Raw genomic sequence first — 57,671 nt, 5'->3', positions numbered from 1 at the left:
TCTGACAGAATAGGTATAAGAATTGGATTACTAAAAGTTTTTCCTGAAATATTAAGAGAAATATTTGTACCCCACTTTTTTATTTTTTCAGTGACTTCATTGATTGCCCAATTTTCAAAACTGCTTAGATATTGACTATTTTCTAAATAGTCAATAAAGAAATCAGGAGTATACAGTTTTCCATCTCTATCAATAATCCTCACAAGAGCTTCAAATCCTGCAATTTTTAAAGTTTTGGTATAAAAGTATGGTTGATAATAAAAGGTAAACAGTTTCTCTTCTGAGGCTTTTTTAATTAAATTAAAAACTTCCCATAGTTTTTCAGCTTCTTTTTCAATCGCAGCATCAAAAAACTGAATTATCCCAGACCCTGCTTTTTTAGTTTGCTGTAAGGTAATATCAGCTCTTTCATAAAGGGTTTTAAAACTTTTTCCATCCTTTGGGAAAATAGAGATCGCTGCATTAATATTTATGGAGATAATTTTATTATCTATATTAAAAACAGAGTTATTTAATTCATATAATTTAGAGTAAGCTTTGTATATGTCATCAGTGGTTTCTGCAATTAGATAAATTCCAAAGCTATCAGCAGCTATCCTTGCTATAGAATCTGTATTTTCAAAAGATTTTTTTATTTTCTCTGCAAACTGTATTAAAATCTGGTCACCGGCATGAATGCCGTGAATTTTGTTTATATAAGTCATATCATAGATATCTATAAGAATAAGCAATCCAAAAACATCAGTTTCATTTAATTTTTGAGATACATTTACTGTAAATCCATTCATATTAAGAAGACCTGTAAGAGCATCATAGTTTTGAAGTCTTTGCACTCTTTCAGAAAGTCTGATTTTTTCAGTTACGTCTCTTGCAACAGCAACAAATCTAAGAATATTACCAGGAAGTTTTACTGGAATAATTTTTAAATCTACATGGAAAATTTCTCCATCTTTTTTTCTGTTCGGTGTAATTGCATTAAAAATTTTACCAGAAAGAATAGTATCCCACAGTTCTTTATAAAACTCTGGAGGATTAAGTCCTGATTTAAATATTCTCGGATTTTTTCCGATGAGTTCCTCTTTGCTGTATCCACTAATTCTTTCAACAGCTTCATTGACATAGATAATATTCCCATTTTCATCTGTAACAAGTATCCATGTATCAGAATTTTTAAGTGCTTCTGCAATGATGGTGTTATGTCTTATCCTTTCAACTCTTTCAAGAGCAAAAGCAATATCATGTTGAATCTCTTTCAGTATATCCAGGTTTATTTCATTAAAAAATTGTGGAAACTCTGAATAAATATTTAGAAATGAAACTACTTTGCCATATTTAAAGAAAGGAATTATACATGATGACCTGAAGCCTGTTTTAGTATATTCTTCTGATTCCGAGTTTATAACAATTTCACCTTTGACTGATGCACTATCAAGTAAACTATTTAGCATTCCGTAATCAAAATTATCTAAAATGCTTCTATCATCAGCATAAGAATATTCAGGAATAATTCTGTTGTTTTGCTTATCTAATATACCTATCCATGCAAGTTTTAAATTCAATTTTTCCACAAGAGTTTTACAGATTCTGCTATATATCTCTTCTTCAGTTAGTGATTGGGTGATTATTTTATTTATTTCCATCAGAATTTCTTTGAATTTTTCCGCATATTTTTTTGAAGTAATGTCATAAAAAACTAAGAACCCTGAGTAAAGACCTCTAAAAAGTATGGTATTGGCAAGACATTCAACAAATATTACAGAGCCATCTTTTTTCTGAAAACGGATATCATATATTCTTGAGAATTTTTCACCTTTCAGTCTTTTTTTGATACTATCAATAACTTTTTCTCTATCTTCGGAATAAACTATATCAGTAATGCTCATATTATAAAGTTCATTCTCTGAATATCCCAGCAAAGTTCTCATATAGTCATTGCAAAATGCTATTTTTTCATGATAAATAAGGACACCAATATTTGGTGAAGAGATTAAAGCTTCTGAAATATCATGATGAGCCCAATCCTGAAGCATTATATCAAGCTGATTATACAGACTTTTTAAATTTTCAATTTCTTCAGAAGACACTTTTTCAAAATCTTCAATAGAAAGCAGTTCATTTCTAAAATTTTCCATAGAAGAATTCATAAGTATAAAATGAGAAATAGGAAAGCAAAAATCATTTGAAAAAATTAATGCTCTGTCGTCCTTTAGTCTTTCTGAAATTTGAGTATAAATAAAACCTATGTCAGCTTGCTGTTGTCTGACAAGATTAATAACTTCATCATAGCTTTTTACAAAAAGAATATGAAATTTCTTATATTCTTTCTTATGGAACAATAGAGGAAGAAAAAAATATTTCTGATTTATTAAAGCTACCCTGATTATATCTTTTTCAGAAAAGTAAGATTGTGAAAATATACTACATAAACTTTCATTTTTATTTTTGAGTTTACTTAGTACTGCATAGCCTTTTTCAATAAGGGTAATGGTAGTATCTGGATTAGCATAGTAAAAATCATAACTTTGCTCATTAAAACATATTTCTGAAAAATCACTAAATCTTTTAAGTCTGATTTCTTTTTTTATAATCTTTGAGATTTTATTAGCAATTTCACCCCATTTAACTAATTCTTCTTCTGTACAGTGAGGACATAGAGCAAAATATAAAACATTTTCTGACATATTAAAACTTTGTCAACTTGGAAATTTCATCATTAACTTTAATCACTGTAGAGAAAACCTTATAGGTTTCATTAAGCATAGAGGCAGTATTTGTAATTCTTTTTGAAACATCTGTTAAAACCTGACTTTGTTCTTCAATAGCAGTTGAAAGAGTGTTTACCGCATCACCAACTGTATCTGACATGGTTTTTGTTTTTTCAAAGGACTGTCTTATATTTTTTATGTCCTCCTCTATACTTGAAAAGAGTTCTCTTATTTTTTCAACCTCTCCTACTGCAGAGATAACACGGTCTTTAAGATCACCAAGAATTTTACCTATATCTTTTGTTAAGGCTTCTGTTTTCTGAGAAAGTTTTCTTATCTCATCAGCTACAACTGCAAAACCTCTTCCAGCTTCACCAACCCTTGCTGCTTCAATTGAGGCATTAAGAGCAAGAAGATTGGTTTGGTCTGCCACATCTGAAATAGCTGTTACAACATTACCAATATTCTCTGTAGCATGTCCCAGGTCTTTTATATTGGTGACAACCTCAATAATTTTGCTATTATGAGCTTCTATGTCCCTTACTCTCTTTTCTAATTCTTGATCCATTGCTTCATTCTGAATCACCATTTCCTTAACTTCTTCATTAATTGAAGCAACACTCTTAGACATGTCTCTTATAGTTGTGTCTATCTCTTCCATGGCAGTTGCTATTGAGGATACTTCATCTTTTATTCTTGTAAAGTTAGAGTCAATCAGTCCCATTGTATTTGAGATTGTTGAACCTACAAGATTTGATTTTATTATTCCCGAAGATAGAGTTTTAATGAGAGAAAGATTTATATCAACCATTTTTTTGCTGTCAGAACTAATTTTCTTTTTTCTAAAAAACATTATAGCCTCCTCCTATCTGTAAAATTCATCTGCAATGTCTACACCACATCTTAAACCACTTAGCCAATTAAAAAATTTCTGAATGTGTTCTTTTTTATAGATGATAGCTCCATGCTGTGGTGCAATTATATTGATGTCAAGCTTTGATACCCTTTCAAGATATTTTCTTACTACACTATTTGAAGCAAGGTATCTACGATGGAATCCTTCCATAAGCTTAAGATGACTGTCAAAGTCTTCAACATAAGTATATCTATGACCTTTAGGAAATATGGCTGCACCGAGGTCTCCTGTAAACAAAATTTTTGAACGAGGATCATAGACATGAAAGTTTGCTACAGAATGAAGGAAGTGGGCAGGAATTATCTCAAGATAGTCTCCAGTTGGAAGACTAATTCTGCCTCCGCCTTCTTCTATTGGAACAATTTTATTCATATCAAAAATCCCATAATGAGGAAGGAATCTTACCCACCATTTTGATATGTAAACTTTTGCATTTGTAACACTGAGCCAGAGGGCAACACCTGAAGACACATCAGGGTCCTGATGGGAGAAAAATAGATGCTCTATCCTTTCAAGGTCTACATATCTTGAAACATTGGCAACAACTCTTGGGAAAACATGAACTCCTCCAGGATCAAGAATGACACCAACTCCTTTATTTTCTATTAAATACTGATTAACCTGAACAAGCCCTTCTTCTTCATGCTCTTCCCATCCAAGCCATATAAATTTATGTGTTCCATCATCATATAGAGTATCACCTCTTACAATATCAACTTCCTTGTTTAAGATAGGCATAATTTATCCTCCAAATTAGAATAATTTTAATTTTCATTTTACCAAAAAATTATCTATTGTGGTAAAGCTTTTTTATTTCTGAAGGCTCTAATCATGTTTGCATGGTGATAGTTTCCTTGCATTTTAACTCTATGACATACCTCACATTTCATCTCAGAAGATATTGGCATAGGAGTTCTCTGATACTGTATAGGCTGAATATTATCTCTGTTTTTGCCATACTCATTGAATGATGGATAGGTTGCATGGGGAGAACTATGGCAGGCTATGCAAGGAATTTTTCCTGTGTTATCCTTTTTATTTCTATAAAGTTCTGACACATCAATAGTCCATTTATTGAAAGCTTTAACATTTTCTTTGGGTTTCTGGAATCCTACATGGCAGTTGAGACAATCTGGTTGTTGAATCCATGATTTCCTCTGCGTTATTTCGGATATTAGTGTTTCAGGCTTGAGGTTTCTAAGCAATAATTTAGATGTTCTTGTTCCCTGCTGGGAAAGAAGTATAGAGGAGGCATGTTCATCAAGTTTTCCATGACATTGGGTGCATCCGATTCCTAATTTTGCATGTATATCTCTGTTGCATCTTGTATTACCTTTTGCATCATTAGGATGGCATAGGTTGCAGGCTCTTTCGTCTTTCCATGGAATGTAGTTAGCATGCCAGCCATGCATAGATGCTGAAAAGCTGTTATGTCCCTTTACTCCCTCTGATTTCACAATAAAGTCCTCATGACATTTCTGGCACATCTGAGGTTTACCTTTAAGGGCAGATTCAAGAAGTTTTGTTCCATTATTTCTGTCATGAACCCTTAAAATATTTATTGCTGTTTCATCAGAGATTCCTGAAATACCTCTCCATCTTGGTTTTCCTCCATGACACTCAAAACATTTTAATTCTGTTGAGACAGGTGCAACAAACTTTGTAGTCTGAAGAATTTTACCAGTTGCTTTTTCAACTGCCTTTATCTCAAATATAGGATAAGGATTAAATACCCCATCATCTCTGTAAGGCAGAACTGGTATGCCTTCAGCAGAGAATATTTTTTTGTCCTTATCATATTCAAAGACTCCTTTAAGAGCTTTGCCAGTAAGTCCAACATTTTCAGGTATCTTTTTACCTTTAAGAGATTGGGAATACTTCCAGAAATCTGAATGCATTGATGGGTTTTCGTATCCTTTCTGAACTTCATAGTGAATCTCTACTCCTTCAGAGATAATCTCTGGTTTTTTCCCTCTTTTTATAAGTATTGCTTGAAAAGAAGAGCCAGGATAAAGAAAGGAAAACCATTTGTCTGAATCAGTAACACATTTCTCACCAAGACTGCTCCATGCAAGAAGCACATATTCATCTTTTTGACTATCAAAAGGTGGTATGGCAATATCCTCTTTTTTGGGTTTAAACTCTGTTAATTTTGTCTCTTTATCTCCATGAAGGCTAACAATAAATGTTGCCAAAGCTTTCATTTCTGTTTCATTACCGATGAATTTGGGCATATAGTCAAGAATTTTACCCTGTCCATAAAGCTGTGAAATTACCCCTAAATATGTGAGACCCTTTGTTTTTTCAACTATATCATTTTTAACTCCTTTTATTGTGTGGCAACTAAGGCATTGAAGATTAAATAACTCTCTTCCTGCAATTAGTTTATTTTCCTCTGTGACTTCTCTGATAGTAGTCCATTTAGCATTTTTGAGGAATCCTTCCTTGTTTAGCTTTTTTTCATCAGCTACCATTATTGATGGCGAATACATATATCCATAGATTACATATGGTTTTCTTGCATACTCTCTCATGTATTCAAATCCTGCCATCCATAAAAGCCCCACCAAAAGAAGAATAAAAACAGCAATTCTATGTAGCAACTTTGATGTTCTAAAAACTAAAATTAAACTTAAAAGATAAAGTATCACTGAGGCTGTTATAAATACATTTACCGCATTAGCTGTCTGTTTGTTAAGCATGAAGTTTGTAAGTCTTGCATTTTCAGGAATAGAGTAGAAATACCAGAGTCCTGAAATAATAAGAAAAGGCAGAGGAATATAAAGCCATTTTACACAGTATCTAAGGAATTCCTGCCTCAGCTTATCTTCTTTTTCAAATACTGCAGTAACAAATCCGAATAGTCCTGCAAACATTATGCAAATTGCGGTTCTAAATACAAGTCCTGGGAGATTAGTTGGATTAAAAAATCCATCCCAGAAACTATGTGTTCTAAGCCATTGTCCAGGAGTAAGCATAAATGTAATGATACCATTGATTACAAAGAGACTTAGCCATGCTGAAGCAGCGTATATAAAGGCAATTCTTAAGCGATTTTTATCTGAGAGTGTTTCAAACTTGTAGTGATAAATAAGTAAAGAAACAATTTCTACAATAAAAAACACCCACTCAATTGCCCATGCAAATACAAAGGTATGAATAAGAAGAGAAGTAGCCCAGGGACTTGAAAGAGCTATTATAAACCATATCCCAACACCTGTTACACCACCAAAAACCATTGTAAGTAATAAGAAAAACCAAACATGTTTACGGACATACTGTCTTAGTGATATATTGCCTTCCCGAACACTTTTAAGGTCTGTAAGCCAAAGAAATATTCCACCGCCAACGGCAAAGTGAGAAATAAATACATGAAACACTGCAATTATTGCAACTAAAGTGCCTGAATTAAAGTAGTAAAGTTCCCATACAGGATAATTCATTTCTTAGCCTCTTTTATTTTTGAGAAAGTAATTTTGAGCATATAGAAAATGACAGCTATCCCTAAAAGCAGTATAACTAAGAATATGGTAAATACATCCCACTGGGGTGAGAGCTTTAGCTGAGAGATATTAAAATTTTCACCTAAATGAAAGACTCTTAAGTTATATCTGTTTATAACCATAAAAACTAAAGTAAAGAACACAAGTAGCACACTGCCTTTAAGATTAGCCTTGAGGGCGATAAAAATAGACAAGAATGCAGTAATAATACTCAAAATAAACACAACTGTTGCAAATAAATCTCCTCCAATATATTTCTGCATAATGTTCTGTGGGAGGCTTAAAATAAACCAGAAACCAATAGCAATCTGAAACATTGTGGCATAGGCAAAGATTTTTAAGCCCTTTCTAACTTTATCTTCAGAGTTTTTCCTAAAGTAAAGGCTATATGCAATGCCACCTACTGCTATTGAAGCTATTAGGAAATGTAAAAATCTTGGATAGATGCTTGCCACATTCCAAAGTAGTATAGTTCCACTTCTATTTGAAAAATAAGTTTCCCACCTTTCAGGCATTTCCATCATGGACAGATTATTTACAAGTATGAAGGCAATATAAAAAATTATGATAATCATAATAATCAAAGCATACTTTGCAAAACCTGAAACTTCAAATTTTTTGTAATGAAAATAAGAACTATAGTAGGCAATAATTAAAAAAGGTATGATTAAAATCCAGAAAGTTCCCATGAGTATTGAACTCGTGTAGAAAAGATGCCCGAAGACAACCTGAAGAAAAAGCAGCGCAGGAATAGCCATATTTATTCCAAGAGCAAAAAGAATGGGTATTTTTTTAGCCAGAGGTTTGTTTATTATAAAAAAATCTTGTTTTTTATCCCATTGATAAAGAATTATCAGGCTTAGTCCAACAATTGAGTTAATGATAATAATATGTATGAGGAAAAAAAGTTGTTCAAGAATAATAAAAATTTCTGCAGGTGCAGGAATTGGTTCAGTGTAGGGTATTAAATATAATGGATTCATTTTTATGCAAATTTTATCATAGTTTTTTGACAAATTCAAGATGTTTTAGTTGTTATCATATTTGTATTATGAAATGAGTTTGAGGCTGGCAGTTAATATCTCCTAAGTTATAAACTGAGCCTCCAACTGTCATTCCTCTTTTTTCTTGTCATTCCGAACGAAGTGAGGAATCTCCTCATCTGCGATTTAAGCGGGAAATCCTTCGCGTAATATATGATGACACCTATAATCAGTCCCTTGATATGACATTTATAATTATCCCAGATGACCCTTTCGGGTCAGATTCCTCGCACTCATTGCGGGTGTTTGAAATGACAGTTAGTAATTGAACAGTCTTATATAACTACTTGAAACTATAATCAATAAGTTTATAAAAAGGTATTGTTATCACCTCAGTGCCATTTATTTGGCTTTTTTCATAAAGAGAGAGATTGACAATCAGAGCCTGAGGGGGACTGTATCTTTCAATAAAGCTTCTTAGTGCACGGGTTATTTCGGGATTTTTTAAGTTCTTGTATTTTACTTCCAATGGTATCAACGAAACTCCTGTATCAATAATAAAATCTATCTCTGCTTTGTCCTTTGTTCTCCAGAAGTGAATCTGAAAAGCGGTATCCTTAACTTTTTCAAGCAAAGCTAAATAAACAAAGTTCTGAAAAAGAAAGCTATAATCTCTTACTTTGCCAAATTCTCCTATGGAGAAGTTTTTCAATCCAAGGTCATAAAAGTAGTAAACAGGAGATTTAGTTAATTCTTTTCTAAGGTTTCTAAAAAAGGGTGTAATTTTTGAAACTATAAAGGTTTTCTCAAGATACCAGAGATAATCTTTCAGCGTTTTTAATGAAACTCCTATGGTTGTTGATATTTCACTTAGATTTATTGTTTTGCCTACTGAGTCAGCGAGAATTTTAATAAGTTTGCTAAATTCAGGCAGTTTTTGAATTTTAAGTAAATAGTAAATATCCCTTTCAATGTAACTTTGATAAATTTCATTAATTAAATTTAGCTTTTCAGACAGTTCTTCTTCAAGAACAACTCTTGGATAGCCTCCGAAATTCAAGTATTCATCAAACAAGACAAAAGACTTTGATTTCTCTATTGCAAAATACTCTGGAAGTTTTTCTTCATATTTATAGCCTGTTTTATAGTTAATAAACTCTTCAAAACTCAATGTTAAAAGCTCAAAAACTCTTTTTCTGCCTGTCAAAGACTCATGAATCCTCTCTTTCAATTCAACACTTCCAGAACCTGAAACAATAAATTTATAAGGAAGTCCTATATCATATATGCCTTTAAGAAACAAACCTGCATTTTCCTTTTTCTGAATTTCATCAATAAAAACATATCCTTTGTTTTTCCCAAACTCAAGCTCAATACGTCTAAGAAGTGATAACTGAGAATGAAAATGCTCTTTGTCATACTCAATATCAAGATTAAGATAAAGAGTTTTCTCACCACTTTTTTTTAATTCCTCTTCAAGAGTTTTCATTATGGTTGTTTTTCCTGCCTGCCTTGGACCAACAATAAGAGTAATCTCTGGCTTTGTGAGATGTTTTCTTATATCTTCAAGAAGTTTTCTTTTTATCATATTTCTATTTTAGCACGAGAAAATTAAAATAGCAATATCAAAATTATCGGATTCCTCTTTGATGCTACTGCCTTAAATGATTTTGTGTAAGAACATGATATAATAATGAATGATAATAGAAATCATTGAAAAAACGCTTCTTTCAAAGGGAACGATTTATAAATTAAAAATAGACAATAAAATCATAGAGATATTTTTTCTTTCGCATGCAATTGAAAGAATTAAAAAATGGCAACTTAGTGAAAAAATGGTAATTGAAACTCTTTTATTTCCAGAGGAAGTTTTAATTGGACATAGAGGCAGATACATTGCTCATAAAAGATTTGGTAGTCATATTGTAAGAGCTATATATGAGTATGATGAAAAACTTCCTGTTTTAATTACAGTTTATTTCCCGTATATAGATAGATATTTTAAAGGGGGTGATATTTATGAAGATAAAATACTCAAGTGATGCAGACATACTTTTAATTGAACTTAGGGATGGAAAACCCATTGACTCAATTGATTTAAAAGAAGGAGTTATCCTTCATCTTGATGATAAGGGATTGCCAATAGAGATAGAGATACTTGATGCATCAAAAATAGTATCACTTAAAGAAATTAGCGTTATGACGCCATTAGAAGCATCTGCTTAGAAAAATTAAAAACCTATTTATTTTTCTCATAAATTTCCTCTATTTTTGATGCCACTGTCTTAAATGTCTGAAGAACCTGCGGGTCAAAGTGTTGAGGCATGCTTCTTCCGTCTCCCTCTGTGATTATTCTAAAGGCTTTTTCATGTTCAAAGGCTGGTTTATAAGGTCTCTGACTTCGCAAAGCATCATATATATCAGCTATTGTTACAATTCTTGCCTCAAGAGGAATGCTCTCTTCCTTTAAACCATAGGGATATCCAAAAGAATGCTTGTCTGTCTGGTTTATTTCGTGGCTATATATTTAGAAAATTCTCAAGGCATAAATAAATTTATTTCATAATTACCTATACTTACTTTTTCAGCAATGCCTTCCTTCCATAGAATTTCCATTATTTTAAGCTTCTCATCCTTGGGAATAAGAATTATTAGTTTATCACCCTGTGATATCAACTGCTTCCACTTATCAATTCTTTCTGATACAATTTCTTTTTCTGTCACTATGTCAATATATCCTATAACAATGCCATAGCTTAATATCTTCAAATCTGGTGGAGGGTTTTCAAGTTGTTGTATTTCCTGTTGAATTCTGCTTAGTTTTTGTTTAATTTGATGAATTAAAAATTCTTTCAAATGTTTTTCCGCATTCATTTCTTTTTCCTCAATTTTGTAATATCTATTACATTATCTTTTTTCTCCTTCTGTTTTTCATTTTCTTTATCATTTTGAGTTGCGGTAGAAGAATCTCCTTCATCTTTTATTTTAGATTTAAAAACAGGCACTGCAAGCTGAACCCGTAGGTCTGGTGAAAAAACACCAGCAATTGCATTAATAGGGATATAACATTTTTCAGGTGTGTTTCCGAAGACAAGGGTTGCAGTAATTGCATCTTCATCCCAGTTAAATTTCATTCTGTTGTTAAACACCAGAACAAGTCCTCTCTCCTTTTCCTCTGGTAGAAAGCCTCTTTTGCCTATTACAACACTTTCATCATAATCAACAATTATAAAAACTCTTCCTGCAAACTCAAGAATTTCAAAGAAAGTATATTTTTTTAGAGCATTAACTCTGTTGATTAATTCATTTGTAAACTCAATCACTTTCTACTCCTGTAAAAGAATAAACCCAAACCAGCTAATATCATAATACTACATAAAATCTGCCCCATTGTAAAGATTCCTAAGATATAACCAATTTGAGGGTCAGGCTCGCGGAAAAACTCAACAACAAAGCGGAAAATGCCATAAAGAATTAAAAATAGAGAAGAGATGAGTCCAGACTTGTTTAATTTATCTTTTAAAAACCATAAAATTACAAAGAGCAATGCTCCCTCCAGTCCTGCTTCATAAAGCTGGCTGGGATGTCTTGGAAGAGGACCACCTTCTGGGAAAATCATAGCCCAAGGAACATCTGTAACTCTGCCGTAAAGCTCTCCATTAATAAAATTACCAATTCTTCCAAGTCCGAGTCCGATTGGTGCAGTAAGAACAAGCATATCTGTAAGAGTGAAGAAATCAAACTTTTTTATCTTAGTGAAAATCCATGCTGAAAATATTACACCCAGAAGTCCACCATGAAAGGACATACCTCCATGCCAGATAGCAAGAACTTCTAAGGGATTGTGAATATAGTAAGACAGATTATAGAAAAGCACATAACCAATTCTTGCACCAATGAGAAGTCCTAAAATTAAATAAAAATATAGATTTTCAAGGAAATCCTTTTCAACCTTTAGCCCCTTTCTTTTTATTTCACTTTTTACTATTAAATAAGAACAGAGAAAACCAATAAGATACATTAATCCATACCATCGAATTGAAAGAGGACCTATTTTTAAAATTTCTGGATTTATGTTCGGATATGGAAGCATGAATTATTTGGCACTCCCTCACTTTCTATGTTTCTGAAAAACCCTGTTTGATAGGCTTTTTCTTTCTCAAAAGTTTTCATAGATTTAACTATAGGAGAAAAAGGAATATTTGTTTTCAGTTCAAATTCTTGGAAGATATTAATTATTTTGTTTAAAATATCGGCGTTTCTTTCTCTAACAACAATGAGTACATCAAAATCAGATTCACCAGTAAAATCTCCTCTAACCCTTGAACCAAAGGCTACAACAGCAATTAATCCATTCCCAAGAGCCTTTTTAAGTTTTCCAATAATTTTTTTAAGTATCTGTTTTTCAGCTTTAAACATAATCTATTTTATCATAAACTTATTTTGATATAATTGAACAATGAAATTTCTTGAAAAATATGAAGATTTTGTCCTCTTATTTACGACGATTTTAATTATTTCTTTAAGCATAATTTATAGCTATTTGCTTTTTCATACTCTTGCTGAGATTTACAGCATTATCATCGGAACAACGATTTTTATAATCTACCTAAATCTCAGAGATAAAATTGACCAAGGATACGTAAGTCTTTTAGGGATTGCCTATCTATTTGTTTCAATTATTGACCTTATTCATACCCTTGCTTATAAAGGCATGAATATCTTTCAAGGTTTTGACGCTAATCTACCTACTCAACTATGGATATCAGCAAGATATTTAGAAAGCCTAAGTTTTCTATGTGCAACATTATTGATAAATAAAAAAATCAATGTCTATCCTGCAATTTGGATTTATTCTGCTATTACAGTAGCGAATTTTATATCTATTTTTGTCTTTAAAAATTTTCCTGATTGTTACATTGAAGGGCAAGGACTTACAGCTTTTAAAATTTATAGTGAATATGTAATATGTCTGATTTTGGCAGCATCCCTCATAATTCTTAGAAAAAACAAATCTGCTTTTCCAAGAGCCACACTTCTTTATTTACAACTGGCTCTGATTACGACAATCCTTGCAGAACTTTCATTTACTAAATATGTAAGCGTTTATGGTGTTTTCAATTTTATCGGACATATTTTTAAAATAATTTCATTTTTCTTTATTTACAAAGCATTAGTAAAAACAGCACTTACAGACCCTTTTAATTTACTTTGGAAAAAATTAAAGGAAAACGAGGAGAGACTTAAGGAGGCTTACCTTAAATTAAATACTTATATAGAAGTTCTTGACCTTGTTTTTGTTGTTGTTGATAGAAATAAAAATGTTATACGAATTAATCAAAAAGGTGCAGAAAAATTAGGCTATACAAAAGAAGAATTAATTGGTAAGAACTGGTTTGATACAGTGATTCCTCAAGAAGAAAGGGAAAAAATGAAAATTGTATTTGATAGCATAATATCCGGTGAAACTGAACTTGTTGGATATTTTGAAAATAAGATATTAAGAAAAGATGGATTGGAACGAATTTTTGCATGGCATAATACTGTTTTAAAAGATACAAATGGGAAAATAATAGCTGTTGTTAGTGCTGGTGAGGATATAACAGATAAAAAAGTTTATGATGAAAATAGAGAAAAACTTGTAAATGAACTTCAAAAAGCACTTGAAGATATAAGAGTTTTAAAAGGACTTATACCAATTTGTGCATGGTGCAAAAAAATAAGAAATGACGAAGGTTACTGGATGCAGTTAGAAAAGTATCTTCAAGAACATACTGAAGTAGAATTCACACATAGCATATGTCCAGAGTGTTATGAGAAAATCAAAAAGGATATTAAAAAGATGAATAGTTTTTAAATCTTCTCTCCTACATATAGATAAACTACTCCGAAACTTAATGAATGAGTTTTGATATTTTTAAATCCGCAATTCTGTAAAAGTTCAGTAAAATCCTCAGGTTTATAAAATCCCTCTATTGATGCGCCAAGGTATTCGTAAGCAGTCTTAACAGAAAATAGAGAAGCAATAGAAGGAACAATTTTTTTTAAATAAAACAGATAAGGTTTCCTAACAAAACCAGAGGGAAGAGAAAATTCAAGTATGATAATTTTGCCATTATCTTTAATTACTCTATGGATTTCTCTCAAAGCAACTTCTGTTTCATGCATATTTCTGATGCCAAAGGCACAGGTAACTGCATCAAAGATTTTGTCCCTAAATGGAAGCTCATATGCCGAGGCAGATACTGGAGTAAAGTCATTTTGAATTTTTCCCCTTGCAAGCCTGAGCATTTCAAAACTTATATCAACTCCTATAACTTTTGCCCCTTTTTTTAGGAGTTCTTTAGCAGAATCTCCAGTTCCTACTGCAAGGTCTAAAACAAGTTGAGTTTTTTTATTTACAGCTTCTGTTGCCATTTTTTTTCTCCATAGAATATCCTGCCAAAAAGAAAGCAATCTGTTGAGAAAATCATATCGCGAAACTATTTTGTCAAACATAGATTTGATTTCTTGGGTTTCTCTCATATCCAAGAATTATATCATATTGTGACATAATAAACTATGTATATTCGCCAATTTGACCCATGGAAAAGTGAGCTATGCACATGTCCACCAAAGTATTCACTGAATCCATATACTGGATGTGTTCATGGCTGTCTTTACTGTTATGCTTCTTCATATATCAAAAATTTCTTTCATTTGAGGGAAAAGCCTAAGCTTATAGAGAGTTTAAAAAGAGAGATAAAAAAAATTCCTAAAAATTCGCTAATTTCATTATGTAATACTTCTGACCCTTATCCTCCAGTAGAATTTAATAAAAAAATTACAAGAAAATGTTTGGAGATTTTCAAAGACAATGATATGAAAGTTCTCATCATAACCAAAAGTGATATTGTTTTAAGAGACATTGATTTGCTTAAAGAAATGCCTTCTTGCGTAACGATTACAATAACAACATTTAAACATTATAAGAAACTTGAGCCTTATGCTCCTGCACCCATTGAAAGATTTAAAGCTCTTGAAGAGTTAGGTAAAGAGGGTATTCCTACAGGTATAAGGGTTGATCCAATCATACCAATGCTGAATGAAGAAGAAATTGAAGCGATCTTAAAGGCAGCTAAAGATAGTGGTGTAAAGCATGTGATTGCAAGCACATTTAAACCAAGATGGGATAGTTGGCAAAGAATATCTCAGGCTTTTCCTGACATTGCTGGAAAAATTCAAAAACTTTATTTCAAAGATGGAGCAAAAATCTCAAACTCATGGTATTTAGCAAAGCCTTTAAGAAAAGATTTAATCCTTAAAGTAAAACAGACATGTGCTGCCCTCTCTTTAACATTTTCCTCATGTAGGGAAGGCTTTCCAGAGCTTAATAATTCTCCAAGCTGTGATGGAAGTCATTTGATTCCTGATAAAAGTTTTTCTCAAGAACAGGCAGCCATTCTTTTTTGAACTCTTGAAATCTTCTTTCAGCTATAGCCTGTCTCATTTTTTCAAAGAATCTGCAATAAAAGTAAAGATTATGTATTGTGTTAAGCCTCATTGATAGGATTTCTCTACACATATAAAGATGTCTTAAAAAGGCGCGGCTATAGTTTTTGCATGTATAACAATCACAATCTGGATCAAGAGGAGATAAATCTTCTTTAAACTCGCTTCTTTTGATACTTATGCGTCCCTGTGATGTAAAAAGCGTTCCGTTCCTTGCATTTCTTGTTGGTATAACACAATCAAACATATCTATACCGTGTTCTACTGCATGTAGAACATCTATCAAGTCGCCGACTCCCATTAGATAATGAGGTTTATCTTCTGGCATTAGTGGAGATATGTCTTTTACAATTTTATACATATCAGTTTTTGGTTCTCCAACGCTCAAGCCTCCAATTGCATATCCGTGAAAATCAATTTTTAGTAACTCTTCAAGAGCTCTAATTCTTAAATCTGAAAAAACCCCACCTTGAATTATTCCAAAAAGAGCCTGATAGGTATCCTGTTTTTCAAAATGTTCTTTGCATCTTTTTGCCCATTCAGTGGTAAGTTTTATAGATTTTTCAACATATTCTTCGTCTGCTGGATAAGGAATACATTCATCCAAAACCATCATTATATCTGAACCTAAGGCAAGCTGAATATCTATTGCTTTTTCAGGATTTATAAAATGAAGTGAACCATCAATATGTGACCGGAACTCAACTCCCTCTAAGGTTATTTTTCGTAAAGAGGCTAAACTATATATTTGAAATCCTCCGCTATCAGTAAGAATTGGACAATGCCAGTTAATGAATTTATGAATTCCTCCAATCATTTTAATTGTTTCATGTCCTGGTCTTAAATAAAGATGATATGTATTTGAAAGAATGATTTCATATCCAATTTGTCTTACTTCTTCTGGAGTCATTGCTTTGACTGTTCCATTTGTTCCCACAGGCATAAATGCTGGAGTATGGATAATTCCTCTTTGAGTTTCAATTATTCCGGTTCGTGCAAGTCCGTCTTTCTGCAGGATTTTAAATCGCATTTAAATATTTTAACAGGTTGTTGAATGAAAATTCCCGAATTACCAGATATAGAAATGCTGGGTTAAATGAGTTTGCCGCCCTCTGAGACGAGTCAGAGAGCGGTATTATTTTTTTATCTCAAAATATCCTTTAAATCTTCCTCTGCGGTTTTTATTGGTTTAATTCCGAAATTATCAACAAGTACCTTAAGCACATTGGGACTTACAAAGGCTGGTAGCGTTGGTCCAAGACGAATATTTTTTATACCAAGATAAAGCAAAGTTGTTAAAATAGCCACTGCCTTTTGCTCAAACCATGAAAGGATAAGGGAAAGGGGTAGTTCATTAACACTTACATTAAACGCCTTTGAAAGAGCAAGAGCAATTTGAATTGCTGAATAGGCATCATTGCATTGACCAACATCAAGAAGTCTGGGAATTCCGTTAATTGAACCGAGTTCTTTGTCAAAGAATCTGAATTTACCACAGGCTAAGGTTAACACTATCGTATCTTTAGGTGTTTTCTCAACAAACTCAGTATAATAACTTCTTCCAGGCTTTGCGCCATCGCAACCACCAACAAGAAAGAAGTGGCGAATTTTTCCTGCTTTGACAAGCTCAATTACCTTGTCAGCAACACTAAGTACACTGTTTCTTGCAAAACCAACCATTACTGTTTTATCTTCCTTATCTTCTGTAAATCCGGGCAGTTCAAGTGCTTTTTCAATAACAGGAGTAAAATCTTTGTCTTTAATATGTTTAACCCCTGGCCAACCTACTACACCAGTTGTAAAAATTCTGTCCTTATAGCTTTCCTGAGGCTTAATTATACAGTTTGTTGTCATAAGTATAGCACCCGGGAATTGAGCAAACTCTCTCTGTTGATTCTGCCATGCTGTGCCATAATGCCCATAAAAATGTTTGTATTTTTTGAGTTCTGGATAGCCATGACAGGGAAGCATCTCCCCATGAGTATAAACATATATTCCCTTGCCTTCTGTTTGTTGCAAAAGAAGTTCAAGGTCTCTAAGGTCATGACCTGACACAACTATTGCCTTGCCTTTTTTATGTCCAAGAGGAACAGGAGTTGGAACAGGATGTCCGTATCTACCAGTGTTTGCTGCATCAAGAAGTTCCATTGCTCTCAGATTAATTTCACCAGCCCGAAGTACCATATTTAACCAGAAGTCAAGGTCTCCATTTCTTTGCATTGCATCAAGGGCTTCATAAATAAAGGCATAAACCTTTTCATCTTCTTGCCCAAGAATCTGAGCATGGTCAGTATATGCAGCAATTCCCCTTAAGGAGTAAAGAGTTATTTCTTTTAATGACTGAACATCTTCATTTGATGAACTATGGAAAATTTTCTGATTTGCCTCCTCGCCTTGTTTTACAAGTTCTTGTAAATTGTTAGCTGGTTGAAACTTACAGGATTCAGTTTCCTGAACTTTAAAGCCCATTTGTTTAAGCTCATCTCTTAGTTTTACTGCCTCATAAATAAAGTTTTTGATTGCTTCTGAGTCAAAATTCACATTTGTGAGGGTTGCAAAAAGCGCTTCAACACTAAATTTGTTAATCCTTTTCATCACATTCTGTGTCTTAGATGAATTTTCTTTCAGAGCTTCCTTTGCATAGGTTGCAAGTCCCTGAAGTGCATATGTAAGTAAATCCTGAAGATAGGCAGTATCAGGCTGTTTTCCACATACACCTAATTTTGTGCATGGATTTGCTGTTTGTTCACATTGTCTACAAAACATGGTTAAACCTCCTAAAAGTTTTTCTTTATGATTAATTTTATCTAAAAAAAACGATAAAAAGTATGATTTAAATCATACTTCGGAACATTCAACTTATTAATAAAACATTGGAATGTTGAAGTCTTTGTTTTCAAATAAAAGCAAAAATTAAGACTCAATAATATTTAAATAATAGAAACCATAATAATATGTTAAGTTATCTATGAAATAGTATATGCAACAAAATTATATATGCAATAAATTATTGCATATATAATTTTGTTTATTTTATTTATTTCCAATATTATTTTTAATTAAATTTCAAAAAAATAGAGCTATAAGAAACAAATTGTTGCATTTTTTATTAATTTTTTAATGGATTTTCAAAGCAAAATTTAAACACAAATCAAATATATAAAAAAAATTAAATTCATAGATAAAAATTGGTACGTTAATTGTTTTTTAGAAAATGTAAACAAAATATTTAAGGAAAGGAGGTAAACCAATATGCAATTTCAAGCAAACTGGGGATTATTAATTGCTCTTTATTTATTTTTAGCTGGAATTTCAGCAGGAGCTTATATTAGTGCCTTTGTTTCCAAATTGAAAACAGGGTCAGATAATATAACAACAAGAGTAGGTGTTTTAATTGCTTTTCCATGTTTGATTTTAAGTTTGCTTTTTTTGTTTTTAGATTTAGGAAAATCTTTTAATTTCATGTATGCTTTTTTACGACCATTCAGTTCTGTTATTGCTGCAGGAACATGGATATTAACTTTCTTTTTTATTGTGAGTCTAATACAATGGCTTAGTTATTTTAAAAATAAAAAATTATCTATATTTACAGAAAATATCATATGGGGTTTCGGATTTGTTTCTGCTGTTCTGACAGCTTTTTATACAGGAGTTCTACTATGGGAAATGCAAGGAGTACCTTTTTGGAATAGCATTTTATTACCTTTTCTTTTTCTTGCATCAGCTATTTCTACTGGAATTGCTACTGTAGTTATAATAATTCTTATTTTCGTTTCAAAAAAACAAGATATCAGGCAGGAATATAGCGTCTTAAAATTTTTATCTCAAATAGATCTTTGGGCAATAGGAATTGAAGCTTGTATTCTTGCTATTTATTTAGCTTTTAACATTTTGTCCTCAAAGCCTGCAGCAGTTACCTCTGTTTATAATCTTATAACAGGCTCTTTATCTTTACCCTTTTGGTCTTTGGTAATCCTTATAGGTTTAATAGGTTCTTTTTATTTTGATTGGAAAACTATAAAAATCAAGGAGTTATCTCCATCATTTATTTTAAATAACATTTTAGCAAGCTTCTGTTTACTGATCGGAGGTTTTATGTTGAGATACCTTGTTCTTGCAGCAGGCACATTAGGCACATTGGCTAATTTATATTAAGGAGGTGAAAATATGAAAAAAATAGAATTAAGCAGAAGAAACTTACTAAAATGGGCAAGTACCTCTGCTTTATTGACAATGTTCCCTTCAACTTTGAGACGCTTTGTTTCTGTTACCGGTTTAGCTGAGGCTTCAGAAAAAGAAATAAAATATACTATTAGCAAAAAAATACCTCAGGTATGTGCACGTGCTTGTGAATGCGATTGTGCTTACTATGTAGTTATAGGTAAGGATTCTGAAACGGGCATAGAAAAAGCTTTAACCTTAGAAGGCTGGCAGGATGATCCTGTTTCAAGAGGAAAATATTGTATTAAAGGACTTGCATTTGTAGATTCTATGTATGATCCTGACAGATTATTGGTAGCTTTAAAAAGAACAAATCCTAAAAAAGGTATAAATGAAGATCCGGGTTGGATTGTTGTTTCAACAGAAGAAGCTTTAAAAGAAATCGTTCAGAAGATGAAGAAATTTAATAAGGATGAAATTGTTTTTTGTTCTCCAGGAGATCCTTATACAAACCGACTTTGTAGATCTATTGGTGTCAGAAGATCTGATCAACGAACAGAGTGTTTTGGCACCCATTACTATATAAATTCTTTGATGTTGACTAATCCTCCTAATAAGTACTATTCAAGCACTTATACTGTAACTCACTCTGTATGGGGATTTGATTACAGTAACACAAAATATATGATTTGGTTTGGGTTTGATTCTTTTAGTAAATGCGGTAAAGCCGGAATTTTAAATCACATTGCTGAAGGAAAACGCAAAGGAACAAAAATTGTCATATTTAATCCTATAAAAACTCCCATAGCTGATGGCTATGCTGATGAGTGGTATCCTATAAAACCCGGAACAGATCTCGCAGTAGCTTTAGCAATGATTAAATTCATCATAGACCATAAACTTTACAATGAAAAATTTTTAAAAGAATATACAGATGCTATAGCTCTTGTTGATGAAAAAACTCGTAAACATGTTGGCAGTAGTGATAGAAATTGGTTTGCTTGGTGTAAAACTCATCAAAGAATTGAACCTTTATCAAAATGTGATGATCCTGCATTGGAAGGAGGTCCTTATAAATTTGAATTTGAGGGAAAACAAATTAGTGCTAAACCTGTATTACAAATTTTAAAAGAAAATCTTAAAGATTGTACTTCTGAATGGGCTTCTAAAATTAGTGAGGTTCCTATAGAAGTGATTAATAGAATTGCGGAAGAATTCGCAAAAGCCTCTCCTTATAGTTGTATTCCTAATTTAAAACGTGATGCTGCTGGTCCCAACTATGCAAACAGTTGGAGATTAATGCATGCAATAAATATTCTTCATTGCTTAGGTGGTTCTTTTGACCATGAAGGTGGTGTGTTATTAATATCTGATGTAAAAGTTCCATGGTTAGAAGATATTGCACCTCCTGTGAAACCTTATCCTCCACTTCCTAAAGAATCTCCTGATTTTAGACATGAATTTCCTATAACTGAAAATATTTATCAAAAGAAAGATTTTTCTGCTCCCGGGCATTATGGTATTCTCGGATATGGCCTTTATAAAACTAAAAAAATAAAGTGTGTTTTCTTTAGAAATCCCTATAGAGGACTTTTTGCCCTTGTTCAACCACAAATGGTGGAAAAAGCTCTCGAAAACATAGAATTAGTTATTGATTGGAATATGTATGTTGATGATTTGTCCTATTATTGGTGTGACTATATTTTGCCTGCTCCCCATCAATTTGAAGAGGCTAAATTGGATATTAGACAGTATTATCCAAAATATCCATGTTATGTAGCAGGTAGTTCTGTTCAAAAAGCTCCTGGTGATTGTATTGGATGGGGTAAACTTGCAGTAAAAATAGGATTAGCATTGGCTCCAGAATACTGGACGATTGATGGTAGTGGTAATCCAGAAAAGGTTATCCCTACTAATACTGGTGATTATGCACTCAAGAAGCAAGGTATTGCAAATACTGTTCAGGAATTTATAAATAGTAAAGGTGGTATATGGATAAACAAAAGATTCTACAAAAACTGGAGCACGATTAAAGAAATTGGGTATGGGCGTCCACAGGGTCGTATAAGAATGTATATTGATGAATTTGTTGATGTAGCCCATGAACCACTTCCAATATGGTCACCCCGCTGGACAGAACCTGAGGGAGAATATAGATTTTCATTAGTTGTCACCAGGGCGCCTTGGACAATGCATTCTGACCCTAATTTCATAAATAATCCTATTCTTAAATCACTTTCTGCAAAAAATTATATAGATTGCGTATGGATAAATCCTCAAGTAGCAAAAGAAATGGGAATTTCAGAAGGAGATTGGATAGTGTTAGAAACAAATCCTAAATATATGACTGAGTTACCTCGTCCGGTGAAGGCTCAGGTGCATATTTCTAATAGAGTAGCTCGTAAAGACTGCGTTTTGGTTTTTCATGGATTAGGACATCGCTCTCCTAAGTTAAGAATAGCCAAAAATTTCGGATATAGAGACGGTGACTTAATCCCTCAAAAAGATCCGAATATTGTTAAAAAACATGACCCTACAGGCATGGGATGGGTTGAAGATGTTTATGTGAAAATTAAGAAAGGAGGTAAATAATAAAATGGGAAATTATGCATTTCTTATTGATACGAGATTTTGTACAGGTTGTAATACATGTTTTTATAAATGTGTCCAAGAAAATAGATATCATTTCCAAGCAGCTAAAGGACTCGCAAGAACGACGGTTTTTATTCAGGATAATGGTTTACTTCATCATCGGTGTATGCATTGCGAAAATCCTTCTTGTGTTGCTTCTTGTCCAAGTGGAGCCTTTTATAAAACGCCTGAAGGAATAGTTCTTCATAATCCTCAACATTGTATCGGATGTAGAACATGCGTAGTTGCATGTCCTTTCAATGTTCCTCAATGGGATTCAGATAAAAAAGAGTTTGTTAAATGTACAATGTGCATCCATAGAGTAAGTAAAGGTTTGTTGCCAGCTTGTGTTGAGGCTTGTCCTACAGAAGCACTTACATTTGGAAAACGTCAAGAAATTTTAGATAAAAGTCAAAAACTCTCACAGGAAACAAGGTTATTTATGTATGGAAGAGAAGAAAATGGTGGTACAAGTGTTTTTATTCTAACTAAGGAAAAACCCACTGATATTGGATATCCTTCGGTTGCGAATATCTCTATAACTGGAAGAGGATCAAAAACTCTCGTAGGAGCGACTGCAGCTGCGGCAATTGTTTATATAGGATTGAAAAAATATAGTGAACGTAGAAAAGAAATAGAAGAAAAGAAAAAACAATGAAAGGAGAGGGATGGGGGATAAGCCCATCCCTATTTATTATGGAAATAAAAAATGAGATAAGACAATTTTTTTATTCATTTTTTTCAGAAATTTTGGATTATCCAAAAATTGAATTAATAATTAAATTATTTTCTAACGAATTCTCTAAAAACATAACTTTTTTAAAGGAATTTTTTAAGAATGAAAAAATAAATTCAAAGATTTCAACGAACATTTATAAGTTTTTAAAACATATTAGGGGAATAAATAAAGCTTCATATTCTGAGGTTTATCTTTTAGAATTACAAAAAGAATATACAAGGCTTTGTCATGTTTCTAAGCCAAGATTATTACCTCTCTTTGAATCAGTTTACAAAGAAGGGAAACTGTTCCAAGACTCAACTATTAAGGTAGTTCAACTTTATCGTCAAGCAGGTTTAGAAGTGATAAATAACTTTTCTTTGCCACCAGATCATATCTCTCTTGAATTAGAGTTTATGGCCTATTTATGTTCTCAAGAAACAGAAGCATTAGCTAAAAATGAATTTAATATTATTGAAAAATTGCAAAAGTTGCAATTACAAATGTTTCATGATCATTTGTATCCTTTTGCTACAGAATTTGCAGCAAGACTGCAGAAATATTCAGTTATTGATTTTTATAAATTGGTTGCTGAGTTATTGGAAGATTTTATGATATTAGAAAAGGATTGTTATTTTTTGAAATTACAGGCAGAATTTATAATAGATAAAAATTAATCCGATAATCTCCTTTTTCCTAAAAATCTGTAAATTTATAGCCTATCCCTGTTACTGTAATAATATATTTTGGTTCTGTTGGGTTATCTTCAATTTTTTTTCTAAGATGCATAATGTGTACATCTATAACTCTGCTCCAAGGATATATTTTTTCTTCTTTACTCCATAAAAATTTTTTTAATTCTTTTTTTGAAACCACTTCACCCTTTTTGGAAATTAAATAACAGAGCAGATCATATTCTTTTGGTGTAAGAATTATTTCATTGTCTTTTTTCTTAACAACTCTCTTTTTAAAATCTATAAATAAATCTCCGATTTTAATCTGATTAATAGAGACAGATGCTGTTCTTCTAAGGCAAGCTTTAACTCTTGCAATAAGTTCAAGTGTTTCAAAAGGTTTAATTACATAATCATCTGCTCCAATTTCCAATCCAAGGACTCTATCTGAGATTTTATCCTTTGCAGTAAGCATGATCACAGGAAGTGCAAGATTTTTTTGTCTTATTTCTTTTAAAATTTCAAATCCATCAGCATCAGGAAGCATTATGTCAAGAATTAAAAGATTGACTTGATTAATAAAGTTTTTACCTTTTTCCCAGTTTTCAGTTGTAATTACTGTAAAACCATGAAGTTCGAAATTGGCTTTCAAAATTCTTAATATATCAGGATCATCATCAACAACAAGAAGTGAAATATCATCCATTTTTATTCCTCGGTAACCAAAAGTAAAAACAACTTCCGCGCTCTAAATTTTTAACACCGATTCCACCCTTATGTGATTCTACAATAGCTTTTGAAATAGCAAGTCCAAGCCCTGTACCTGTTGAATTTTTGCCTTTATAAAATTTTTCAAAAATTTTTTCTTTTTCCTCTCCCAAGATTCCTTCTCCCATATCTTCAACTTCAACCCATATGCTATCATCTTTCTGCCATCCTCTTATGGTTATTTCAGAATTACCAGGACTAAACTTTATGGCATTGATAAGAAGATTACATATAACCTGTTGAATTTTATCAGCATCAGCATAAAGACAAAGATCCTGAGAGACTTTTACAGTAAATCTAATATTTTTTTCATTTTGAATAAATTCTACCACAGTGTCTTCAATTAGTTCTCTTAAGTTAAAATTATGATACTGAAATTCCATAATACCTGCTTCTATTCTTTCAAGATCAAGCATATTTTTAACCATTCTTATAAGTCGCTCTGAATTCCTCTTAATAATATCAAGAAATTGAATAATTATTTCAGAGTCTTGATTTTCTTTAAAAGTTTGTAAAAGATAATCCACTGCTCCTTTTATGGATGTTAAAGGAGTTCTTAATTCATGGGCAGCGCTGGCAATAAAATCTGATTTTTTTGTATTAAGCTCTAAAAGCTGTCTGTTAGCTTCTTCAAGTTCTTTTGTTGCTTCTTTGATTCTTTCATGCAAAGATTGATGATAAATATTTATTTCATTTACCATTTCAATAAAAGTTTTATAAATTTCTTCAAATTCATCTCCTGTATTTAAAGCCTGTTTTGGAGGAATTTTTCCTTCCTTGAAATCTTTAATAGATTTTCTAAACCAATACAGTGGTCGTGATATATATATACCTACAAGAAAAATCACTGCAATGATTAAGGAGCCAATAGTAAAAAACATGATAAAGAGTAACTTTTCTTTGTTAGCATAAACTTCTTTAAAAATTTTATCTACTGGTAAAATAACACTTATTGCTCCGCGTACATCTCCTATTTTATAACCCTGTTTAATATGACATTGAAGACAAGCCTGTTCTGTCCGCAAAGGATACACATATACAAAGTACTTTTCACCACTAAAATCTGCTATTTCAGAATAGGAATCTTGCCTTGAGGTTTCAAACAGTTGAAGAGCTTTCTTTTCAATACTATTAGGTGCATTATCAGGATTTATAGGGTTGAGGCTAACAATTCTGAACCTGTAAGAAACCATTTTTTCTGCATACTCAGAAAGTTCTCTTGTAACTAATGCGGGATTTCTTAGAAGAAAAATTTTACCTTGAAGATCTTTTACCTCTGGAGTAAGTCCTACTTTATAAAGATATGGATTCGGTTTTTCTTCTGGAAGTTTTTTAACAAGAATACCTCCATGGTCAGCTATCCATTTTCTTAAAACTATTATTTGTTGAGCTATTGTTTTTGCTTCATTTTCAATCTGTTTGATTAAAAGTTTTTCTTGATGAATGTTAACTATGTAAAAAGATACCAGTAAAACTGTTCCAACTACCATGGCAAGAAAAATTGTAAATTTATAAGTAAGGTTTAATGGGATTCTAAAAAATTTTTCAAGAGTCATATTCATTTTTACAATTTTTTTACATGGATTTAACATACTCTTTATCCTGTAACAGATTATTATTTATATATAAACTTATAACAAAAAAAGGAGGTTTTGTCTATGAGTAACGTAAGAACGAAATTAACAAGGAGAGAATTCCTTAAAATTTTTACAGGAGCAACTGCAGGAATAGTATGGATAGTAAATTATCCAGAAAAAGTTTTAGGAACATCTGGTTCTGAGGAATTAAATTGGCATAAAGCAGTATGTAGATTTTGTGGAGTAGGTTGCGGATTATTGGTTGCAACAAACAATGACAGGATTGTAGCTATTAAAGGAGATCCTGAATCCCCAACTAATAAAGGACTTATATGTATAAAAGGTACTTCAAATGCAAAAATTCTTTACGGTGAAGATAGAATAACTACTCCACTTATGAGGATTAATGATAAGGGAGAATTTGATAAAAAAGGAAATTTTAAACCAGTGAGTTGGCAAAAAGCTTTTGATGAAATGACAAGACAGTTTAAAAAGTATTATTCTGAATTCGGTCCTTCCGCAATTGCCATGTTAGGTTCAGGGCAATGGACAATTTTTGAAGGATATGCTGCTGTAAAACTTATGAAAGCAGGCTTTAGAAGTAATAATCTTGAGCCAAATGCAAGACTTTGTATGGCAAGTGCTGTAGCAGCTTTCATGCAGACTTTTGGAATAGATGAGCCAGCAAACTGTTATGATGATATTGAGCTTACTGATACAATAATCGCTTTTGGTTCTAATATGGCAGAATGTCATCCTATACTTTGGTCAAGAATAATTGATAGAAAACTTTCTAACCCTGAAAAAGTTAGACTCGTTGCGTTATCTACTTATAGACAGCGCACCACTGATATGGCAGATATTGTAATTATTATTAAACCTCAAACCGATATTGCTATCTTAAATTATATTGCAAGAGAAATTGTTTACAGTTATCCTGAAGCAATAGATAAAGATTTTGTAGAAAAACACTGTATATTTGCTACAGGATATGTAGATATTGGTTATGAAATGAGAGATCCTGAACATTTGAGATATACTGAACTTGAAAAAGAAACCATAAAAAAACAGCGACAAAAAATAGTATCAGAAAATGAGGCTATTGCTCTTTCATATTTGGGGATAAAAGCTGGAGATATTATGGAAATGAAGCATACTCAAAAAGCTGATGTTCACTGGGCAATTTCTTTTGAAGAATTTAAAAAAGCTCTTGAACCATATACCCTTGATTATGTAGCAAGACTTTCAAAGGGAGATCCAGAAGAGCCTATTGAAGAATATAAGAAAAAACTAAAAATGCTTGCAGACCTTTATATTAAAAAAGGTAGAAAAATTTTAAGTTTTTGGACAATGGGATTCAATCAACATACAAGAGGAACATGGGTAAATGAAGCGATTTATATGATTCATCTTCTTTTAGGAAAATTTGCAAAACCTGGAAATGGGGCATTCAGTCTTACAGGGCAACCCACAGCCTGCGGAACAGCGAGAGAGGTAGGCACTTTTAGTCATAGACTCCCTGCCGACATGGTAGTCAATAATCCTGAACACAGAGCATTAGCTGAAAAAATATGGAAATTACCTGAAGGGACATTGAATCCAATACCCGGGGATCATTTCTTAAAAATTATGAGAGAGATTGAAGATGGAAATATAAAATGGATTTGGATTCAAGCCTGTAATCCATTACAGGATTTGGCAAATGCTCGACACTGGATTGAAGCTACACGTGATATGGATAATTTTATAGTTGTTTCAGAAGTTTATCCCGGAATGTCAGCAAAAATGGCTGATCTTATACTGCCTGCTGCTTTGCATTTTGAAAAATGGGGAGCGTTTGGAAATGGAGAAAGAAGAACCAATATCTGGGCTCAACTTGTAACGCCTGTTGGCTTAGCCATGTCTGATTTATGGCAGATGGTAGAGTTCTCCAAATTGTTCAAACTTAAAGAAGTATGGAAAGAATGGAAATTAAGAAACGGAACAGTTCTTCCTAATGTTATTGAAAAAGCAAATACAATGGGTTATTCTCCTGAGACAACTCTTTATGAGGTTATTTTCGCAAATAAAGATTCAAAGAAGTTTATATGGAATTCTTCAGGTAATAATCCTTTAAATACAGAGGCTCAAGGTGATAAAAGAAAGATTATAGGTATTGATGGTAAACCCTTCAAAGGATATGGATTTTTTATCCAGAAATATCTTTTTGAGGAGTATAGAACCTTTGGGCTCGGAAACGGCCATGACCTTGCTGACTTTGATACTTATCTCAAAACAAGAGGGCTTAGATGGCCGGTAGTGAATGGAAAAGAGACTAAATGGCGATTCAATGCAGAGTTTGATCCTTATGCCCAAAAAGCTAATGCAGGAGAGTTTGCATTTTATGGTAAATCTTTTAAGAAAATTCCAAAAGGAACGCTTTTTGGTCCATCCAGTGAAATGATAGATTGTACGAATAAGGCTAAGATATTCTTTAGACCTTATATGGACTCTCCTGAAATACCTGATGAGAAATATCCATTCTATCTTTGCACAGGACGAGTTATTGAACATTGGCATAGTGGAACTATGACCATGAGAGTTCCTGAGCTTTACAGAGCTATGCCAGAGGCTTTTTGTTACATGCATCCAAAAGATGCAGAAAAAATAGGTGTAAAAGATGGGGAACTGGTATGGATAGAAAGCAGAAGAGGTAAAGTAAAGGCAAGGATTTCTACTAAAGGGAGGAACAGACCTCCGGTTGGCTATATATTTGTTCCATGGTTTGATGAAAGAGTATATATAAATAAAGTAACTCTTGATGCTGCCTGTCCAATTTCTAAACAGGTAGATCATAAAAAATGTGCAGTCAAAATTTATAAGGCTTAAGGAGGAGCAAAAAATGGCGAGAAAATTTTTAATGATAATTTTACTTTGTATTTTAGCTTTTTATGTAGAGGCAAAGAATAATGATTTTATAATTCCTGAAAAAATAGGGATCAGAAAATCATCTCTTCGTATAGAAGAAGTCATTCCTCCAGCCATATTAGAGTCTGAATCTGCAGAAGAATCCATGTATGGAAAATATAAAAAAGCTTATTCAACAGCACCACCACCGATTCCTCATTCTGTAAAAGATTATATGCCAATAACTCAGAAAAAGAATGCTTGTATTGAGTGCCATGAGATAGATAAAGCAAAATTATTTAATATAAAGTCTATGCCTTATTCTCATTATGTCAATGCGAGAACAGGACAAAAACTTCCTTTTTTTTATAATGGAATATATAACTGTAGTTTATGTCATGTGCCACAATTAAATATACAGCTACCTGTACAAAATATTTTTTCAAAATGAACAGGATTTAAAAATTTTTTACATGAAATTTACAAAAACTTTACAAAATATCTGATATAATTGTAACAAAACAGAAAGAAAGGAGGGGGTATGCAAAAAAAATGGGCTAAATATGGAATATTAGCAATCTTTTTCTTATTGTTTTTAATTATCTTGCTTTCAAAAAATATCCTTGCCAAGACTAACTCTCCAGAGTTTTGTGCTAAATGTCATGTTATGCAAGACGAATATGTAACCTTAATGAAGGGAGGGATTCACAACTCCTTAAGATGCGTAGACTGCCATCTTCCAAATGATTCAAAGGCAAATTTTTATCTATGGAAAGGCATTGATGGAACAAAAGATGTAGTGCATTTTTACTCTGGAAGCGTGCCTGAAAGAATTATTATCTCTGCTCATGGTAAAAAAATAGTTCAGGAAAACTGCGTAAGATGTCATGAAGGAATAGTCTCAAAGATTAACGTATCAGATAGAAAATGCTGGGACTGCCATAAAAGAATATCCCACAGGCAAGCAGGTTTAAGAGAAACTATTTAAGGGGGTGTTTTGATGAAAAGATTGAGCTTTATATGTATTTTGTGTTTTATGGCTTTTGTTTTATTTTCCTGTGCACCTGAAAAGCCTAAGGAATTTAAAGCTACGGCTATTTCAGAAAATGAAGTTGATCCAGAAGTCTGGGGAAAGGTTTATCCAATTCATTATGAGATGTATAAACAGTCTCAGGAACCAACACCTGCTGGAAAGAGTAAGTATAAAAAAGGATGGGATACTGATAAAGTTATCTATGATAAACTTTCGGAGTATCCTTTTATGGCATTGCTATACAATGGGTGGGGTTTTGGAATTGAATATAATGAACCGAGGTCTCATTTTTATAGATTAATTGATCAGCTTGAAATAGACCCATCAAGACTTAAACCAGGTGGTGTGTGTCTAACCTGTAAAACTTCCTATGCACCTGAGCTTGAAGCAAAATATGGTATTAACTACTACAACAAACCCTACAAGGAAGTATGGAGTTGGATACCAGAAAAACATAGAAAGCTCGGAGACTCATGTATTGATTGTCATAATCCAAAAGATGCCTCACTTCAGATAAGAAGAGGATTCACACTTGTTAAAGCCCTTCAAACAATGGGTGTTGATACCAACAATATTCCTCATCAGCAGATGCGTAGCATTATTTGTGCCCAATGTCATGTTACATACGTTGTTCCAAGAGACAAAGATATGAAACCTACAGGACTGTTTTTCCCTTGGCAGGGAAGTAAACTTGGTGGAATTACTATTGAAAATATTATTAAAGTTCTAAAAAGTGATCCCGCCTACGGTGAGTGGAAGCAGGCTGTTACAGGCTTTAAGCTTGGCTATATAAGACACCCAGAATTTGAATTTTTCTCAAACAACTCAACCCACTGGAATGCAGGAGTATCTTGTGCAGACTGTCACATGCCTTACAAAAAAATGGGTGGCTTCAAAGTATCTGAACACAGGATAATGAGTCCTCTTAAGTCTGTTATGAAAGCGTGTCTCCAGTGTCACAGTGAGACTCCAGAGTGGCTTAAACAGAGAGTATTAACCATACAGGACAGAACAATGAGTCTACTGCTTAGGGCAGGATATCAGACAGCAGTTACGGCAAAGCTTTTTGAGATTGCAAACAAAGCACAGGAGCAGGGCAAAAAACTTGACCAAAACCTTTACAACAAAGCAAAAGACCTTTATCTTGAAGCACTTTACAGAGTAATATTCATAGGTGCTGAAAACTCAATTGGATTTCATAATCCTACAGAGGCTGGAAGAATTCTTGGTGATGCCACAGCCTACGCATCAAAATCAGAGGCGGTTTTAAGGACAATGCTTGCACAGGCAGGAGTAAGCGTTCCTGTAAATATAGACCTTGAACTTAAAAAATATCTTAATGGCCGTGGAGAGAAGAAGCTTAACTTTAAACCGGAGCAGGAATTTAAAGACCCTTACGGAACTCAGCAAAACATAGAGGCTTTACTTAAATAAAAATTATTAAAGCTTCTGCAGTCTGGAGAGCATTCAGATGCAGAAGCTTTTTTATTTTAAATAATTTAATCTGTTAAAATTATATTTATGCTGGAGAAATTAGCCATTTTTCAAATTCTCAATGAAAATGATATAAAGACTCTTGAGAAAAATCTTAAAGTCTACAAATTTAAAAAGAGAGAGACGATTTTTAATGAAGGTGATATCCCGCAATGGTTTCATGTTTTGATTAAAGGCAAGATTAAGATATCTAAATTTTCAAACAATGGCAAAGAGATTATTCTTGAGCTTTTAGATGCACCAGATTTTTTCGGAACTTTGGCTTTGCTTAAAAATATTCCCTATCCAGCCAGTGCTATTGCAATTGATGACTGTGATATTGGGAATATTCCTTCCAAGACTTTCCTTCAGATAGTTAATAAATATCCTGAATTACAGTCTGAAATACTACATCATGTTACCATGAGACTAAAATCAGGCATTGAAAGTCTTAAAAATATTGCTTTAGTTGATGTTTTATCAAGAATTGTTTATCAGATTCTTAAACTTGCTAATAAATATGGCAAAAAAGTATCCGAAGGTATTCTGATAGATTTAAAACTTACAAAACAGGAAATTGCAGAAATGTCAGGAACAACTACTGAGACAGCAATAAGGATAATGAGTAAATTAAAAAAAGAAGGTTATATAACTGAACAGAATCGCAAAATTATTATCAAAGATATAGAAATGCTTTTAAATTTACTTAAAGATTAATTTTATGCCCAAAGGAGGACAACCATGGAATGTAAGATTGAAAGAAACAAAAAAATCTGTAACTGTAGTTACGAACCTTGCGAGAAAAAAGGAATTTGTTGTGAATGTTTGCATTATCACAGAAAAAGAGGAGAACTTCCAGCATGTTATTTTACTCCAGAAATAGAAGCTACCTATGACAGGAGCATTAAAAGGTTTATCTCTATGCATCAAGGTAAAAAGTAAGGTTTTCTAAAACAACATCTCTTGCATCATTAATTTTTTTTGATAAATCAACTTTTACAACTGTTATACCTGCAATTGAAGCATATCTACGGCAGGTAAATACTGTAATGCATTTATTGGAGTAAATTGCTTTACCTGCTATATGATAATCATGTCCTCTGATAAAGCAAGAAGCATTGATACTATTTAAAAAACTGATAAGTTGCTCTTCTGTAAATTTAGGGATTCCGAATCCTCTGAACATTGGTGATATTGCTGCATCAATCCACAATATTTCTAAAATTAAATCTTGTTTTGATTTGTCATCTATTTGTTGTCCATGAAAAGGAAATCCTGCATGGGATGCCACAATTCCATTTATTGTTTGTATCATTAAAGGCATTTCTCTGAAAAGAGATATAGCGGCATCATGAATTTTTATTCCTGTTTTGCCGAATATATCTATAAGTTCTTTATCAAATTCATAGGGATAACAAAAAACTGAATAGTGTGCTTCATGATTGCCTTTTAGAAGAAAGATTCTGTCTGGAAAATTTAGTTTAAGCAAGCATAGATAAAGGAGGTTATAAAGAGAACCTTCAGGTTCGGGTTCTCTATCTATATAGTCGCCAAGAAATATCAGACAATTTTTAGTTTCCTGTAGAAAAAATCTTTTTACAATGTATTTTGTAGTTGAAAAATCTCCATGAGTGTCTCCAACAAAAACTGCTTCTCCTTCTACAAAATTTAGTTTTATGTATGGAGGTTCTTGTTTTAAAATCTCAGTTGTGGTTTTGAAAACTTGAATAATGCTGTCTGGCTCTAAATTTTCAATTAACTCAGGATTATAAAGAACCTCCAACTGCATCTAATAACTCCTTATGATTTCCATCAGAGGCTATTTCTTTTATAAATTTTGTTGCCTCTGGTGTCCCTATTGATTTTAAAGCATTAACAATTGCTATCCTGACTGCCAGACTTTTTTCAGAATAAAAGGCTTCTTTAAGATATTTAATAGATTCCACCATCTTAAGCCTTCCCAATGATTTTGCAGTAGCTTCTCTTATGAGAATTTCAGGGTCTTTTAAGCCTTCTTTTAAAATATCAAGAAGCCTCATGTTCGGCTTGAAGTTTCCAAGAGCATCTGCAACATAGGATTTTAGAGAAGGACACTCGTGATGGAAAAAATGATCTTGAAACATATTTAATAAACTTTCCTGTGCCTGAGAAGTACCGATATTTCCGAGAAGGCTTATAGCTCGTATTCTGTACCTCCAATCATATCCTCTTGCATCAGCCAGCTTTATAACCACGGAAAGCATATCAGGGTTTTTAAATCTTTCTACAAATGCAGGCTCTGAAATTTTTTCTCTCCATTTAGGAGTATCAAGTTCTTTAAGAAGTTCATCAATTGTTAGTGCATAAGAAGTGAGCGGGAAAAGAATAACTCCCAGAATTAAAAATTTAAAAAATTTTTTCATAAAATACCTCCAACGAATTCTTATATTGTTATAATAAAACTATGCAATGGGAAAAAGAAAGAAAAGAAATTGTCAGAGTTGCAAAAAAGATTTATAAAAAAGGACTTGTTACCGCAAATAGTGGAAATTTCAGTGTAAGGACAGCAAATGAAACCATACTGATTACTCCACGCTCTAAGTCATATGAAAGGCTCAAATTTTCTGATATCATTGAACTCAATTTTGACGGCAAAGTTATAGAAGGAAGTAGAGAGCCTTCTTCTGAATATAGACTTCACATTGAAATTTATAAAAGAAGAAAAGATATTAATGCGGTCATTCATACGCATTCAACTTTTGCATGTGCTCTGGCATCTTTAAATCAATCTCTCCCTGTAATTCTTGATGAACAAAGAACTGTTTTTGGAGGAGAGGTCAGAGTGGCAAAATACGCGGTTTCTGGCTCAGAAGAGCTTGCAAAAGAGGCTGTTAAAGCATTAAAAAATAGAAAAGCTGTTTTTTTATCAAAACACGGTGCTGTAGCAGTTGGCAAAAATATTAGTGAAGCCGATACTATCTGCGAACTTCTTGAGAAGTTCTGCCAGATTTATGTTTTTATGCGATTACTTCAAAAGTAGGCTTAATATTTTTCAAGATAGTTTAAGACATAGTCTTTTATAGCTTCTTCAAGAGACAAAGTGGGTTTATTATAGCCTGTTTCTATCATTTTTCTCATATCAGCTTTTGTGAAATATTGATATTTTCCTTTGATTTCTTCTGGCATATCAATGTATTCAATCTGCGGCTTTATTCCAAGAGATTCAAAAACAGCTTTTGCAAGATCATTCCATGAACGTGGTATTCCTGTTCCTATATTAAAAATCCCGTTTATCTCAGTTTTTTCAATGAAAAATAAAGTCATCTCTACAGCATCTTTAACATAGATAAAATCTCTCAATTGTTCTCCATCTTTGTAATCATTATGGTAGGATTTGAAAAGTCTTATTTTTCCATCTTTTTTAATCTGTTCATAGGCTTTTAAGACCATGCTTCTCATTTCACCTTTATGCCATTCTTTCGGTCCATAAACATTAAAGTATTTCAACCCGACTATTTTATCAAGAATTCCATTTTTTAATGCCCAGAGATCAAATATATGTTTGGAATAGCCATAGGCATTTAAGGGCTTTAGAATAGGAAGTAAAGAGTGTTCATCAGAAAATCCATTAGAACCATCTCCATATGTAGCAGCACTGGATGCATAAATAAATCTCACATTATTTCTTAGAGACCATTTTGCCAGTTCTTTTGTGTATTCATAGTTGTTAATCATTAAAAAGTCAACATCTTTTTCAGTAGTGCTACTTCTTGCACCGAGATGAATTATTGTTTTTACTGAATTATTGAAATTGTTATTTTTTATTTCTTCAATAAATTTATCTTTATGAATATAGTCTTCAAAATGTAGATCAACAAGATTTTTCCATTTTTCTGATTTATTTAGATTATCTACTACGAGAATTTTTTCCTCTCCAAGTTCATTAAGCCTTTTTATAACATTTGCTCCAATAAATCCAGCTCCTCCTGTAACAACTATGTAATTCACATTTACCCTCCAGATATTGTTTAATTTTTTATTTTACCATAGGATAATAAATACGATGATACAAACTCCTTCAATATTACATAATGCAAAGCATTTTTCTGAGTCTCTAAAGTTATTCCATCAATCTGCCTTTTTCCTGCCAGTCTTAGGGATAATTTACCAGTTGACATATATATAAAAAATTTTTTATACTTTGTTGTGCAAAAATTAATTAAATTTTTTCATGCTCTATCTGATGAAACCAGATTAAAAATCATCAAACTTCTTGAGAAAAGTGAACTTTGTGTATGTGAAATAGTTGCTGCTTTAGACATGGTTCAGCCAAAGGTTTCGTTTCATCTCGGAGTTTTAAAAGAAGCTGGACTGGTAAAGATAAAAAGAAAGGGTAAATGGATTCTTTATAGCCTGGATGATTCAGAATTATTTAAAAGATTTTTAATTTTTACTGTGCTTGAAAAGATTTCAGATGAAGATATAAAAAAAGAAATAGAAAGATTGAGAGATTTTAAACAAAATCAAGATCCACGTTATTGTCCAAGATAAGAAAGATAAAACAGCATGAAAGAACGATATAAATTAGGATTAATTATTTTAATTTTTCTTATTTTTTATTATCTTCCAATTGAAAATCAGAGATTTACAAATGCCATTTTTGAATCATTAGCTTTAGCAAAATGGTATGCCCAGGAGCATGTTCTTTTATGTCTAATTCCAGCTTTTTTTATAGCAGGAGCGATAGCTGTTTTTGTAAATAAAGCTTCGGTTATGAAGTACTTTGGTGCAAGGGCTAACAAGGTGCTTTCCTATGGTGTTGCTTCTGTCTCTGGTTCAATTCTTGCAGTGTGTTCCTGCACAATTCTTCCTCTTTTTATGAGCATCTATCAAAGAGGTGCTGGACTTGGTCCTGCAGTTGCTTTTTTATATTCAGGACCCGCCATAAATGTGCTTGCCATAATTTTAACTGCAAGAGTTCTTGGCTGGGATATAGGAATAGCAAGAGCAGTCGGTGCTGTGCTCTTTAGTATAATAATCGGGCTGATGATGCATTTTATCTTTATAAAAGAAGAAAAAAGAAGGCAAGCAGATGAGGATTTTGAAGTAACAGGAATTCAAACTAAACCTCTTTATCAGACCGTGCTTCATCTTTTTTTTATGATCGGTTTTCTCATATTTGCAAACTGGGGAAAGCCACAGGAAGGTGCTATTAGTTTCTGGTGGATTCTGTATAATTTGAAATGGATATTAGCCGTTGTGTTTTTAAGTTTCGTGATGCTATCAAGTATTAGATGGTTTAGTAAAGATGAGCTAACTCAATGGGTTTATCAGACATGGTATTATGCCTATTTAATTATTCCCTTGCTTTTTATTGGCGTTTTAATAGCAGGCTTCTTTTTCGGAAGAGTTGGGTATGAAGGAATTATTCCCTCGGAGTGGGTTTACTCAGTTGTGGGGGGAAATTCTTTACAGGCAAACTTTATTGCAAGTGTGGTAGGTGCATTTATGTATTTTGCCACCTTAACAGAAGTTCCTATAATTCAAGGATTACTTGGCGCAGGCATGGGTAAAGGTCCTGCTTTAGCACTTTTACTTGCGGGACCGGCTTTGAGTCTACCAAGCATGATAGTCATTATGAGAACAATAGGATTTAAAAAAACCTTTGTTTATGTTAGCCTTGTCATAATCATGGCAACAATTTCAGGTATAATTTTTGGTGCTATTACTGATTAGTTTTAAGCTATCATTGTGAATGAAGCAGGAGATCCTTCGCTAACGCTCAGGATGACAAATAAAAATCTCAGGATAATGAGGAGGTCTTGGCATATATCAAATACTCAATATTTCCCTTTTGACCCTTGATTGGTGACTCTATAACTCCGATGACTTTTAGCCCGAGGGACGCAAAAAAATTTTTTATCTCTTCAACTACCCTTTTTCTCTTTTCAAAGGATTTTACCACCCCTCCACTTTCAACCTCTCCTTTGCCCACTTCAAACTGTGGCTTAATTAATGCTATAATCTTTCCCTGAGGTTTCAGGAATTCTAAGACTTTTGGAATAACAAGTTTTAAAGATATAAAAGATACATCAACTGTGACAATATCAATATCCTCAGGAATTTTATCTTTACCCATATATCTTATATTTGTTCTCTCAATAGGAATAACTCTTGGATCAGTTCTAAGTTTCCATGCAAGCTGTCCATAACCAACATCTATAGCATAAACTTTTTTTGCTCCATGTTGAAGCAGACAGTCTGTAAAACCACCAGTGCTTGCACCTACATCCATTACGACTTTATCTTTTACATCAATGGAAAATTCTTTTATTGCATGCTCAAGTTTAAATCCACCTCTACTTACATAAGGAAGAGTTTCACCACATATTGTTATCTCGGAATTTTCATCCACCATGGTGCCAGGCTTTTCAATTTTATGTCCGTTTACAATGACTTTCCCTTCAATAATAAGTGCACGGGCTTTTTCTCTGCTTTCAGTTATGCCTTTTTTAAAGAGAAGTTGATCAAGCCGGAGTTTCACTTTTAAGAGGTTCTTTTTATGATATAATGAGCTATTTCTCTGAGAGGTTCTGCTTTATGATTAAACATTGTTAAACTTTCAAGAGCTTTGTCAATTAATTCTTTAGCCTTCTGTTTTGATTTTTCAATTCCAAAAACACGAGGATATGTCATTTTACCTTTTTCAATGTCAGAGCCTTTTGGCTTTCCCATTGCTTCAGTAGTTCCCTCTATATCAAGAATATCATCAACAATCTGAAAAGCAAGCCCTATTGACTGTCCATATATTTCAAGGTTTTTTATTTTTTCTTCCGATGCTTCTGCTAATATAGCACCAACTTTGACGGATGCCTTTATCATTGCTGCTGTTTTATAAAGATGAATAAATTCAACAACTCTCTCATCAGGCTCTTTGCCCTCTGAAATCAAATCATAAGCCTGACCAGCAACCATACCTCTAAGTCCTGCAGCCTTTGATATTTCAGAGATAACTTTCAATAATGTATTTGAACTTATGTTTGCATAGTCTTTATTTGACAAGATAGTGAAAGCCTCTGTTAATAATCCATCTCCCGCAAGAATTGCTATGCCTTCACCAAATACTTTATGATTTGTAGGCTTACCACGCCTTAAATCATCATTATCCATTGCAGGCAAATCATCGTGTATGAGGGAGTAGGTATGAATAAACTCTATTGCTGTAGCGTAAGGAACTATATTCTCCATACCATCGCAGGCTTCATAAGAAGCAATGCATAGAATGGGACGGAGTCTTTTACCTCCTGCGGTAAGGGAGTATAAAACAGAGTCATGGAGAATGGGAGGAGTAGGAAAGGTTTGAAAATAAGATTTTATGAATTCTTCAATTTTAGCTTTTTTATCTTTTAGATATTTTTTTAGTTCAAAATTCATATAACTATGCTACCGCATAGACTTTTTCTTCAAGTTTTTGAACCCTTGTTAAGACATCATTGATAATTTCTTTTTGTGATAGAGCTTTATTTAGTTGCCCTTTTATTTCTGAAACTTCAAGATATAGATTATCAATTCTTTTATTAGTCTCATCTATTCTAAGAGTATTTTGCATTATCTCATTTTTTAGTTCAACTCTTAATTCATCAATTCTTTTGTTTGTTTCGTCAATTCTTTTATTCGTTTCATCAATTCTTTTATTGGTCTCATCAATTCTTTTGTTTATATCGTCAATTCTTTTATTTATCTCATCAACCCTGGTATTGTTGCCTTCAATAGATTTTCTTAAGTCTCTTATATCGCTTTCTATGTTTCCCATCCTTGCATTAATAGATTCAATTGCCAAAGCAAAACCCTGAAGCTGACCTGTTACAGTTGCCTTGAATTCTCTAAGTTCTTCTTTAATTTCTCCAACTATTAATTCTCTGAGTTTTTCATACATTTTTTCAAAATCCATTTGCTATTTCTCCTCTGTAGAGAATTTTATATTTAAATTATACACTTATAAAATGGTAAAATGACAACGATGCAAATTTTCATTCCCATTCAATTGTTCCTGGAGGCTTTGATGTTATGTCATATACAACCCTGTTTACACCCTTTACTTCATTGATTATCCGATTTGATAGTCTTTCAAGCAATTCATGTGGAAGTTTTACCCAGTCTGCTGTCATTCCGTCTACGCTGTGAACTGCTCTGATAGCTATAACATGTTCATAAGTTCTCTCATCTCCCATTACCCCAACTGTTCTTATGGGAAGTAAAACAGCAAAGGACTGCCATACTTTTTTATACCATCCAGATTTTTTAATCTCTTCAAGCACTATTTTGTCAGCCTGTCTTAGAATTTCAAGCCTTTCACGGGTAACTTCGCCAACACATCTTATGGCAAGCCCAGGTCCAGGAAACGGATGACGATAAAGAATCTCTTCAGGAATTCCAAGTTCTTTACCGAGCTCTCTTACTTCGTCTTTAAAAAGCTCACGCAAAGGCTCAATGAGTTTTAACTTCATTCTTTTAAGAAGTCCGCCAACATTGTGATGACTCTTTATTGTTGCAGAAGGTCCTTTAAAAGAAATACTTTCAATTACATCAGGATAAAGAGTTCCCTGTGCAAGAAATTTTACTCCTTCAATCTTTTTTGCTTCTTCTTCAAAAATTTTTATAAATTCTCCACCTATAATTTTTCTTTTTCTTTCAGGGTCATGAACTCCTTTGAGCCTTTTTAAAAATCTCTCTGAGGCATCCACTACTTTAAGATTTATATGAAAATTATTTCTTAACATCTCTTCTACTTTTTCCCGCTCTCCTGCTCTTAAAAGTCCATTATCCACGAATATACATGTAAGGGCATCTCCTATTGCTTTATGAACCAAAACTGCTGTAACAGTTGAGTCAACTCCACCACTTAAAGCACATACAACTTTATATTTACCCACTTTTTTTCTTATTTCTTCTGTTTCTCTTTCTACAAAGGAATGCATATTCCATGTTGGTTTGCAACCACATATCTTGAACACAAAATTTTTAAGTATCTTTTTCCCTTCCTCAGTGTGTACAACCTCAGGATGAAACTGTAAAGCATATATTTTTCTCACTTTGTCTGCCATCGCAGCATAGGGAGAATTCTCTGTATGAGCAAGTCGTATAAAACCTTCAGGCATCTCATTGATTTTATCCGCATGGCTCATCCACACAACAGTTTCATTTTTGATTTCTGCAAAGAGGTCTGAAAAATCATCTATTTTAAGAATGGCTTTGCCATACTCTCTTTTTTCAGCTCGGGAGACTTTGCCTCCAAGTAAATGAGTAATAAGCTGCATACCATAACATATTCCAAGAATAGGAATCTCTAAATTGAAAATCTTCCTATCAATGCTTGGTGAATCTTTTTCAAATACACTGGCAGGACCACCTGAAAGTATTATTCCTGAAGGATTTCTCTTTTCTATTTCAGAAAAAGGTGCATTACATGGAATTATTTCAGAGTAAACCTTTAATTCTCTTACTCTTCTCGCAATAAGCTGCGTGTACTGTGAACCAAAATCTATTACAAGTATTTCCTGCATATTAGTCCTCAACCCAATAATTAGGAGACTCTCTTGTTATTGTTACATCATGAACATGACTTTCCCTTAATCCTGCATTAGTTATCTTGATGAATTTTGCCTTTGCACGGAGTTCCTCTAAGGTTCTACAACCACAATAGCCCATACCTGATTTTAAGCCTCCCACCAACTGATGAACACTTTTAGCAAGTGGTCCTCTATAGGGAACTCTTCCTTCAACACCTTCAGGAACAAGTTTTTCAGGAGAAACCATCTCCTGCCTGTATCTGTCACGAGAGCCTCCCTGCATAGCACCAATAGAACCCATGCCTCTGTATGTTTTATAACTTCTTCCTTGATAAAGTATTATTTCGCCCGGGGCTTCATCTGTTCCTGCAAAAAGGCTTCCTATCATAACACAATGAGCTCCTGCAGCAAGTGCTTTGGTAATATCGCCTGAATATTTTATTCCTCCATCAGCAATTAAAGGTATGTTGTATTTTGAAGTCACAGAATAACAGTTCATGATTGCTGTAAGTTGTGGAACTCCTGCTCCTGCTACTATTCTTGTTGTGCATATTGAACCAGGTCCTATTCCAACTTTTACAGCATCTGCTCCTGCCTCAATAAGCTCCTCAGCGGCTTCTTGGGTTGCTATATTTCCTGCTACTATGTCAATATCAAATCTTCTTTTAAGTTCTTTTAGTGTTTCAATTACTCCTTTACTGTGTCCGTGTGCTGTATCAATTACAATTGCATCAACTCCAGCTTTTACAAGCAGTTCTGCTCTGTAAATTGCGGGCTCACCAACTCCAACTGCTGCTGCAACCCTTAGTCTTCCGAGATGGTCTTTGCAGGCATTTGGATACTTTCTTCTTTTTTCAATGTCTTTTATTGTTATCAAACCTTTGAGATTAAAATCTTCATCTACAATTGGCAGCTTTTCAATTTTATATCTATGTAAAATTTCCTGTGCTTCTTCAAGAGTAATTCCAACATGAGCAGTTATAAGTCTTTCCTTTGTCATAACTTCTTCAACTTTTCTTGTAAAGTCCCTTTCAAATTTAAGGTCTCTGTTTGTAATTATTCCAACAAGTTTTCCATTAACAGTTACGGGAACTCCAGAAATTCTATATCTTTCCATCAATGCAAGTGCTTCTGAAAGAGGAGCATCAGGAGATATGGTAATTGGGTCTACTATCATACCACTTTCAGATTTCTTTACCTTATCTACTTCCAGAGCCTGTTTTTCAGGAAGCATGTTCCTATGAATTACGCCAATTCCTCCCTCTCTTGCGATTGCAATTGCAAGATTCGCATCTGTAACTGTATCCATTGCAGCGCTAACTATAGGAATATTTAGTTGTATGTTGGGAGTAAAGTAAGTTGTTACATCAACTTCTGCGGGAATGATATCTGATTTTGAGGGCACAAGTAAAACATCATCAAAGGTTAATCCTAATGGAATTTCATTTTCTTTCATTTATTGCTCCTTTATGGAAATTTTTTAAAATTATACTGCCTTTGCTATAATTTATTTTAGAAGCGCCTGTAGCTCAGTGGAGAGAGCATCGGCCTCCGGAGCCGATGGTCGGAGGTTCAAATCCTCTCAGGCGCGCTATACTTTTGTCAATAGATGTCCGAGTTTTTCCTTTTTTGTTTTTAAGTAGCATTTATTATTTTCATTTGGTTTAACTTCAATTGGTACTCTTTCAACAACTTTGAGCCCATAACCTTCTAATCCTACAATCTTACGGGGATTATTGGTCATAAGTCGCATTTTTCTTACGCCAAGGTCTACCAGTATCTGAGCACCAACTCCATAGTCTCTGAGGTCAGGTTTAAATCCAAGTTTTATATTAGCTTCTACTGTATCATATCCTTTTTCCTGTAATTCATAAGCTTTAAGCTTATTTAAAAGCCCGATTCCTCTGCCTTCCTGCCTCATATATAGCAATACGCCTTTACCTGCTTCATCAATCATTTCCAGTGCTCTGTGAAGCTGAGAACCACAATCACATCTTTTAGAAAGAAACACATCGCCTGTTAAACATTCCGAGTGAACCCTTACAAGAACCTCGTCATTTGGCCTAATATCACCTTTTACAAGGGCAAGATGGACTTTATCATCAATAAGTGTTGTGTAAGCAATTGCTTTAAATTCTCCATAATCTGTTGGAAGCTGGACTGTTGCAACTTTTCTAACAAGGGTCTCGTTTCTCATTCTGTATCTAATTAAATCTTTAATAGTGGTAATCTTTAGTCCATGTTTTTTGGCAAACTCCATCAGTTGAGGCACTCTTGCCATTGTTCCATCTTCATTCATGATTTCACAGATAACTCCTGCTGGATAAAGCCCAGCAAGACGTGCAAGGTCAACCGCTGCTTCAGTATGTCCTGCTCTTTTAAGAACTCCACCCTTTTGAGCTCTTAATGGGAAGACATGCCCAGGTCTTACAAGGTCTTCTGGCTTAGTTTTTGGGTCTATTGCAGTAAGAATTGTCAATGCCCTGTCATGAGCAGAAATACCAGTGGTAACCCCTTTCCTTGCTTCAATTGATACTGTAAATGCGGTCTGATGGGGTGTTTCATTTACATCAACCATCATGGGGAGTTTAAGTTCATCAACTCTTTCAGGAGTTAGGGGTAGACAAATCAATCCTCTGGCATATTTTGCCATGAAATTTATTACTTCGGGTGTGACTTTTTCAGCTGCAATAAAAAGGTCTCCTTCATTTTCTCTATCTTCATCATCAACAATTATGATCATCTTGCCCTGAATAACATCTTCCAGCACTTCCTCTATGGAGTTAAACTTAAATCCCTCTTTTTTTACGCTCAATTTTAACCTCCGATGGTTTAATAGTTTAATTTTTAATATATCAAAATTCAAAGAATTTTTTCGAGGGTATAAATTCAAAAAAATCAAAATCTATGATAAATCTTATGTTATAATTTTGAAGTAGTAATTCCTCTGAGGGAAAATTAAATGCTGAATAAAGCTTACTTAAGCATAGAAGGAAAATATGTAAAAGCTGTTATAACTAAAAAAAATATTGAAAATGCTCAATTTTTAGAGTTCCATGTTGATGAACTTCTTGATTTTATTAAAGAAAATTCAATAAAGGAAGTTTATATGTCTGTTTCTTTCTCGGAACTATATACATTCAAACTTTCTTTCCCATTTCAGATTTCTGAGAAGAAAAAAATTCTTGAGAAGTTGGTATTTAATGAAATAAGAAAAATATATCCAAATATTCAGCGTTTTTCATTTATGTATGAGACATATATGGCTGATTCAAGAACCTGGATTCGCTGCTACATGATACCAGAATCTTCTTATCAGTTTATTGAAGAATTTATAGAAGCAAGAGTCAATATAAAAGTCCTTTATCCCCTGCATATCCCTTTAATTTTTTTAGTAAACTCTGTTTCAGAACTTATAGAAAAAAATAAAATAGTTTGCTTTTTTTCAGGAAAATCAAGATTTCTTTTTGTTTTTGAAAAAACTGAGATGATTCTTATGAGAGAGTTTGAAGGAAGTGAAGATTTAACGGATGAAGATATAATCAATATAAATATGACAATGAACTATTCAATCCAAAATTTAAGAGTTATTCCTAATGAGGTTATTCTCATAGGAGTAAAAAAAAGAGAGCTTTCAGGTCTCAGTCTTCCTTACAGATTTCTATCAATCTTACCAGAATATGAGAAATATACAGTGCCTCTTATTATGGTATTGTCAGGAGAAGATTTAAAACGCAAAAGTATTTTACCAGAACAATACAGAAGATTTAAAAAAACAATTAAGTACTTAAACTATGCCAGTTTTGTTTTTATCATAACTATGATAGCTTTATTTGGTTACAATCTGGAAACTTTTTATAAAATAAAATCCATATACAGTTCAATGATTTCTCAAAGACAATACGTATTAGAGCATGAGCAGGAATTTTTTGATATTGACAAAAAAATAAAAAAATTTGAAACCGAAATGAAACCCTTCATTGAATTGCAGAACAAAAGAAATTCCATGGTTGATATGAGATATCTTCTTAAGAGTATCGGTCAAGCTAAAACAGAATTCATTCAGATAACTTCAGTAGAAATATTGAACGCAGAAAAACCTGAACTAAAAATAAAAGGTAAAAGCGTAGGAAAGAGTTTTTCGGAAAGGCAAATGTCTTATTTAAATTTTAAAGCTTCTCTTGAACAAGGAGGTTTTAAGATTATCAATGAAAGCTGGGATATTACAAAAGGAGAGCTAAGTATAGATGCAATTTATGAACATACAAGAGTTTTACAATAAAAAAATCGGGAAAAAAGTTCTCTTTGTAACAGTACTTTATGCTATTTGCATGTTATCTTTTTCTATTTTAATTTATCTTAATAAAACAGAGAAATCTTTAAAAGGAGATTTAGCTTTAATCAGCAAAGTAGAGCAAAAAATAAATCAAAGCATTAAAATAAATAAAAAAATTGATGCAATAAAAATTCCTGTAAATTCAGAGAATTTTTCCAATGATACAGTTCCTAAAAAATCAAAAAGGAATTCTGAAATTTTCGCTGCTCAGTATATAGATATTTTAAGAACAAGATTTCCCGAGTTTACTATAGAAATATCAAATCTTAAAAAAGACCAGAAGCAGTTGAGTTTTGATGTGAGTTTGAAGTCTGAAACTTTATGGAATAGATTTATAGATATTTTGAGTTTTCTTGAAGAAACTGACTATCCTTTTGTTTTTATTAAATCAATAACGCTATCTTCTAAAGATAATACAATAGGGATTGATATCAAAGCTGAATTAAGGTTATTTTATCAAGAAGATGACAAGAGAGTTTAAAATTTCGCTTATTATTTTTCTACTTTCTACTTTAATATTTATAGTATCTTTAAAGCTTAAACCTCCTTCATTTATTACACAGACTGAAAAAACTATTGCAGAGTATCCTCTGCCTGAAATTACAATCAGAGAGAAATCGCTATTTGCTCATAATAGTTTGAATAATCCTTTTGGAACTTTAAAAACAGTGAAAATAGAAGAAGGACTTAAAGAACCTTTGAAACTAAAAGAATCTCCTTTGCCAATCCTGTCATTTATCTATGAAGGCAGATATAAATATGCTGTAATAGGAAATTCTATTGTCAGAGAGGGAGACTCTATTAATGGATACCAGATAAAAGGTATATTTAAAGACAAAGTTTTAATTCAAGATAAAAAGGGAGAAACAAAATGGTTAAAGCTGGAAAATTATTGATATTGCTTCTTTTGTTTCTTCATGCATGTAGCGGCATGGAGATGAAAGGAGAGATAAAGATTCCGCAGATTGAGTTTCCCAAAAAAGAAGAAGTAGCAAAAAAAGAAGTTCCACCAGACTACAGAATAGAAACTGAAGACATAACACCACTTAAGATGAAAAGGGTTTCTGTAAATGCGAGGCAGACTCCGATGAGGGATATTTTGCTTGTCTTATGTAAAGATGCTGGTTTAAATCTTGTTATTGAAAAAGATGTTGACCCCAATGTTCCCATAACACTTTTTTTAAGTAATGTAACACTCAAAGATGCTCTTGATGCTGTTTTTTCTTCAACTGATTATTTTTATAAAGTTGAAAGAAATATGCTTTTGGTAAAAGATACAGATACAAAAATATTTCATCTGAGCACGATTCCAATTCAACAAAACTACTCAACAGATGTGGGGGGAGATATTCTTGGCGGAGTAACAGGTCAGCTTCCTGGTAGCACAACTACAGGTAGCACAAGCACCTCAGGCACCACAGGAACCACAGTCCTTAAAGGGAATATATCAAAATCTGAAAAAACAGATGATACAGCATATAAATTCTGGGATTCAATAGAAAGAGCTCTTTCTACAATTTTTGGAACATCTGCTGCACCCAAAGCTGTTACTCAACCAGCAACCGCAGGACAGCCGGCGCAGACAGCTATTGGTCAATCCCGTGAAAGTTATGTAATAAATAGAATGACAGGAACTATAATGGTTACCGCAACAAAGAAAAATATGAACAGAGTTCAAGAATATCTTGAAACTGTAAAAAAGGTTATGTCAAGGCAAGTTCTTATAGAAGCCAAAGTAATAGAAGTTGCCCTTTCAAAATCTTTAAAATACGGGATTGACTGGTCATTTTTAAGAGAGTGGACACATGGAACACATACATGGAGTATTGGAGGAGCAACTTCCGGATTTACAAATGTAATAGGTTCTGGGGATCCTTATTCCAAGATTCAATTTTCATTAACAACAACAGCTATAAAGGAATTTTCATCTTTAATAAAAGCTCTTGGAGAGTTTGGAGATGTAAGAACCCTTTCAAATCCTCGTGTTAGTATAATGAATGGGCAGACATCACTTTTTACAGTAGGAAGAAATTACTCATTTATATCAAAAGCTCAGAGCAATGTTACAACATCAGGGACAGGTTCACCAATAATAACTTATACAGTTGAAACAAGTAATCTTCTTTCAGGTCTTATTATTGGTATAGTGCCTTATATTGATGAAAAAGGTGAAATTTCTCTAACAATTACACCAATAGTGTCAAATTTGATAGAAATGCAGTCAGCAACTTTTGGCTCTTCAGGTGCCGAGACAACAATTCAGCTGCCGAGAGTGGATTTGAGAGAACTCAGTACAACAGTTAAGGTAAAAGATGGAGAAATTATAATAATTGGTGGAATGATTAAAAAAGAAGAGAGTTTTTCGGAAAATAAAATGCCTCTTTTAGGAGATATTCCTGTGGTTGGAGAACTTTTTAAAAGCAAAGATAAAGAAGAAACAAATACAGAGCTTGTAATACTTTTACAACCCAGGATTATTCCGCAATGAGACTTGGAGATATTTTATTAGAAAAAAAGTTATTAACAGAGCAGGAACTTAATATAGCTTTAAATGTTCAGAAAATAACAGGTCAGGTTCTTGGAAAGTGTTTAACATCACTTGGATTTATTACATCATCAGAGCTTGCAGAAGTTCTTGCAATTCAGCATGGTCTTGATTATATAAATATAAGAGAATATCCAATTGAAACGGGACTTCTTAAAGTTTTTCCTAAAAATGTTACAGAATCAGCAAGGTTCCTTCCAATTGAAGAAACAGACGGAATCATTAAAATAGCAGTTACTGAGCCAAGTAATATTGTTGCTCTTGATAAAGTAAGAACAATAACAGGAAAGAAAGCAAAGCCTTATCTTACAGATGAAGAAGGTTTTATAGATATACTTGAGAAAGCTTACTATTTTTTAGAAAATCCAACAGAAAAAATTATAGAAGATGCGATAAATTTGAGCTTAACAACGGGTGTAATCCCTCCTGATAGTTTTCCTCGTATTGTTGATGCTGTTTTAGCAGAAGGGATAAGAAGAGGAGCAACAGATATCCATATAAATTTAAATGCTGGTGTTGTAAGTATATTCTATAGAGTTAATGGTATTTTAGAGCCAGGTTATTTCCTTCCAAAATCAATACATACAGGATTGATATCAAGGATAAAGATTCTTTCAAGGCTTGATATAGCTGAACAAAGGCTTCCTCAGGATGGGTCATTCATCTTTACATTTATAGGTAAAAAATATGAAGTAAGAGTATCAACTATTCCAACAGTAGAAGGAGAAAGTGTTGTATTAAGAATACTTTTTGGAGGTTCAGAGGAATTTTATAGTCTTAATAAACTTGGTTTTAATCAAACTCTTTCTTCAAGCCTTAAGACGCTTATAAAAAAACCCAATGGCATAATGCTTGTAGTTGGACCAACAGGTTCTGGAAAAAGCACAACTCTTTATGCATTGATAAGAGAAATCAACAGACTTCAAAGAAGCGTTATAACAATTGAAGATCCTGTGGAATATAGAATAAGTTTTGCAAAACAAAGTGAAGTTAATGAAAAAATCGGCTATGACTTTGCACTTGCAGGAAGAAATTTTATGAGGCATGACCCTGATATAATTCTTCTTGGCGAAATTCGTGATGAAGAAACAGCTAAGATTGCTATAAGAGCCTCAATTACAGGACATCTTGTTTTAAGTACCCTTCACACTTCTGATGCAGTAAGCTCCATTCCAAGACTTTTTGATCTTGGTGCTGATAGATTTCTTCTCAGTTCATCTTTGCTTGCAGTGCTTAGTCAGAGACTTCTGAGAGAAATATGCCCATTCTGTAAAACTTCAAGGGATTTAAACGAAAGGGAAAAAGAAATTTTTGTTTCAGCAGGACTGCATTGTGAAAAAATCTATTATGGCACAGGCTGTAAAATGTGTAGAAACACAGGTTTTCTTGGTAGGGTAGCAATAGGAGAGCTTATGATAATAAATGAAAAAATAAGGGACATGATTTATGAAGGAGCTTCATTTAATGCACTCACAGAGGCTGCAAAAGAACAGGGGATGATTCCTTTAATGATTGATGGATTAAAGAAAGTTGCAGAGGGAGTTTCAACGCTTGATGAAGTTGAAAGGATTGTAGGATGAGTGTTTTTATATACAAAGCAGTTAATGAACAAGGGAAAGTTTTTAAGGGATTCATTAAAGCAGAAAACTATGGTGAGGCTGTAAATCTTCTTGGAATGAAAAACATTTATGTGTTATCTCTTTCAAAAATCCCAGCTATTTTTACCCCCCTCATAAGTTTTTTCTCAGGCAGGATAAAAAATGTTAATTTAATTGAGTTTGCAAGAAATCTATCTATAATGCTTAAAGCAGGTATTCCTCTCACTACAGCCCTTACAGATATAGCTGAAAATATAACAAGAGAGAGTTTTAAAAGAGTCATCTCAGATATTAAAACTATGGTTGAAAAAGGAATGCCATTTAATGAAGCAATATCAATGCATAAGGAAGTTTTCCCTTCAGTGGTTCAATATCTTATAAAAATTGGTGAGGAAACAGGACGTCTTGATAAAAGTCTTGATGAAATAGCAAACTATTTTCAAAGAATTGAGGACTTAAGAGCAGCTATAAAAAGAGCACTTATTTATCCCATATTCGCTGCAGTTGTTTCATTTGGCGCTGTTTGTTTTTGGCTTATATATGTTCTTCCGCAGATTGTAAATGCAATGAAAGGTATGGGAATAGCAATTCCATTTATTACTCAACTTTTGATTCAGATAGGAAGCTTTTTGAAAAAATTTTTTTATCTTTTACCTCTTTTGCCTTTGATTTTTTTTCTTTCCATGCCATTAATCAAAAAAAATGAGAAACTAAAATGGATAAAAGATTTTCTTTTATTTAAATTGCCAGTAATGAAACAGATATTTTACAATAGAGCAGTTGCTTTATTTTCAGAGCAGATGAGAATACTTACAGTAACAGGAGTGCCAATTGATGTAGCGTTAGATATGACAGCAGAAGTTGTTAACAATGAAATAATGAAAAGGGCAATAAACAATGCAAAGGAAAAGATTATTACAGGTGAGAGAATCTCTCAGTCTCTCAAAGAACAAAGGATTTTTCCTTCAATGGTACTAAGGCTTATAGATATTGGTGAGACTTCGGGTAATCTTGATGAACAACTTGGATTCCTAAATAATTATTACACCTCAAAGCTTCAGGAATACTCTGTAAGACTTGGTAAAATTATAGAACCTGTAATGATTTTATTTATTGGGCTTTTTTTTGCAGTAATTTTTATAAGCCTTTTAAGCCCGCTTTATGATTTAATATCAAGACTGGGGAGATAAAATGGAGTATTTTGATTTCTATAAATTCAAAGAAGACCCATTTGGTATAACACCTGACCCGGATTTTTTCTATCCTTCAAAAAGTCATATTGAAGCTATTGAGTCTATCAAATATCTTATTCAGAAGGGTGAGGGATTTATGCTTATTACAGGAAATCCTGGCACAGGGAAAACTACGCTGATAAGAAAAGTTCTAACAAATTTTAAAGAAGAAAAAATATTTCCAATTGTGATATATAACTCTTCACTCACTCCTGATGAATTACTCAGAGGAATAATTTATAAATTGAGTAATCAGGATAAAGAGATTGATTTGAATAAGTTTCAAAATAAACTATCAATAGTTGAATTTCTTACAGAGTATTTTAAAAACAGAAAACTTTCAGGTTATAAAAATCTTCTCATAATTGATGAAGCACAGGATATGCCTGAGGAAACTCTGACAGAAATAAAACATCTTTCAAATATTGAAACAGAAAAAGAAAAACTGCTTCAGATTATTTTATTTGCTCAGCCCTATTTTGAAGATCTTCTTTTAAAATCTAAATATTCACAGATAAACCAAAGAATAAGCCTTAAGGTTAGACTATATCCTCTTGCTAAGGAAGAAGTTGATGATTATATAAAATTTAGACTTCAAAAGGCTGCTGAAACACCTGTATATTTTAAAAGAGGAGCAATCAGACGTATATACAAAGCATCAAAAGGTATTCCAAGAGTTATAAATCTCATATGTTCAAGGGCTTTGATGGTTGGATATATTAAAAACTCTTATAAGATTAAAAAATCTTATGTGAAGTCAGCTCTGAAACATCTTCATCTATAAGATTTGTTTTATAATATTTCAAATGGAAAAATTTTCTTTGATTAACAAAGGAGAAATACTTCTCTGGAATAATATTGAGGAACTAAAAAAACTTGTAGATAAAGTTGATTCATTTTTTAAAAATTTTCCCGAAGTTTTTGAGGATTCCATATCCTTATCAAGAGAGATTAAAAACATTATTTTAAAGCTTGATCCATTTATTGAGCTTTATGCAAGAAAAACTTGCCCAAAATGCTCAAATATCTGTTGTCTTAATAAAAATAGCAGATATGAATATGATGACCTTATCTACATTTTAGCCTTAAGAGAAGAATTTCCTGTACCAGATAGAAATCTTAAAGAAAAAGAGCCATGTTATCTGCTAACTGAGAAGGGGTGTAAAATTCCAAGATATCTCAGGCCACTTAGATGTAACTGGTATTTTTGCACTGATATTTTAAAGGAAATGGAGGCATCACCTGCCCGTGCTTTCAGAGAATTTTCAAATGCATTTAATAGAATGCTTTATTTAAGACAACATATGCTGAATTCTTTTTTCCAATCACTATCCAATTTAAAGGGATTAGAAAACTAAAAAAGTCCATTCTGTTTAGGAACATCTTTCTTAATTCTGACTTCTTTTATCGCTATACACTCTGATGGTATCTCTTTTATAAAAGAGGAAATAGGTAGGGATAACTTTTTACCATTGATCAATCTATTTTTTGCATGGATTATTATTAAGTCATTCATCGCACGGGTCATTCCAACATAAAAAAGTCTTCTTTCTTCTTCTAAGTCATAATCCGAACTAAGAGTGTAGGGAACAAGTCCTTCTTCAAAGCCTGTTATAAAAACAACAGGGAATTCAAGTCCTTTTGAAGCATGAAAAGTAAGAAGACTTACTGCATTTAGGTTTTCAGGGAAAAGGTCAAAAGATGTAAGTCCTGAGAGTTCATCAATAAATGCGTGAATTTGTTCTAAGAGTTTGCCTGTATCGTATGATTTTGAAATATTTTTTAACATTGAAACCTCTAAGTCATTAAGTCCTTCCAGTATTCCTGAAGATTCAAGAAATTCAGATAGACGTATGTCTTTTAAAATTTTTTTTGATGTATATCCCCCTGATATAAGTTCAGTAAGTTTTTTTACAATTGAAGCTATCCATGTTTCAGTATCTCTTCTGATTGTTTTTACAGGGATTCCTGCTTTAGCCAAAAAATCTTTAATAATTTTCAGTTGCCTGTTTGTTCTTGCCAGCACAGCAAAATTTGAAAATGTACATTGAGTTTCTTCTCTGTTTCCATAGGTTTCTGTGAAGTCTGATGCGCCAAGTCTTGATTTTATTTCTTTAACAATGGTTTTCCCCTCATCATATTCATCCTCAACCTCAATCAAAGTTAATTTAGAGCCTTTTTGTCTTAAGGGTTCAATTTTCTTTGAAAATCTTTTTATGTTAGCTGTAATAAATTTATTTGAAGCATATATGATATTTGCCTGTGAACGATAGTTTAAAGATAAGTTTATCAGAGTTAAATTTTTGAAATCTTTAGGTAAATTTAGAAAAAGATCAATTTCCGAACCTCTAAATGAGTAGATGGCTTGGTCAGGATCGCCAAAAACTGATAAAGAGCCTTCTTTTTTAAGAAGTTTTTTAATAATTTCATACTGGATTTTATTGATATCCTGAAACTCATCAATAATTATATGAGAAAAAAGAGGAGGAATTATTTTTTTATTGAGTAAATGCAAGGTTTTAATCAATAGATCATCAAAGTCAAGAAGATTTAATTCTATTTTTTTCTGTTCGTATTTTTCATAAAATTCTGTAGTTTTTTCATCAAGATTTAACCCTGTATTTTTAAATTTTGTTATTTTTTCAATAATTTTGTCTGGATTTTTATTGCTAAGAACAGAAATAATTTCTTTTTGCATTGTTCTGGTACAGATTTTAAAATATTTTTCTTTTTCAGGAAGGAACTCTCTTAAAAGTTTTATGCATAAAAGATGAAAAGTGCCTATAAAAGGCAAATCTTCTTTTTTATGCAAATTGTTTAAAACTCTCTCTCTCATTTCAATAGCAGCTTTCTGAGTGAATGTAAGAGCAGCTATTTCTTCTGGATTTATACCACTATTTAAAAGATGGATAATTTTTGCTGTAATTGTAAGAGTTTTGCCTGTTCCAGGTCCTGCTAAAATGCATAAATATCTGTCTGAAGTTTCAACAGCTATTTTCTGATTTTTATTCAGATTCATCTAAAAAAGAATTGTCTGTCCTTTTATTTCTGTTTCCATGTTTTCACCAAATACTCTTATTCTGCCATATTCTCCATCATATCCTGGCTCTAAAAGCACCTTTCCTAATCGCATTCTTTCAATTGCCTCAGATAGCTTTGAGTCAAATTTATCAATTTCAGATAAATTTTTATTCAGTAATATTTCATATTCACTGCCAAGTTTGATGATTGCTTTCATGTAACTATTAAATACTCCTTTGCTCTGGACTGAACAGTTATTTATTTCTGCAATAATTTCTTGCAAAGGAATTATTGACTTATATGGAACTGCCTGTGGTGGTTTAAATCCTTCTTCACGATCAGATAAAACTTCAACTCTGTGCATAACGCCTACTGTAACTTTTTTACCACAGACAGGGCAGAGGTAGTTTCTTTTGATTGTTTCCTTAGGTGAAAGCCTAATGCCACAGACTCTGTGTCCATCATAGTGATATTTACCTTCTTCAGGGAAGAACTCTACAGTACCAAGGAAGCCTTTACCTGTTTTGATAGCATTTATAATGGATTTGTAACTTAATTCTGTATCTAATATATTTGCTTCTCTTCCTATTTTTGCTGGTGAATGGGCATCAGAGTTTGAAATGAGAATAACCTTATCAAGCTTGCTTAATCGCCAGTTCATTGGAGGGTCTGAACTGAGTCCTGTTTCTATTGCATAGATATGAGGTGTTAGTTCTTCAAAACATTCTTCAAGACTGTCAAAGCCTGACTGAGAACCAAAGACTGAAAAATGAGGAGTCCATGCATGAGCAGGAATAATCATGGATTCAGGAGAAACCTCTAAGATAATCTGCATAAGTACTTTTGCATCTATTCCAAGAATTGGTCTTCCATCGGAAGTAAGGCTGCCTATTTGAGAAAGAGCATAGTTTATCTTTAAAACATCCTTTAGTGAAGGGGACAGTATCACAAGATGAATTTTCCTTAATTTGCCATTTTTTTGATAAATACAGCTTATCTCAGAAGAAAGGATAAAATATACCTCATCTTTACATGACTCTGGTACTTCAATTCTAAATTGCTTTTTTAGAGTAAAGAGTCCATTTCCTTCTTCATTAAGTTTATTTTCAATTTCTTTGAGCCATTCAGGATGTGTAAAATCACCTGTGCCGATTAATTTGATTCCCTTAATCTGAGCCCATTGTTCAATTGTTTCAAGATTCATATCCTTGCTGGTTGCACGAGAGAATTTTGAGTGAATATGAAGGTCTGCATAAAACATAGTTAATTATAACATTTTCTCAATGAATGCTCTATGAACTCAATAATTTGAAGGTGTTCTTTAATCCCTTTATTTTCAATATATAAAGGCTTTCCTATAAAAAAGCAAATAGGCTTTGTTGGGTCAATTTTGCCAAAATCTTTAATTATTTTACCAACACCCCATGCATCTGTTCTTAAAGCTATTGGAACAGCGGGAACATTTGCTTTTTTTGCCAGCTTTATCCCCAATGTATTGAATCTGGAAGGTTCAAAGACAATCTCTCTTGTTGCCTGAGGAAAGACTATTACAGATATGCCTTCCTGTAACCTTTTAAATCCATCTTGAATTACTATTCTATAATCTTCTTTTGGGTTTTTTCTTGTAACAGGAATTGGCTTTAGAGCTGCTAAGATTTTTCCGAAAAATGGATATTTAAGTAAGGATTTTTTTACAACAAAAGTTACTTTAAATTCCTTGCCAATAACTGCAGGGAGCACAAGTGTTTCAAGAGTGCTCATATGGTTTGCTATAAAAACACATGGTGGTTTTAAATCTTTTAAATTTTCTTTCCCTTCAATTGTAACTTTACAGCCTACATTTCTCATCATATCAAGAATTTTTAATCCATCAATAACAAGTTCTTCATAAGTATATTTCCCTCTGTTAGCCTTGAAAGCACTTAATATAATTTTTTTAATTACATTTGTATGCAGTCTGAGAGTTATCATTTAACGAGAGGGTCTATTATTCCAGCTTCTTTAAAGCCCTTTAGTCTATAAATACAGCTTGGACATTTAAGACAAGGTGAAGGATTTTCAGGATCACCCTGAGGATCATAACAACTCCATGTAAGAGAGTAATCTAATCCAAGTTCTATACCTTTTTTGATTATTTCTGATTTTGTTAAATAAAGAAGCGGTGCATTTATTTTGAATTTGAGGGTTCCTTCAACAGAAATTTTTGTTGCAAGATTTGCCATTCTTTCAAATGCTTGAAGATATTCAGGTCGGCAATCAGGATAACCTGAATAGTCAACAATATTTGCTCCTATAAAAATATTGGGACATTGAAGTACTTCTGCCCAGGCTAATCCAAAGCTCAGAAATATAGTATTTCTTGCAGGAACATAGGTGACAGGTATTCCTTCAATTTCTTCTTTAGGAATTTCCATCTTGGATGTGAGAGCAGAACCTCCGATTTTTCTTAAATCAAAAGAAACAATAAGGTGCTCTTTTACTCCAATGTGTTTTGCTACTTTTTTTGCTGCTTCAATTTCTATTTTATGTCTCTGACCGTAGTCAAAGGAAAGGGCATAACATTCAAATCCTTCTGATTTTGCTATAATAAGTGTAGTTGATGAATCAATACCTCCACTAAGTAGTATCACAGCTTTTTTCATTTTTTATCTCCAATTTTGAGTTCAGTTCCTTTTAATAATCTTTTTATGTTTTGTATATGTCTCAGGTATATAACAGTAGTAAATAAAAAGGCAAAAAATTTAATTTCTTCAGGATAGTCTAAAAGAAAAACATTCATAGGCAGTAAAGCAAAAGAGATAAGCGCACTGAGAGAAGAGATTTTACTTATTTTAAATGTTATTATCCATATGAGAATTGTGATTAAACCTGCTAATGGCATATAGGCTAAAAGCACTCCAATTGAAGTTGCAACACCTTTCCCTCCTTTAAATTTTAGAAAAGGCGTATAACAGTGTCCAAGAATAGAAAAAATTCCTACTAATCCTATTAAAAATAGATTGTCTCCGTAAGAAGGTATTATTTTTACAACTAAAACAGGGATAGCTCCTTTTGAAATATCAAGTAAAAGTGTAATTAATGCTTCTTTTTTTCCTATAGCTCTTAAAACATTGGTTGTTCCTATATTTCCACTTCCAACGTGCCTTAGGTCAATTCCTTTTAATTTACCAATTATGTATCCCCATGGAATAGAACCAAAAAAGAATGCGAATAAAAATAAAATAAGACTCATTTAATATTCCTCCAGAAATAGAAAAGATACTTAATTGCTGAATATACTGCTACAAATGTGGCAATGTAAATTAAAATAAGTCCTACATCATAAAGGTCTAATCCATATATTTCTTCTGCTATAAAAAGAAATAAAATAGCTATCATCTGTAAAACAGTTTTTGCCTTACCTGCTTTTTCAGCAGGAATAATCACTCCTCTTGAAAGTGCATAAAAACGTAGAGTTGTAATAATAAACTCTCTCAGAATTATTATAGTAGCAATCCATGCAGGAACTCTTACCAGATCAACAAGGATAATCAAAGCAGTGATTACAAGGAGTTTGTCTGCGATAGGGTCTAAAATTATGCCTAATTTTGTAATTTGCTTGAATTTTCTTGCTAAATAGCCATCAAGAAAATCAGTGATTGATGCAATAAGAAATAGAAAAGCTCCTAACTGAGGATTTGCAGGAGCCTCAATTATAAAAATAGGAATTATCAATATTCTTATGATTGTTAATGTTGTGGGAAGATTAAAGGTTTTTATATTCATCTACAAATTTATCCCATAATCCTTTTGCTTTCAATATAATATCACATAACTCTCTTACAGCACCCTGTCCAGCTTTTTGTTCAGTCACATAGTTTACTCTTTTTTTA

At 32.9% G+C, this 57,671-nt stretch carries 57 protein-coding genes and 1 tRNA gene (2 of these 58 running past the window's edge); 26 read left to right on the top strand and 32 right to left on the bottom strand.

Annotated features, from left to right (window positions below; genetic code table 11):
- From FLY87_RS10100 to FLY87_RS03380, 6 genes are all read right to left on the bottom strand, one after another.
- Positions 1 to 2,681, bottom strand: the 5' portion of a protein-coding gene (locus tag FLY87_RS10100; protein WP_181405973.1) for a PAS domain S-box protein. The gene continues 175 nt to the left of window position 1, outside the view; 2,681 of the gene's 2,856 nt are visible here — the first part of the coding sequence; it begins with the start codon at positions 2,679 to 2,681; its stop codon lies off the left edge, out of view.
- A 1-nt stretch (position 2,682) separates the two neighbouring features.
- The gene (locus tag FLY87_RS03400) at positions 2,683 to 3,558 is read right to left on the bottom strand and encodes a methyl-accepting chemotaxis protein (protein ID WP_012545130.1); all 876 of its coding nucleotides are present in this window, start codon (positions 3,556 to 3,558) and stop codon (positions 2,683 to 2,685) included.
- A gap of 12 nt (positions 3,559 to 3,570) precedes the next feature.
- Complete coding sequence (locus FLY87_RS03395) at positions 3,571 to 4,359, bottom strand: MBL fold metallo-hydrolase (RefSeq protein ID WP_051345807.1); 789 nt, start codon at positions 4,357 to 4,359, stop codon at positions 3,571 to 3,573.
- Between the two features lie 53 nt (positions 4,360 to 4,412).
- The gene (locus FLY87_RS03390; RefSeq protein ID WP_141266304.1) at positions 4,413 to 7,064 is read right to left on the bottom strand and encodes a cytochrome C; all 2,652 of its coding nucleotides are present in this window, start codon (positions 7,062 to 7,064) and stop codon (positions 4,413 to 4,415) included.
- Complete coding sequence (locus FLY87_RS03385; RefSeq protein WP_141266303.1) at positions 7,061 to 8,107, bottom strand: hypothetical protein; 1,047 nt, start codon at positions 8,105 to 8,107, stop codon at positions 7,061 to 7,063. Before FLY87_RS03385 ends, FLY87_RS03390 begins: the two co-directional genes overlap by 4 nt.
- A 343-nt stretch (positions 8,108 to 8,450) precedes the next feature.
- A complete protein-coding gene (locus FLY87_RS03380; protein ID WP_141266302.1) occupies positions 8,451 to 9,695 on the bottom strand; it encodes an ATP-binding protein in 1,245 nt (414 codons plus the stop codon).
- A gap of 109 nt (positions 9,696 to 9,804) precedes the next feature.
- On the opposite strand from FLY87_RS03380, the gene FLY87_RS03375 reads away from it, so the two are divergent.
- Complete coding sequence (locus FLY87_RS03375; protein WP_181405972.1) at positions 9,805 to 10,149, top strand: DUF4258 domain-containing protein; 345 nt, start codon at positions 9,805 to 9,807, stop codon at positions 10,147 to 10,149.
- On the top strand, positions 10,127 to 10,333 hold the full coding sequence (locus FLY87_RS03370) for a DUF2283 domain-containing protein (protein ID WP_012545030.1): 207 nt from the start codon (positions 10,127 to 10,129) through the stop codon (positions 10,331 to 10,333). Before FLY87_RS03375 ends, FLY87_RS03370 begins: the two co-directional genes overlap by 23 nt.
- Before the next feature lie 13 nt (positions 10,334 to 10,346).
- Here the strand turns inward: FLY87_RS03370 and FLY87_RS10390 are convergent, their stop codons facing one another.
- Genes FLY87_RS10390 through FLY87_RS03345 form a run of 5 tightly spaced genes read right to left on the bottom strand, consistent with a single transcriptional unit; the run spans position 10,347 to position 12,526 of the window.
- Positions 10,347 to 10,619, bottom strand: coding sequence for an HD-GYP domain-containing protein (locus FLY87_RS10390; RefSeq protein ID WP_373920409.1), 273 nt, complete (start codon positions 10,617 to 10,619; stop codon positions 10,347 to 10,349).
- Positions 10,620 to 10,645: 26 nt separating this feature from the next.
- Entirely contained in the window at positions 10,646 to 10,981 is a 336-nt protein-coding gene (locus FLY87_RS03360) for a hypothetical protein (protein ID WP_012546706.1), read from the bottom strand.
- Positions 10,978 to 11,430, bottom strand: coding sequence for a ClpXP protease specificity-enhancing factor SspB (locus FLY87_RS03355; protein WP_012545983.1), 453 nt, complete (start codon positions 11,428 to 11,430; stop codon positions 10,978 to 10,980). Before FLY87_RS03355 ends, FLY87_RS03360 begins: the two co-directional genes overlap by 4 nt.
- Positions 11,427 to 12,200: a prolipoprotein diacylglyceryl transferase gene (gene lgt / locus FLY87_RS03350; protein WP_028842200.1), complete on the bottom strand. Its 774-nt coding sequence runs from the start codon at positions 12,198 to 12,200 to the stop codon at positions 11,427 to 11,429. The genes FLY87_RS03355 and lgt overlap by 4 nt, the downstream gene beginning before the upstream one ends.
- Positions 12,179 to 12,526, bottom strand: a complete 348-nt coding sequence (locus tag FLY87_RS03345; protein WP_012546786.1) for a nucleotidyltransferase domain-containing protein — start codon at positions 12,524 to 12,526, stop codon at positions 12,179 to 12,181. Before FLY87_RS03345 ends, lgt begins: the two co-directional genes overlap by 22 nt.
- A 40-nt stretch (positions 12,527 to 12,566) precedes the next feature.
- On the opposite strand from FLY87_RS03345, the gene FLY87_RS03340 reads away from it, so the two are divergent.
- Entirely contained in the window at positions 12,567 to 13,964 is a 1,398-nt protein-coding gene (locus tag FLY87_RS03340) for an MASE3 domain-containing protein (protein ID WP_141266301.1), read from the top strand.
- Here the strand turns inward: FLY87_RS03340 and FLY87_RS03335 are convergent.
- The gene (locus FLY87_RS03335) at positions 13,961 to 14,632 is read right to left on the bottom strand and encodes a ubiquinone/menaquinone biosynthesis methyltransferase (RefSeq protein WP_141266300.1); all 672 of its coding nucleotides are present in this window, start codon (positions 14,630 to 14,632) and stop codon (positions 13,961 to 13,963) included. The two genes, FLY87_RS03340 and FLY87_RS03335, sit on opposite strands and share 4 nt — an antisense overlap.
- A gap of 36 nt (positions 14,633 to 14,668) precedes the next feature.
- On the opposite strand from FLY87_RS03335, the gene FLY87_RS03330 reads away from it, so the two are divergent.
- Positions 14,669 to 15,559, top strand: a complete 891-nt coding sequence (locus FLY87_RS03330; protein WP_141266299.1) for a radical SAM protein — start codon at positions 14,669 to 14,671, stop codon at positions 15,557 to 15,559.
- Here FLY87_RS03330 and tgt read toward each other — a convergent pair.
- On the bottom strand, positions 15,477 to 16,628 hold the full coding sequence (tgt, locus tag FLY87_RS03325) for a tRNA guanosine(34) transglycosylase Tgt (protein WP_141266298.1): 1,152 nt from the start codon (positions 16,626 to 16,628) through the stop codon (positions 15,477 to 15,479). The genes FLY87_RS03330 and tgt overlap by 83 nt on opposite strands.
- A 113-nt stretch (positions 16,629 to 16,741) precedes the next feature.
- Positions 16,742 to 18,364 (bottom strand): hydroxylamine reductase, encoded by a 1,623-nt coding sequence (gene hcp, locus FLY87_RS03320; RefSeq protein ID WP_028842203.1) that lies wholly within the window; start codon positions 18,362 to 18,364, stop codon positions 16,742 to 16,744.
- Between the two features lie 486 nt (positions 18,365 to 18,850).
- Between hcp and nrfD the strand changes: the two genes are divergently transcribed.
- Genes nrfD through FLY87_RS03300 form a run of 4 tightly spaced genes read left to right on the top strand, consistent with a single transcriptional unit; the run spans position 18,851 to position 23,785 of the window.
- Positions 18,851 to 19,753, top strand: coding sequence for an NrfD/PsrC family molybdoenzyme membrane anchor subunit (gene nrfD, locus FLY87_RS03315; protein WP_028842204.1), 903 nt, complete (start codon positions 18,851 to 18,853; stop codon positions 19,751 to 19,753).
- Positions 19,754 to 19,765: 12 nt separating this feature from the next.
- On the top strand, positions 19,766 to 22,351 hold the full coding sequence (locus tag FLY87_RS03310) for a molybdopterin-dependent oxidoreductase (RefSeq protein ID WP_141266297.1): 2,586 nt from the start codon (positions 19,766 to 19,768) through the stop codon (positions 22,349 to 22,351).
- A 4-nt stretch (positions 22,352 to 22,355) separates the two neighbouring features.
- Complete coding sequence (locus FLY87_RS03305; RefSeq protein ID WP_051345810.1) at positions 22,356 to 23,048, top strand: 4Fe-4S dicluster domain-containing protein; 693 nt, start codon at positions 22,356 to 22,358, stop codon at positions 23,046 to 23,048.
- Positions 23,045 to 23,785 carry a molecular chaperone gene (locus FLY87_RS03300; protein WP_141266296.1) on the top strand — a complete coding sequence of 247 codons (741 nt, stop codon included), beginning with the start codon at positions 23,045 to 23,047 and terminating at the stop codon, positions 23,783 to 23,785. The genes FLY87_RS03305 and FLY87_RS03300 overlap by 4 nt, the downstream gene beginning before the upstream one ends.
- Positions 23,786 to 23,804: 19 nt before the next feature.
- On the opposite strand, the gene FLY87_RS03295 is transcribed toward FLY87_RS03300, so the two are convergent.
- Both FLY87_RS03295 and FLY87_RS03290 read right to left on the bottom strand, forming a co-directional pair.
- Positions 23,805 to 24,488: a response regulator transcription factor gene (locus FLY87_RS03295; protein WP_028842207.1), complete on the bottom strand. Its 684-nt coding sequence runs from the start codon at positions 24,486 to 24,488 to the stop codon at positions 23,805 to 23,807.
- Positions 24,481 to 26,142 (bottom strand): DUF3365 domain-containing protein, encoded by a 1,662-nt coding sequence (locus FLY87_RS03290; RefSeq protein ID WP_051345811.1) that lies wholly within the window; start codon positions 26,140 to 26,142, stop codon positions 24,481 to 24,483. Before FLY87_RS03290 ends, FLY87_RS03295 begins: the two co-directional genes overlap by 8 nt.
- A 66-nt stretch (positions 26,143 to 26,208) precedes the next feature.
- On the opposite strand from FLY87_RS03290, the gene napA reads away from it, so the two are divergent.
- The 6 genes from napA (at position 26,209) to FLY87_RS03260 (ending at position 32,461) form a co-directional block, all read left to right on the top strand.
- A complete protein-coding gene (napA, locus tag FLY87_RS03285) occupies positions 26,209 to 28,995 on the top strand; it encodes a nitrate reductase catalytic subunit NapA (protein ID WP_038058717.1) in 2,787 nt (928 codons plus the stop codon).
- A gap of 13 nt (positions 28,996 to 29,008) precedes the next feature.
- Positions 29,009 to 29,464, top strand: a complete 456-nt coding sequence (locus tag FLY87_RS03280; protein ID WP_028842210.1) for a nitrate reductase cytochrome c-type subunit — start codon at positions 29,009 to 29,011, stop codon at positions 29,462 to 29,464.
- 90 nt (positions 29,465 to 29,554) lie between these two features.
- Positions 29,555 to 30,001: a cytochrome c nitrite reductase small subunit gene (gene nrfH / locus FLY87_RS03275; RefSeq protein ID WP_028842211.1), complete on the top strand. Its 447-nt coding sequence runs from the start codon at positions 29,555 to 29,557 to the stop codon at positions 29,999 to 30,001.
- Positions 30,002 to 30,013: 12 nt separating this feature from the next.
- On the top strand, positions 30,014 to 31,480 hold the full coding sequence (locus FLY87_RS03270; protein ID WP_012545985.1) for an ammonia-forming cytochrome c nitrite reductase subunit c552: 1,467 nt from the start codon (positions 30,014 to 30,016) through the stop codon (positions 31,478 to 31,480).
- 87 nt (positions 31,481 to 31,567) lie between these two features.
- Positions 31,568 to 32,236, top strand: coding sequence for a Crp/Fnr family transcriptional regulator (locus tag FLY87_RS03265; protein ID WP_012545137.1), 669 nt, complete (start codon positions 31,568 to 31,570; stop codon positions 32,234 to 32,236).
- A 24-nt stretch (positions 32,237 to 32,260) separates the two neighbouring features.
- Complete coding sequence (locus FLY87_RS03260; RefSeq protein ID WP_012546887.1) at positions 32,261 to 32,461, top strand: DUF6485 family protein; 201 nt, start codon at positions 32,261 to 32,263, stop codon at positions 32,459 to 32,461.
- On the opposite strand, the gene FLY87_RS03255 is transcribed toward FLY87_RS03260, so the two are convergent.
- Positions 32,439 to 33,308 carry a metallophosphoesterase family protein gene (locus FLY87_RS03255; RefSeq protein WP_028842212.1) on the bottom strand — a complete coding sequence of 290 codons (870 nt, stop codon included), beginning with the start codon at positions 33,306 to 33,308 and terminating at the stop codon, positions 32,439 to 32,441. The genes FLY87_RS03260 and FLY87_RS03255 overlap by 23 nt on opposite strands.
- Entirely contained in the window at positions 33,286 to 33,921 is a 636-nt protein-coding gene (locus tag FLY87_RS03250; protein WP_012546692.1) for a HEAT repeat domain-containing protein, read from the bottom strand. Before FLY87_RS03250 ends, FLY87_RS03255 begins: the two co-directional genes overlap by 23 nt.
- Before the next feature lie 41 nt (positions 33,922 to 33,962).
- On the opposite strand from FLY87_RS03250, the gene FLY87_RS03245 reads away from it, so the two are divergent.
- The gene (locus FLY87_RS03245; protein WP_012545581.1) at positions 33,963 to 34,538 is read left to right on the top strand and encodes a class II aldolase/adducin family protein; all 576 of its coding nucleotides are present in this window, start codon (positions 33,963 to 33,965) and stop codon (positions 34,536 to 34,538) included.
- A gap of 2 nt (positions 34,539 to 34,540) precedes the next feature.
- Here the strand turns inward: FLY87_RS03245 and rfaD are convergent, their stop codons facing one another.
- Positions 34,541 to 35,506, bottom strand: a complete 966-nt coding sequence (rfaD, locus tag FLY87_RS03240) for an ADP-glyceromanno-heptose 6-epimerase (RefSeq protein WP_012546025.1) — start codon at positions 35,504 to 35,506, stop codon at positions 34,541 to 34,543.
- Between the two features lie 198 nt (positions 35,507 to 35,704).
- Here rfaD and FLY87_RS03235 point away from each other — a divergent pair, with 198 nt between their 5' ends.
- On the top strand, positions 35,705 to 36,049 hold the full coding sequence (locus FLY87_RS03235) for a helix-turn-helix transcriptional regulator (RefSeq protein ID WP_012545390.1): 345 nt from the start codon (positions 35,705 to 35,707) through the stop codon (positions 36,047 to 36,049).
- A 15-nt stretch (positions 36,050 to 36,064) separates the two neighbouring features.
- A complete protein-coding gene (locus FLY87_RS03230) occupies positions 36,065 to 37,234 on the top strand; it encodes a permease (protein WP_012546326.1) in 1,170 nt (389 codons plus the stop codon).
- A 67-nt stretch (positions 37,235 to 37,301) separates the two neighbouring features.
- Here the strand turns inward: FLY87_RS03230 and FLY87_RS03225 are convergent, their stop codons facing one another.
- The 5 genes from FLY87_RS03225 to guaB all read right to left on the bottom strand — a co-directional run bounded on the left by FLY87_RS03225 (position 37,302) and on the right by guaB (position 42,523).
- A complete protein-coding gene (locus FLY87_RS03225) occupies positions 37,302 to 38,042 on the bottom strand; it encodes a TlyA family rRNA (cytidine-2'-O)-methyltransferase (protein ID WP_012544951.1) in 741 nt (246 codons plus the stop codon).
- 2 nt (positions 38,043 to 38,044) lie between these two features.
- Positions 38,045 to 38,932 carry a polyprenyl synthetase family protein gene (locus FLY87_RS03220; RefSeq protein WP_012545645.1) on the bottom strand — a complete coding sequence of 296 codons (888 nt, stop codon included), beginning with the start codon at positions 38,930 to 38,932 and terminating at the stop codon, positions 38,045 to 38,047.
- Between the two features lie 4 nt (positions 38,933 to 38,936).
- Positions 38,937 to 39,449: a paREP15, coiled-coil protein gene (locus FLY87_RS03215; protein ID WP_012546267.1), complete on the bottom strand. Its 513-nt coding sequence runs from the start codon at positions 39,447 to 39,449 to the stop codon at positions 38,937 to 38,939.
- A 79-nt stretch (positions 39,450 to 39,528) separates the two neighbouring features.
- Complete coding sequence (gene guaA / locus FLY87_RS03210) at positions 39,529 to 41,061, bottom strand: glutamine-hydrolyzing GMP synthase (RefSeq protein WP_012545424.1); 1,533 nt, start codon at positions 41,059 to 41,061, stop codon at positions 39,529 to 39,531.
- Position 41,062: 1 nt separating this feature from the next.
- Entirely contained in the window at positions 41,063 to 42,523 is a 1,461-nt protein-coding gene (gene guaB / locus FLY87_RS03205; protein WP_012546759.1) for an IMP dehydrogenase, read from the bottom strand.
- Between the two features lie 62 nt (positions 42,524 to 42,585).
- Here guaB and FLY87_RS03200 point away from each other — a divergent pair.
- A tRNA-Arg gene (locus tag FLY87_RS03200) sits at positions 42,586 to 42,658 on the top strand.
- Here FLY87_RS03200 and FLY87_RS03195 read toward each other — a convergent pair.
- Positions 42,659 to 43,882: a bifunctional 3,4-dihydroxy-2-butanone-4-phosphate synthase/GTP cyclohydrolase II gene (locus FLY87_RS03195; RefSeq protein WP_012546813.1), complete on the bottom strand. Its 1,224-nt coding sequence runs from the start codon at positions 43,880 to 43,882 to the stop codon at positions 42,659 to 42,661.
- 147 nt (positions 43,883 to 44,029) lie between these two features.
- Here FLY87_RS03195 and FLY87_RS03190 point away from each other — a divergent pair, with 147 nt between their 5' ends.
- Genes FLY87_RS03190 through FLY87_RS03155 form a run of 8 tightly spaced genes read left to right on the top strand, consistent with a single transcriptional unit; the run spans position 44,030 to position 52,136 of the window.
- Positions 44,030 to 45,349, top strand: a complete 1,320-nt coding sequence (locus FLY87_RS03190; protein WP_141266295.1) for a hypothetical protein — start codon at positions 44,030 to 44,032, stop codon at positions 45,347 to 45,349.
- A complete protein-coding gene (locus FLY87_RS03185) occupies positions 45,324 to 45,884 on the top strand; it encodes a hypothetical protein (protein WP_181405970.1) in 561 nt (186 codons plus the stop codon). Before FLY87_RS03190 ends, FLY87_RS03185 begins: the two co-directional genes overlap by 26 nt.
- Positions 45,868 to 46,299 carry a hypothetical protein gene (locus FLY87_RS03180; protein WP_141266293.1) on the top strand — a complete coding sequence of 144 codons (432 nt, stop codon included), beginning with the start codon at positions 45,868 to 45,870 and terminating at the stop codon, positions 46,297 to 46,299. Before FLY87_RS03185 ends, FLY87_RS03180 begins: the two co-directional genes overlap by 17 nt.
- Entirely contained in the window at positions 46,275 to 47,891 is a 1,617-nt protein-coding gene (gene mshL, locus FLY87_RS03175; protein ID WP_141266292.1) for a pilus (MSHA type) biogenesis protein MshL, read from the top strand. The genes FLY87_RS03180 and mshL overlap by 25 nt, the downstream gene beginning before the upstream one ends.
- Positions 47,888 to 49,528: a GspE/PulE family protein gene (locus FLY87_RS03170; protein WP_141266291.1), complete on the top strand. Its 1,641-nt coding sequence runs from the start codon at positions 47,888 to 47,890 to the stop codon at positions 49,526 to 49,528. The genes mshL and FLY87_RS03170 overlap by 4 nt, the downstream gene beginning before the upstream one ends.
- Positions 49,525 to 50,736, top strand: coding sequence for a type II secretion system F family protein (locus FLY87_RS03165; protein WP_141266290.1), 1,212 nt, complete (start codon positions 49,525 to 49,527; stop codon positions 50,734 to 50,736). Before FLY87_RS03170 ends, FLY87_RS03165 begins: the two co-directional genes overlap by 4 nt.
- A gap of 1 nt (position 50,737) precedes the next feature.
- Positions 50,738 to 51,562 carry an ExeA family protein gene (locus tag FLY87_RS03160; RefSeq protein ID WP_012546779.1) on the top strand — a complete coding sequence of 275 codons (825 nt, stop codon included), beginning with the start codon at positions 50,738 to 50,740 and terminating at the stop codon, positions 51,560 to 51,562.
- A 22-nt stretch (positions 51,563 to 51,584) separates the two neighbouring features.
- On the top strand, positions 51,585 to 52,136 hold the full coding sequence (locus FLY87_RS03155; protein WP_141266289.1) for a hypothetical protein: 552 nt from the start codon (positions 51,585 to 51,587) through the stop codon (positions 52,134 to 52,136).
- Here the strand turns inward: FLY87_RS03155 and FLY87_RS03150 are convergent.
- The 7 genes in view from FLY87_RS03150 to rfaE2 are tightly spaced (at most 2 nt apart) and all read right to left on the bottom strand, a layout consistent with a single transcriptional unit that may run on beyond the window.
- Positions 52,133 to 53,797, bottom strand: a complete 1,665-nt coding sequence (locus FLY87_RS03150) for an ATP-dependent helicase (RefSeq protein WP_141266288.1) — start codon at positions 53,795 to 53,797, stop codon at positions 52,133 to 52,135. The two genes, FLY87_RS03155 and FLY87_RS03150, sit on opposite strands and share 4 nt — an antisense overlap.
- Positions 53,798 to 55,060: an endonuclease Q family protein gene (locus tag FLY87_RS03145; RefSeq protein ID WP_012545257.1), complete on the bottom strand. Its 1,263-nt coding sequence runs from the start codon at positions 55,058 to 55,060 to the stop codon at positions 53,798 to 53,800. It lies immediately after the preceding gene.
- 2 nt (positions 55,061 to 55,062) lie between these two features.
- Positions 55,063 to 55,770, bottom strand: coding sequence for a lysophospholipid acyltransferase family protein (locus FLY87_RS03140; RefSeq protein ID WP_141266287.1), 708 nt, complete (start codon positions 55,768 to 55,770; stop codon positions 55,063 to 55,065).
- Positions 55,767 to 56,441 carry a 7-cyano-7-deazaguanine synthase QueC gene (queC, locus tag FLY87_RS03135; protein ID WP_141266286.1) on the bottom strand — a complete coding sequence of 225 codons (675 nt, stop codon included), beginning with the start codon at positions 56,439 to 56,441 and terminating at the stop codon, positions 55,767 to 55,769. Before queC ends, FLY87_RS03140 begins: the two co-directional genes overlap by 4 nt.
- Positions 56,438 to 57,031 (bottom strand): glycerol-3-phosphate 1-O-acyltransferase PlsY, encoded by a 594-nt coding sequence (gene plsY / locus FLY87_RS03130; RefSeq protein ID WP_012545962.1) that lies wholly within the window; start codon positions 57,029 to 57,031, stop codon positions 56,438 to 56,440. Before plsY ends, queC begins: the two co-directional genes overlap by 4 nt.
- Positions 57,028 to 57,564, bottom strand: coding sequence for a CDP-diacylglycerol--glycerol-3-phosphate 3-phosphatidyltransferase (pgsA, locus tag FLY87_RS03125; protein WP_141266285.1), 537 nt, complete (start codon positions 57,562 to 57,564; stop codon positions 57,028 to 57,030). The genes plsY and pgsA overlap by 4 nt, the downstream gene beginning before the upstream one ends.
- Positions 57,545 to 57,671 carry the 3' end of a D-glycero-beta-D-manno-heptose 1-phosphate adenylyltransferase gene (gene rfaE2, locus FLY87_RS10215; protein WP_141266284.1) on the bottom strand. Its footprint extends 872 nt past the window's final position, so only the last 127 of its 999 coding nucleotides appear in the window; its start codon lies beyond the right edge, outside the window; its stop codon occupies positions 57,545 to 57,547. The genes pgsA and rfaE2 overlap by 20 nt, the downstream gene beginning before the upstream one ends.

Source organism: Thermodesulfovibrio sp. Kuro-1 (genome assembly GCF_006538445.1).
Classification (GTDB): Bacteria; Nitrospirota; Thermodesulfovibrionia; order Thermodesulfovibrionales; family Thermodesulfovibrionaceae; genus Thermodesulfovibrio; species Thermodesulfovibrio yellowstonii.
Note: the sequence above shows the minus strand (reverse complement) of the source record. Positions and strands in the feature narration are given on the sequence as shown.

Bases quoted from the DNA above. Each gene is read 5' to 3' on its own strand.
- FLY87_RS03310 (WP_141266297.1), top strand. From the start codon at position 19,766: ATGAAAAAAATAGAATTAAGCAGAAGAAACTTACTAAAATGGGCAAGT.
- tgt (WP_141266298.1), bottom strand. From the start codon at position 16,628: ATGCGATTTAAAATCCTGCAGAAAGACGGACTTGCACGAACCGGAATA.
- guaA (WP_012545424.1), bottom strand. From the start codon at position 41,061: ATGCAGGAAATACTTGTAATAGATTTTGGTTCACAGTACACGCAGCTT.
- FLY87_RS03300 (WP_141266296.1), top strand. From the start codon at position 23,045: ATGAAAGGAGAGGGATGGGGGATAAGCCCATCCCTATTTATTATGGAA.
- FLY87_RS03360 (WP_012546706.1), bottom strand. From the start codon at position 10,981: ATGAATGCGGAAAAACATTTGAAAGAATTTTTAATTCATCAAATTAAA.
- FLY87_RS03290 (WP_051345811.1), bottom strand. From the start codon at position 26,142: ATGTTAAATCCATGTAAAAAAATTGTAAAAATGAATATGACTCTTGAA.
- queC (WP_141266286.1), bottom strand. From the start codon at position 56,441: ATGAAAAAAGCTGTGATACTACTTAGTGGAGGTATTGATTCATCAACT.
- FLY87_RS03280 (WP_028842210.1), top strand. From the start codon at position 29,009: ATGGCGAGAAAATTTTTAATGATAATTTTACTTTGTATTTTAGCTTTT.
- FLY87_RS03215 (WP_012546267.1), bottom strand. From the start codon at position 39,449: ATGGATTTTGAAAAAATGTATGAAAAACTCAGAGAATTAATAGTTGGA.
- hcp (WP_028842203.1), bottom strand. From the start codon at position 18,364: ATGTTTTGTAGACAATGTGAACAAACAGCAAATCCATGCACAAAATTA.
- FLY87_RS03295 (WP_028842207.1), bottom strand. From the start codon at position 24,488: ATGGATGATATTTCACTTCTTGTTGTTGATGATGATCCTGATATATTA.
- FLY87_RS03265 (WP_012545137.1), top strand. From the start codon at position 31,568: ATGCTGGAGAAATTAGCCATTTTTCAAATTCTCAATGAAAATGATATA.
- FLY87_RS03335 (WP_141266300.1), bottom strand. From the start codon at position 14,632: ATGAGAGAAACCCAAGAAATCAAATCTATGTTTGACAAAATAGTTTCG.
- FLY87_RS03170 (WP_141266291.1), top strand. From the start codon at position 47,888: ATGAGACTTGGAGATATTTTATTAGAAAAAAAGTTATTAACAGAGCAG.
- nrfD (WP_028842204.1), top strand. From the start codon at position 18,851: ATGCAATTTCAAGCAAACTGGGGATTATTAATTGCTCTTTATTTATTT.
- FLY87_RS03250 (WP_012546692.1), bottom strand. From the start codon at position 33,921: ATGAAAAAATTTTTTAAATTTTTAATTCTGGGAGTTATTCTTTTCCCG.
- guaB (WP_012546759.1), bottom strand. From the start codon at position 42,523: ATGAAAGAAAATGAAATTCCATTAGGATTAACCTTTGATGATGTTTTA.
- FLY87_RS03185 (WP_181405970.1), top strand. From the start codon at position 45,324: ATGAACATACAAGAGTTTTACAATAAAAAAATCGGGAAAAAAGTTCTC.
- FLY87_RS03180 (WP_141266293.1), top strand. From the start codon at position 45,868: ATGACAAGAGAGTTTAAAATTTCGCTTATTATTTTTCTACTTTCTACT.
- napA (WP_038058717.1), top strand. From the start codon at position 26,209: ATGAGTAACGTAAGAACGAAATTAACAAGGAGAGAATTCCTTAAAATT.
- FLY87_RS03150 (WP_141266288.1), bottom strand. From the start codon at position 53,797: ATGAATCTGAATAAAAATCAGAAAATAGCTGTTGAAACTTCAGACAGA.
- FLY87_RS03330 (WP_141266299.1), top strand. From the start codon at position 14,669: ATGTATATTCGCCAATTTGACCCATGGAAAAGTGAGCTATGCACATGT.
- FLY87_RS03395 (WP_051345807.1), bottom strand. From the start codon at position 4,359: ATGCCTATCTTAAACAAGGAAGTTGATATTGTAAGAGGTGATACTCTA.
- FLY87_RS03390 (WP_141266304.1), bottom strand. From the start codon at position 7,064: ATGAATTATCCTGTATGGGAACTTTACTACTTTAATTCAGGCACTTTA.
- FLY87_RS03375 (WP_181405972.1), top strand. From the start codon at position 9,805: ATGATAATAGAAATCATTGAAAAAACGCTTCTTTCAAAGGGAACGATT.
- plsY (WP_012545962.1), bottom strand. From the start codon at position 57,031: ATGAGTCTTATTTTATTTTTATTCGCATTCTTTTTTGGTTCTATTCCA.
- FLY87_RS03140 (WP_141266287.1), bottom strand. From the start codon at position 55,770: ATGATAACTCTCAGACTGCATACAAATGTAATTAAAAAAATTATATTA.
- FLY87_RS03380 (WP_141266302.1), bottom strand. From the start codon at position 9,695: ATGATAAAAAGAAAACTTCTTGAAGATATAAGAAAACATCTCACAAAG.
- FLY87_RS03245 (WP_012545581.1), top strand. From the start codon at position 33,963: ATGCAATGGGAAAAAGAAAGAAAAGAAATTGTCAGAGTTGCAAAAAAG.
- FLY87_RS03270 (WP_012545985.1), top strand. From the start codon at position 30,014: ATGAAAAGATTGAGCTTTATATGTATTTTGTGTTTTATGGCTTTTGTT.
- FLY87_RS03260 (WP_012546887.1), top strand. From the start codon at position 32,261: ATGGAATGTAAGATTGAAAGAAACAAAAAAATCTGTAACTGTAGTTAC.
- FLY87_RS03345 (WP_012546786.1), bottom strand. From the start codon at position 12,526: ATGTTTAAAGCTGAAAAACAGATACTTAAAAAAATTATTGGAAAACTT.
- FLY87_RS03385 (WP_141266303.1), bottom strand. From the start codon at position 8,107: ATGAATCCATTATATTTAATACCCTACACTGAACCAATTCCTGCACCT.
- FLY87_RS03155 (WP_141266289.1), top strand. From the start codon at position 51,585: ATGGAAAAATTTTCTTTGATTAACAAAGGAGAAATACTTCTCTGGAAT.
- lgt (WP_028842200.1), bottom strand. From the start codon at position 12,200: ATGCTTCCATATCCGAACATAAATCCAGAAATTTTAAAAATAGGTCCT.
- FLY87_RS03230 (WP_012546326.1), top strand. From the start codon at position 36,065: ATGAAAGAACGATATAAATTAGGATTAATTATTTTAATTTTTCTTATT.
- FLY87_RS03340 (WP_141266301.1), top strand. From the start codon at position 12,567: ATGAAATTTCTTGAAAAATATGAAGATTTTGTCCTCTTATTTACGACG.
- FLY87_RS03190 (WP_141266295.1), top strand. From the start codon at position 44,030: ATGCTGAATAAAGCTTACTTAAGCATAGAAGGAAAATATGTAAAAGCT.
- FLY87_RS03145 (WP_012545257.1), bottom strand. From the start codon at position 55,060: ATGTTTTATGCAGACCTTCATATTCACTCAAAATTCTCTCGTGCAACC.
- FLY87_RS03370 (WP_012545030.1), top strand. From the start codon at position 10,127: ATGAAGATAAAATACTCAAGTGATGCAGACATACTTTTAATTGAACTT.
- FLY87_RS03220 (WP_012545645.1), bottom strand. From the start codon at position 38,932: ATGAATTTTGAACTAAAAAAATATCTAAAAGATAAAAAAGCTAAAATT.
- FLY87_RS03400 (WP_012545130.1), bottom strand. From the start codon at position 3,558: ATGTTTTTTAGAAAAAAGAAAATTAGTTCTGACAGCAAAAAAATGGTT.
- pgsA (WP_141266285.1), bottom strand. From the start codon at position 57,564: ATGAATATAAAAACCTTTAATCTTCCCACAACATTAACAATCATAAGA.
- FLY87_RS03165 (WP_141266290.1), top strand. From the start codon at position 49,525: ATGAGTGTTTTTATATACAAAGCAGTTAATGAACAAGGGAAAGTTTTT.
- FLY87_RS03305 (WP_051345810.1), top strand. From the start codon at position 22,356: ATGGGAAATTATGCATTTCTTATTGATACGAGATTTTGTACAGGTTGT.
- mshL (WP_141266292.1), top strand. From the start codon at position 46,275: ATGGTTAAAGCTGGAAAATTATTGATATTGCTTCTTTTGTTTCTTCAT.
- nrfH (WP_028842211.1), top strand. From the start codon at position 29,555: ATGCAAAAAAAATGGGCTAAATATGGAATATTAGCAATCTTTTTCTTA.
- FLY87_RS03160 (WP_012546779.1), top strand. From the start codon at position 50,738: ATGGAGTATTTTGATTTCTATAAATTCAAAGAAGACCCATTTGGTATA.
- FLY87_RS03255 (WP_028842212.1), bottom strand. From the start codon at position 33,308: ATGCAGTTGGAGGTTCTTTATAATCCTGAGTTAATTGAAAATTTAGAG.